At 42.1% G+C, this 57,671-nt stretch carries 50 protein-coding genes and 4 pseudogenes (2 of these 54 cut by a window edge); 18 read left to right on the top strand and 36 right to left on the bottom strand.

Going from position 1 to position 57,671, the window contains the following annotated elements; all coding sequences use genetic code 11:
• The 4 genes from RMX98_RS11275 to RMX98_RS11260 all read right to left on the bottom strand — a co-directional run.
• Positions 1 to 416, bottom strand: partial view of a hypothetical protein gene (locus RMX98_RS11275; RefSeq protein WP_322678312.1) — the start only. The gene continues 421 nt to the left of window position 1, outside the view; only the first 416 of its 837 coding nucleotides appear in the window; it begins with the start codon at positions 414 to 416; its stop codon lies off the left edge, out of view.
• A gap of 164 nt (positions 417 to 580) precedes the next feature.
• Positions 581 to 1,357 carry an RNA polymerase sigma factor SigF gene (locus tag RMX98_RS11270; protein WP_322678311.1) on the bottom strand — a complete coding sequence of 259 codons (777 nt, stop codon included), beginning with the start codon at positions 1,355 to 1,357 and terminating at the stop codon, positions 581 to 583.
• A gap of 753 nt (positions 1,358 to 2,110) precedes the next feature.
• The gene (locus tag RMX98_RS11265; protein WP_322678310.1) at positions 2,111 to 2,947 is read right to left on the bottom strand and encodes a photosystem II manganese-stabilizing polypeptide; all 837 of its coding nucleotides are present in this window, start codon (positions 2,945 to 2,947) and stop codon (positions 2,111 to 2,113) included.
• 771 nt (positions 2,948 to 3,718) lie between these two features.
• Complete coding sequence (locus RMX98_RS11260) at positions 3,719 to 4,414, bottom strand: lipase (protein WP_322678309.1); 696 nt, start codon at positions 4,412 to 4,414, stop codon at positions 3,719 to 3,721.
• 615 nt (positions 4,415 to 5,029) lie between these two features.
• On the opposite strand from RMX98_RS11260, the gene RMX98_RS11255 reads away from it, so the two are divergent.
• Both RMX98_RS11255 and RMX98_RS11250 read left to right on the top strand, forming a co-directional pair.
• Positions 5,030 to 6,562: a hypothetical protein gene (locus RMX98_RS11255; protein ID WP_322678308.1), complete on the top strand. Its 1,533-nt coding sequence runs from the start codon at positions 5,030 to 5,032 to the stop codon at positions 6,560 to 6,562.
• Positions 6,563 to 6,972: 410 nt separating this feature from the next.
• Positions 6,973 to 7,692, top strand: a complete 720-nt coding sequence (locus tag RMX98_RS11250) for a phosphatidate cytidylyltransferase (protein ID WP_322678307.1) — start codon at positions 6,973 to 6,975, stop codon at positions 7,690 to 7,692.
• Between the two features lie 59 nt (positions 7,693 to 7,751).
• Here the strand turns inward: RMX98_RS11250 and RMX98_RS11245 are convergent, their stop codons facing one another.
• From RMX98_RS11245 to RMX98_RS11230, 4 genes and pseudogenes are all read right to left on the bottom strand, one after another.
• Positions 7,752 to 9,206 (bottom strand): NAD(P)/FAD-dependent oxidoreductase, encoded by a 1,455-nt coding sequence (locus RMX98_RS11245; RefSeq protein WP_322678306.1) that lies wholly within the window; start codon positions 9,204 to 9,206, stop codon positions 7,752 to 7,754.
• 257 nt (positions 9,207 to 9,463) lie between these two features.
• A complete protein-coding gene (gene cobD, locus RMX98_RS11240; protein WP_322678305.1) occupies positions 9,464 to 10,600 on the bottom strand; it encodes a threonine-phosphate decarboxylase CobD in 1,137 nt (378 codons plus the stop codon).
• A gap of 26 nt (positions 10,601 to 10,626) precedes the next feature.
• Positions 10,627 to 10,911 carry an HU family DNA-binding protein gene (locus tag RMX98_RS11235; protein WP_010998076.1) on the bottom strand — a complete coding sequence of 95 codons (285 nt, stop codon included), beginning with the start codon at positions 10,909 to 10,911 and terminating at the stop codon, positions 10,627 to 10,629.
• A gap of 478 nt (positions 10,912 to 11,389) precedes the next feature.
• A pseudogene (locus RMX98_RS11230) lies at positions 11,390 to 12,046 on the bottom strand (Uma2 family endonuclease).
• A gap of 126 nt (positions 12,047 to 12,172) precedes the next feature.
• On the opposite strand from RMX98_RS11230, the gene RMX98_RS11225 reads away from it, so the two are divergent.
• Complete coding sequence (locus RMX98_RS11225; protein ID WP_322678304.1) at positions 12,173 to 12,793, top strand: Uma2 family endonuclease; 621 nt, start codon at positions 12,173 to 12,175, stop codon at positions 12,791 to 12,793.
• 54 nt (positions 12,794 to 12,847) lie between these two features.
• Here RMX98_RS11225 and RMX98_RS11220 read toward each other — a convergent pair.
• The 5 genes and pseudogenes from RMX98_RS11220 to RMX98_RS11200 form a co-directional block, all read right to left on the bottom strand.
• Positions 12,848 to 13,423: pseudogene (locus RMX98_RS11220) on the bottom strand (Uma2 family endonuclease).
• Between the two features lie 231 nt (positions 13,424 to 13,654).
• Positions 13,655 to 15,859 carry an AMIN domain-containing protein gene (locus RMX98_RS11215; RefSeq protein WP_322678303.1) on the bottom strand — a complete coding sequence of 735 codons (2,205 nt, stop codon included), beginning with the start codon at positions 15,857 to 15,859 and terminating at the stop codon, positions 13,655 to 13,657.
• Between the two features lie 407 nt (positions 15,860 to 16,266).
• The gene (locus tag RMX98_RS11210; protein ID WP_322678302.1) at positions 16,267 to 17,034 is read right to left on the bottom strand and encodes a pilus assembly protein PilO; all 768 of its coding nucleotides are present in this window, start codon (positions 17,032 to 17,034) and stop codon (positions 16,267 to 16,269) included.
• Positions 17,031 to 17,807 (bottom strand): PilN domain-containing protein, encoded by a 777-nt coding sequence (locus tag RMX98_RS11205; RefSeq protein ID WP_322678301.1) that lies wholly within the window; start codon positions 17,805 to 17,807, stop codon positions 17,031 to 17,033. Before RMX98_RS11205 ends, RMX98_RS11210 begins: the two co-directional genes overlap by 4 nt.
• Before the next feature lie 4 nt (positions 17,808 to 17,811).
• Positions 17,812 to 18,918: a type IV pilus biogenesis protein PilM gene (locus RMX98_RS11200; protein ID WP_322678300.1), complete on the bottom strand. Its 1,107-nt coding sequence runs from the start codon at positions 18,916 to 18,918 to the stop codon at positions 17,812 to 17,814.
• Positions 18,919 to 19,070: 152 nt separating this feature from the next.
• Here RMX98_RS11200 and RMX98_RS11195 point away from each other — a divergent pair, with 152 nt between their 5' ends.
• The gene (locus RMX98_RS11195; RefSeq protein WP_322678299.1) at positions 19,071 to 20,369 is read left to right on the top strand and encodes a sugar ABC transporter substrate-binding protein; all 1,299 of its coding nucleotides are present in this window, start codon (positions 19,071 to 19,073) and stop codon (positions 20,367 to 20,369) included.
• A gap of 110 nt (positions 20,370 to 20,479) precedes the next feature.
• Here the strand turns inward: RMX98_RS11195 and RMX98_RS11190 are convergent, their stop codons facing one another.
• The 3 genes from RMX98_RS11190 to RMX98_RS11180 form a co-directional block, all read right to left on the bottom strand.
• Positions 20,480 to 21,763, bottom strand: a complete 1,284-nt coding sequence (locus tag RMX98_RS11190) for a folylpolyglutamate synthase/dihydrofolate synthase family protein (protein WP_322678298.1) — start codon at positions 21,761 to 21,763, stop codon at positions 20,480 to 20,482.
• A gap of 228 nt (positions 21,764 to 21,991) precedes the next feature.
• Positions 21,992 to 22,117 (bottom strand): photosystem II protein Y, encoded by a 126-nt coding sequence (locus RMX98_RS11185; RefSeq protein ID WP_069072075.1) that lies wholly within the window; start codon positions 22,115 to 22,117, stop codon positions 21,992 to 21,994.
• Positions 22,118 to 22,366: 249 nt separating this feature from the next.
• Complete coding sequence (locus RMX98_RS11180) at positions 22,367 to 22,906, bottom strand: gamma carbonic anhydrase family protein (RefSeq protein WP_322678297.1); 540 nt, start codon at positions 22,904 to 22,906, stop codon at positions 22,367 to 22,369.
• 239 nt (positions 22,907 to 23,145) lie between these two features.
• On the opposite strand from RMX98_RS11180, the gene RMX98_RS11175 reads away from it, so the two are divergent.
• The 5 genes from RMX98_RS11175 (at position 23,146) to map (ending at position 28,964) form a co-directional block, all read left to right on the top strand.
• The gene (locus RMX98_RS11175) at positions 23,146 to 23,658 is read left to right on the top strand and encodes a TIGR02652 family protein (protein ID WP_322678296.1); all 513 of its coding nucleotides are present in this window, start codon (positions 23,146 to 23,148) and stop codon (positions 23,656 to 23,658) included.
• 78 nt (positions 23,659 to 23,736) lie between these two features.
• Entirely contained in the window at positions 23,737 to 24,180 is a 444-nt protein-coding gene (locus RMX98_RS11170) for a VOC family protein (protein ID WP_322678295.1), read from the top strand.
• Between the two features lie 109 nt (positions 24,181 to 24,289).
• Positions 24,290 to 27,163 (top strand): pitrilysin family protein, encoded by a 2,874-nt coding sequence (locus RMX98_RS11165; protein ID WP_322678294.1) that lies wholly within the window; start codon positions 24,290 to 24,292, stop codon positions 27,161 to 27,163.
• A gap of 102 nt (positions 27,164 to 27,265) precedes the next feature.
• On the top strand, positions 27,266 to 27,790 hold the full coding sequence (locus tag RMX98_RS11160; RefSeq protein ID WP_322678293.1) for a plastocyanin/azurin family copper-binding protein: 525 nt from the start codon (positions 27,266 to 27,268) through the stop codon (positions 27,788 to 27,790).
• Positions 27,791 to 28,136: 346 nt separating this feature from the next.
• Entirely contained in the window at positions 28,137 to 28,964 is an 828-nt protein-coding gene (gene map / locus RMX98_RS11155) for a type I methionyl aminopeptidase (protein WP_322678292.1), read from the top strand.
• A gap of 200 nt (positions 28,965 to 29,164) precedes the next feature.
• Here map and RMX98_RS11150 read toward each other — a convergent pair whose 3' ends face one another.
• Positions 29,165 to 30,643: a hypothetical protein gene (locus RMX98_RS11150; RefSeq protein WP_322678291.1), complete on the bottom strand. Its 1,479-nt coding sequence runs from the start codon at positions 30,641 to 30,643 to the stop codon at positions 29,165 to 29,167.
• 208 nt (positions 30,644 to 30,851) lie between these two features.
• On the opposite strand from RMX98_RS11150, the gene RMX98_RS11145 reads away from it, so the two are divergent.
• Positions 30,852 to 32,255 carry an amidase gene (locus tag RMX98_RS11145; RefSeq protein WP_322678290.1) on the top strand — a complete coding sequence of 468 codons (1,404 nt, stop codon included), beginning with the start codon at positions 30,852 to 30,854 and terminating at the stop codon, positions 32,253 to 32,255.
• Positions 32,256 to 32,257: 2 nt separating this feature from the next.
• A complete protein-coding gene (locus RMX98_RS11140; protein WP_322678289.1) occupies positions 32,258 to 32,956 on the top strand; it encodes a Crp/Fnr family transcriptional regulator in 699 nt (232 codons plus the stop codon).
• A gap of 44 nt (positions 32,957 to 33,000) precedes the next feature.
• Here the strand turns inward: RMX98_RS11140 and RMX98_RS11135 are convergent, their stop codons facing one another.
• From RMX98_RS11135 to ispD, 6 genes are all read right to left on the bottom strand, one after another.
• The gene (locus tag RMX98_RS11135) at positions 33,001 to 33,492 is read right to left on the bottom strand and encodes a hypothetical protein (protein ID WP_322678325.1); all 492 of its coding nucleotides are present in this window, start codon (positions 33,490 to 33,492) and stop codon (positions 33,001 to 33,003) included.
• A gap of 323 nt (positions 33,493 to 33,815) precedes the next feature.
• Complete coding sequence (locus RMX98_RS11130; protein WP_322678288.1) at positions 33,816 to 34,067, bottom strand: hypothetical protein; 252 nt, start codon at positions 34,065 to 34,067, stop codon at positions 33,816 to 33,818.
• Positions 34,068 to 34,150: 83 nt separating this feature from the next.
• Positions 34,151 to 34,690, bottom strand: a complete 540-nt coding sequence (locus RMX98_RS11125) for a GNAT family protein (RefSeq protein ID WP_322678287.1) — start codon at positions 34,688 to 34,690, stop codon at positions 34,151 to 34,153.
• 103 nt (positions 34,691 to 34,793) lie between these two features.
• The gene (locus RMX98_RS11120) at positions 34,794 to 35,660 is read right to left on the bottom strand and encodes an aldo/keto reductase (protein ID WP_322678286.1); all 867 of its coding nucleotides are present in this window, start codon (positions 35,658 to 35,660) and stop codon (positions 34,794 to 34,796) included.
• 70 nt (positions 35,661 to 35,730) lie between these two features.
• Positions 35,731 to 36,285, bottom strand: a complete 555-nt coding sequence (gene scpB, locus RMX98_RS11115) for an SMC-Scp complex subunit ScpB (RefSeq protein WP_322678285.1) — start codon at positions 36,283 to 36,285, stop codon at positions 35,731 to 35,733.
• 307 nt (positions 36,286 to 36,592) lie between these two features.
• Complete coding sequence (ispD, locus tag RMX98_RS11110) at positions 36,593 to 37,276, bottom strand: 2-C-methyl-D-erythritol 4-phosphate cytidylyltransferase (protein WP_322678284.1); 684 nt, start codon at positions 37,274 to 37,276, stop codon at positions 36,593 to 36,595.
• 69 nt (positions 37,277 to 37,345) lie between these two features.
• On the opposite strand from ispD, the gene RMX98_RS11105 reads away from it, so the two are divergent.
• The gene (locus tag RMX98_RS11105; RefSeq protein WP_322678283.1) at positions 37,346 to 38,305 is read left to right on the top strand and encodes a glycosyltransferase family 9 protein; all 960 of its coding nucleotides are present in this window, start codon (positions 37,346 to 37,348) and stop codon (positions 38,303 to 38,305) included.
• Between the two features lie 295 nt (positions 38,306 to 38,600).
• Here the strand turns inward: RMX98_RS11105 and RMX98_RS11100 are convergent, their stop codons facing one another.
• On the bottom strand, positions 38,601 to 39,071 hold the full coding sequence (locus RMX98_RS11100; RefSeq protein ID WP_322678324.1) for a CRR6 family NdhI maturation factor: 471 nt from the start codon (positions 39,069 to 39,071) through the stop codon (positions 38,601 to 38,603).
• 662 nt (positions 39,072 to 39,733) lie between these two features.
• Between RMX98_RS11100 and RMX98_RS11095 the strand changes: the two genes are divergently transcribed.
• Positions 39,734 to 40,180: a Fur family transcriptional regulator gene (locus RMX98_RS11095; protein ID WP_322678282.1), complete on the top strand. Its 447-nt coding sequence runs from the start codon at positions 39,734 to 39,736 to the stop codon at positions 40,178 to 40,180.
• A 140-nt stretch (positions 40,181 to 40,320) separates the two neighbouring features.
• Here the strand turns inward: RMX98_RS11095 and RMX98_RS11090 are convergent, their stop codons facing one another.
• The gene (locus tag RMX98_RS11090) at positions 40,321 to 43,353 is read right to left on the bottom strand and encodes a pentapeptide repeat-containing protein (RefSeq protein ID WP_322678281.1); all 3,033 of its coding nucleotides are present in this window, start codon (positions 43,351 to 43,353) and stop codon (positions 40,321 to 40,323) included.
• 143 nt (positions 43,354 to 43,496) lie between these two features.
• Between RMX98_RS11090 and RMX98_RS11085 the strand changes: the two genes are divergently transcribed.
• Positions 43,497 to 45,269, top strand: coding sequence for a DUF3685 domain-containing protein (locus tag RMX98_RS11085; RefSeq protein WP_322678323.1), 1,773 nt, complete (start codon positions 43,497 to 43,499; stop codon positions 45,267 to 45,269).
• A 68-nt stretch (positions 45,270 to 45,337) separates the two neighbouring features.
• Here the strand turns inward: RMX98_RS11085 and petJ are convergent, their stop codons facing one another.
• From petJ to RMX98_RS11055, 6 genes and pseudogenes are all read right to left on the bottom strand, one after another.
• Entirely contained in the window at positions 45,338 to 45,682 is a 345-nt protein-coding gene (gene petJ, locus RMX98_RS11080) for a cytochrome c6 PetJ (RefSeq protein ID WP_322678280.1), read from the bottom strand.
• 244 nt (positions 45,683 to 45,926) lie between these two features.
• Entirely contained in the window at positions 45,927 to 46,346 is a 420-nt protein-coding gene (petE, locus tag RMX98_RS11075; RefSeq protein WP_322678279.1) for a plastocyanin, read from the bottom strand.
• Positions 46,347 to 46,596: 250 nt separating this feature from the next.
• Entirely contained in the window at positions 46,597 to 47,088 is a 492-nt protein-coding gene (psbV, locus tag RMX98_RS11070) for a photosystem II cytochrome c-550 (RefSeq protein WP_322678278.1), read from the bottom strand.
• 133 nt (positions 47,089 to 47,221) lie between these two features.
• A complete protein-coding gene (locus RMX98_RS11065; protein WP_322678277.1) occupies positions 47,222 to 47,437 on the bottom strand; it encodes a hypothetical protein in 216 nt (71 codons plus the stop codon).
• A 159-nt stretch (positions 47,438 to 47,596) separates the two neighbouring features.
• A pseudogene (locus tag RMX98_RS11060) lies at positions 47,597 to 48,364 on the bottom strand (carbohydrate ABC transporter permease).
• A gap of 28 nt (positions 48,365 to 48,392) precedes the next feature.
• Positions 48,393 to 48,695 (bottom strand): annotated as a pseudogene (locus RMX98_RS11055) (carbohydrate ABC transporter permease); the annotation flags it as partial.
• Between the two features lie 132 nt (positions 48,696 to 48,827).
• On the opposite strand from RMX98_RS11055, the gene RMX98_RS11050 reads away from it, so the two are divergent.
• The 3 genes from RMX98_RS11050 (at position 48,828) to RMX98_RS11040 (ending at position 52,217) form a co-directional block, all read left to right on the top strand.
• Complete coding sequence (locus RMX98_RS11050; RefSeq protein ID WP_322678276.1) at positions 48,828 to 51,278, top strand: ATP-binding protein; 2,451 nt, start codon at positions 48,828 to 48,830, stop codon at positions 51,276 to 51,278.
• Between the two features lie 319 nt (positions 51,279 to 51,597).
• Positions 51,598 to 51,828 carry a type II toxin-antitoxin system prevent-host-death family antitoxin gene (locus RMX98_RS11045; protein ID WP_322678275.1) on the top strand — a complete coding sequence of 77 codons (231 nt, stop codon included), beginning with the start codon at positions 51,598 to 51,600 and terminating at the stop codon, positions 51,826 to 51,828.
• Complete coding sequence (locus RMX98_RS11040; RefSeq protein WP_322678274.1) at positions 51,825 to 52,217, top strand: type II toxin-antitoxin system VapC family toxin; 393 nt, start codon at positions 51,825 to 51,827, stop codon at positions 52,215 to 52,217. Before RMX98_RS11045 ends, RMX98_RS11040 begins: the two co-directional genes overlap by 4 nt.
• A gap of 353 nt (positions 52,218 to 52,570) precedes the next feature.
• Here the strand turns inward: RMX98_RS11040 and RMX98_RS11035 are convergent, their stop codons facing one another.
• Positions 52,571 to 52,846 (bottom strand): hypothetical protein, encoded by a 276-nt coding sequence (locus tag RMX98_RS11035; protein ID WP_322678273.1) that lies wholly within the window; start codon positions 52,844 to 52,846, stop codon positions 52,571 to 52,573.
• Positions 52,847 to 53,034: 188 nt separating this feature from the next.
• Between RMX98_RS11035 and RMX98_RS11030 the strand changes: the two genes are divergently transcribed.
• The gene (locus RMX98_RS11030; RefSeq protein WP_322678272.1) at positions 53,035 to 54,456 is read left to right on the top strand and encodes an MFS transporter; all 1,422 of its coding nucleotides are present in this window, start codon (positions 53,035 to 53,037) and stop codon (positions 54,454 to 54,456) included.
• Positions 54,457 to 54,541: 85 nt separating this feature from the next.
• Here RMX98_RS11030 and accD read toward each other — a convergent pair whose 3' ends face one another.
• From accD to leuB, 4 genes are all read right to left on the bottom strand, one after another.
• On the bottom strand, positions 54,542 to 55,492 hold the full coding sequence (gene accD / locus RMX98_RS11025; RefSeq protein WP_322678271.1) for an acetyl-CoA carboxylase, carboxyltransferase subunit beta: 951 nt from the start codon (positions 55,490 to 55,492) through the stop codon (positions 54,542 to 54,544).
• A 740-nt stretch (positions 55,493 to 56,232) separates the two neighbouring features.
• Positions 56,233 to 57,060, bottom strand: coding sequence for a prepilin peptidase (locus tag RMX98_RS11020; RefSeq protein ID WP_322678270.1), 828 nt, complete (start codon positions 57,058 to 57,060; stop codon positions 56,233 to 56,235).
• A 214-nt stretch (positions 57,061 to 57,274) separates the two neighbouring features.
• A complete protein-coding gene (locus RMX98_RS11015; protein ID WP_322678269.1) occupies positions 57,275 to 57,535 on the bottom strand; it encodes a hypothetical protein in 261 nt (86 codons plus the stop codon).
• A 94-nt stretch (positions 57,536 to 57,629) separates the two neighbouring features.
• Positions 57,630 to 57,671, bottom strand: the 3' end of a protein-coding gene (gene leuB, locus RMX98_RS11010) for a 3-isopropylmalate dehydrogenase (protein WP_322678268.1). It continues 1,047 nt past the right edge of the window; 42 of the gene's 1,089 nt are visible here — the last part of the coding sequence; its start codon lies off the right edge, out of view — the gene reads right to left on this strand; the stop codon is at positions 57,630 to 57,632.

Genomic DNA, 57,671 nt, shown 5'->3' with positions numbered 1-57,671 from the left:
ACAGATTTCTGGGGATTTAAAGCTATGCTGCGTGTTGGAAGCTTTGGTTTTACTGGTGATGGAGTAGGTAGCTTAGGCAACACAGGAACTGGTCTTCCAGATGTTTTAGACATTCCGAGAACCGTCTGCCCGAAAAGTTGTGCAAAAGGGTCACTTCGATTTTTTGATACCACAAGTTCCCGTGTTCGCTCTGTAGCATTAGTGGATTGAATCAAGCTAACAGATGCAAGATTAACTTGTGAAACCTGTTTGGCAGGTATGACTGGATTCTTGAAGGATTGAGCCGTTGCTGGCGACTTTTTTGCTATTTTGGGAATTGGCGCAGGATTGATAGCTTGTTGTGTATCTTCAGAAGCACAGCCAGCGATCGCCAAAGTCAGAATAGCTGCAATTGTAATTTTTGAAGTTCTGCCCATGAGCTGTTCTCAAAAGCCATTGGAAAATTGAATAGTAGAAATCAACATGCCTGAAATTTGGATCAAAGGCAAAGTATGTTCCCTTTATAACCTAATTTTTTACATTTCAAGGGTTATTTTTAGCACTGCCTACCCAGCGTAACTGCGGTTAACTTTATTTGTAGTTAATCCTCTGCTACACCCATAAGCTCTTTCATCAAATCCAGTCCTTTCTTGACTCTACGGGAAACCGTTACTACACTGATACCCAGATGTTCTGCAACTTGCTTTTGTGTCAAATCTTGCAAAAATACACATTCCAACACATCGCGGGTGCGTTTTTCTAGCTGAAGCAATGCTTGTTGTAAGCGAAGTTGGTCTTCTTGTGCCAGTTGAAAGCTGCGATAGTGCGGATCTGGAACCAATTCTCCTAAGCAGGTAGAACCTTCTTCTCCATCTTGGATTGGGACATCAAGACTCAAGGGAGCGCGATTGACCCATGCTAATTTAATTTCTTGCCATTCGCTTGGAGAAATTTCTAGTGCAGCTGCTAATTCCGAGTCGCTTGGTTGACGATTGTGTTTTTCACGCCAAGAACGTGAGACTCCTATTGCTTGCTGTTGGAGTGCTAACCATTTCCGAGGAATTCGCACGGTGACACCTTTATCTCGGAGATAGTGTTGAATTTCACCCCGAATATATGGAAGAGCATAAGAACTGAAGGCATGTCCCTTGGAAAGTTCAAATCTTTCAATCGCCCTGATTAAACCCAAACATCCAACCTGAAGCAAATCATCGTAGGTTTCATGACATTGATTTGTCCAGTAGTGAGCTTCTTTTCTCACAAGTCCAAAATTGAGTTGTACCAGTTGATTGCGGATATTTTCTGACGGAGATTGCTGATATTCTCGCAACAACTGCCAAATTTCGTGCTTTAGTTCATTGGTGACTGTGGTAGGCATAGCACCGGGTTTATTGAGCAAATAAAGAATCAATTATTCGCTTTTAAATTAAGCTGCGATCGCACGATATCACCCTATGTTTCCTAGCAAATAATATGGTAGGTAATAAAGACTTTCTATCAAAATTGCATAGGTTGGTTGATAATCGAGCAAAATTTAAATGGGCGAAGTCGCTATTTAGTTGGTTATTTATCTTTCGTATGACCTGTAGCTTTTTTAAAACTACATAGGAATAAAATATAAAATTAATCACTAAATATCAAACCGAGATTGTACTTAACTTGAATTAATTAATGATGAACTTAATTTATAGAAACAAAACAACAGTATTTGGTCTTTTGTTTGATAAGTAAAAGTTGGATTTACAGTAAAATTACGTGCCCATTAAACTGAAATTTATCCAATCATTAAAAATTACTAATAATTTTGAAAATTTATATGTATATTTACGCAATACAACAAAAAAAAGGGCATATCACCCTTTTTTGTACTTAAGTCTATAGTCTTTTTAATGAAAGGGAAAAAGTTAGACGGATGAATCAAGCGACCCATAAGACTGAAGGAGCAAAAATTTCCCAATTACCAGGGTTATTTCGCCGACAATTTTGCTCTGCTTTAACTTTTCCCCATCTTTGTAAAAAACCTATCTACCCTCTTGAAAAAAGAGGGTAGATAGGTTAAGTTTTGCGATCAAGTCTGATACTTACAGAATTGTCGTTCTGAGTGGCAGTCAGTTGTCTTACTTCCGAGGATTTAGCCGCGTGCCGGTTCAACCCGTGCATAAAATAGACCGCGAATCTTGACTTCTTTAGGTTCGCCAGCACCTAAATCTGTATCAGATGGCTGTTCGCTCTCGAAAGTACCAGCAATTTCACCGCTAGAACTGTCTATTTTAGCGATTTGCAGAGAAATCTTGCCATTGAGATTTTCAGCACGCTTGACGTTAGTGCGGGTAAGTTCTTCATCATCTGCTTGGGCGGGGAGAGCCACAGCATTATCGTAACCACTGACCACACCACGACCTTTAGGATCTAGGAAGGCAGCACCACGATAAGAAGGAACTTTGAAGGTGCCTTCAAAGTCCGTAGAAGTGTTAATACTGGTCAAACTGGGTTGGCTTTGAGCAACCAAGTTTTTGATGGTAAAGAGGAAAGGTACTCGTTCACCACCAGGAAGCTGCACAGTGATGGCTTGGAAGTCAAGACCATCAGTTTCCGTAAAGGTCAGACTATTATCTGCGTTGATTTTTAAATTACCTTGCACCTGGTCAATGGTGGAAGTGTATCTGGTCAACAATTTGCCAGCAACAAATTCTGCTTCTTGCCGTTTATTAGCGGGTTCTTCTTTGATGAAGAAGCTAGTTGGTTCCAAGCAAAGTTCTTTGATGGCATAAGACTGGCTAGAATCAATGGGAATGAAACCACGGCTTGTTTCTGCTAGTTGGGGGCATTTGTTAGCCAAGCCAGTGCCGCGAATTTGATCGTAAGTGAGTACATCTCTACCACTACTGCTAGTAGGAGCATCACTACAAGCAGTTATTAGCCCCAGGCACAAAGCCAAGAATGCAACAATTAAAGCGCGATACCTCATGGTCAACCTCAATCTCAAAAATTAATATCTAAGTTGTAAAACTGCATCGAAGCTTTGATCTCTGATGAGAAGCCGCTACTCTGCGAAAAGCTACCTTTGTTCGGACACGGCTTTGCTCTGATTAAGAGAGTTGAAGCAAGTGTTCGGGTTTCTAGGTTGTCAGCCGTTGCTCAAATTTTTCTCTGCTAAACGTAGTTAACACGTGTCGCTCTCTTGAGCTTGGGGTGTAAGCCCCAGACTAAGCACACTGCATCCATTTTGGATGTGTGTCACTAGGGGAGCAAAAAACCAGCAGGTTTACTGTTGGTGGCATTTGTGAGAGTTGGGCGCGTGGATGAGTAAGTCCCACACAAAGCAGCATCAATGCTTGCTCGAAGAGCGCGAAGAGGGGTGTTTGCTTCGCACTTTGCTCTTGCATATAGCAAAAACGGCGTTGCCCAAGTCTTTTTGTATCATGTATGTGACGCTACTACATACAGCCCATTGTTTGATGGGTAAATCAGCCAGATCATACGATTTTTTTTAACTCAAAATAAAGTACTCAAAATCCAAGAAAGTCTCGTCTTGATCGCATCTAGCTGCTGTGAAGGCTATGTTAAAGGTTATTACGCTCTTGTAGGAGCGATCGCAATTGCTTTTGATAAAGATACAAATCTAGTTATATTCATCCTTGACTAGGGCAAGTGCAGGGACGCGAGAACAGCCAGACAAGGAAAATTAGCTTAGTTAATGAATTACTAAGCGATTGTTGGTGCTAGTGCAAGATATCAGTTAAATCAAATATTGCACCCAAGCTTTTAAGGCTTCTGGTGAGCCATACCAAATTCCAGGACTTCTGGGAGAATGCCTCACACCTTCAATCACCAGATTTTCTGCTCCCTCCAAATGAGCAGCATCAATGGGCGTGATTCCGTCTCCCCAAGTGTTGCCCTGACCACAGGTTAATTGGTAACTACTGTAGGCTAACCAACTACCAGGCCGCCTTTCTCCAAAGATCGTTTTGCCAGCCACACAAACGTAGCGAACGTTTTTGTAAAAAGCTCCTGGGTAATTATTGGTGACAAAATCCAAATTATGGCGTGTCCAGCGTTCTTGGCTAATGTGGGGTGTACCTAAGGTGATGAGAGTACCAACTAGGGGATGCGCTTGCCAGAGAAATGGTTTGACATCCTCGCGTGCTAAATAGGGCTTTTCTCCCATGTAAATACGGGATATCCAACCTCCGGCTGAGTGACCAATTAAGTTAATTTGAGTAACATTATGTTGCTGCAATGTATGCTTGATCGTGCGATCGAGTTGTTGCAGAATTGGTGTTACGGATCTTCCTCCCAGAGTGGGTAGCCAGTCACGCCGTCGCAGTGGTACTGTAACCGTTGGAAAATCTAACTGCTGTAGGGATTGTTCTAGTTGGCGATAAGCGATCGCGGTTTCTAGATATCCAGGCAAAATAACTGTTGGTAACGGCATTTGAAATTTTAGATGCAATCATTAAGGGTTTGAACTTTTTTGACGAAGAAGGAGTCCTGATTCACGAGCTAGAATTGCGATCGTCTAACTCACTCCTTTGATAAAAACTCAAATAGCTTTGATGGGGTTTAGAGTTAGAATTCAAGAAAATTGTACAATTTGCAACAGTTTCAGAGGCTGGTAATGTGGTAGTATTTTCACATAGGGCCTAGTCTTGGACAAACAAGTGTGCCATCTGTTACACAAGCCTAGTTGACTGGAAAACAGTAGAAAAAACAAGGCAACATCTGTTGAAGTTGGAATCTACTCAGACTCGTGGGTTCACTTAAACTTTATAAATCTCCTAGATACTAATTTTAATTGTGTGCGTCATAACAATAAAAAATCAAAAGTAGTAATTTTTCAAAAATCTCTTTAGCAAGCTCAAATTTTGAAGATTATGATACAGCGTTATTAATGAATTAAAAAACTGGAATAAATGGCAATTTTGGCGTTTTGGTTGCCAGCTTAGGAAGTTATTATTTCCTTAGAAGATGAACGCACTTATTGCAAGATATTGCAATAAAGAGAAAATCGCTAGTCAACTGCAACTGAGTCGAGTGAACGATAACAGCTATGTCTTACGTCTCCGTCCTGAAAAATATACCAGAAATCTTAAGCCAGCCAATTGGGATAGCAGCTATAGCTTCTCTTGGCATCCACGGTGCGATCGCCATGATTGTGCCATTGATGCCTATGGAGTCTAGCAAGCCCAAAGAAACAGCATCATCCAAACCAGTCGGGCTTTTGGAATTGAGCCAAGCCGACCAAAGCCGGTTGCCGCAAACCACACCCCAAGTTGGTTTACAACAATTTCCTCCAGTCGCGCCACTTTCTGCTCCGAACTTTAGCCTCCAACCTGGATTAACGCCATTAGCGCCACCGTCATCTAGTCAGCTAGTATTACCTCCGCTACCCGCATCATCGAATAACTATCGAGTCTCCTCCTTGCCTACAAGGCAGTCTTTGCGGATGATTCCTAGTGATAATTTGCGATTTGACGCCTCTAAGTTTGACAGTTCTAAATACAATACTGGCGCTAGATTCTCTCGATCAGTTCCTCGTTTGAATGAGAGTGCCAGCAAATACGAAACACCTAAGCCACTGCCTATAAATAGATTGCCAGAATTGCAGTCACAGAAAATACCTGATGAGATTCTGCAAAATACCCAACCTCCAAACTTATCAGATACTACCCCCATTGCATCAGCACAGGTAAATACGAATTCGCAAATGACGCAATCGGTTAATAATAATGCGTCTAGAATTGCTCAAAACCCACTGATGAATTCTCTAAAACAACCGTCAATAAGTGGTGGGAGTACTTTAATCGGAACTAGGGGAATCACGCCCCAGCCAGCCGATTTATCGGTGAAGGGAACTCAACAGGCTATCGCACAGCTAGACTCCTACGCCAGCCTGAGAAAGGAAGTCCAGCAACAATACCCCAACGCTGAACAAAAGCCAGTCATCCGCCAAACATTACCCACAAATAAGCCGAATCTTGAAGGCGCTGTTTTGGGTGTATTAGTGGTAGATCCTGATGGTAAAGTTTTAGATATCAAGTTTCAAGACAAGTTAATTTCCCCTGAATTGCAATTAAAAGCAAGACAATACTTCAACAAGCAATCCCCCAAGGGAGATAAACAGATTAGTTCCTATCCATTTAACCTGAGCTTCCAAAACAACACTAGCAATGCTAATGGGGCTACTCAAGAACAAAAGCCCTCATTATTATCTACACCGGGAATCAATAACAATCAGCTTTCCCCCTCACCAGCAGCTACTTCTAAACCATTCCCCGATCTGCGAATCAGAAATATCCAGCCCAAGCCTTCATCAACAGGTATTCTTAAACCATTAGCTACACCAGGAGTAAATGGCAATCAGCCTGAGTTTTCACCGACAGCTACTCCCAAACCATTATCTGAACTACAAATCAGAAATAACCAGTCCACGCCTTCATCAACAGTGACTACTTCCGAACCGTTATTGCTGCCAAGAATCAATAATGGTCAGCCTACATCCTCTAGTGAATCGGATCAAAAACTAGTGGAACGGTTGCGCCAAGTGAAGGAAAACAGAGAAAAATCTAATCCAGAGAAATAATCACCCACTGGTGATTTTGGATTAAGAACAAGCTCAATGCCATTGAAAGCCAGTACTTTCCAACTTGATTGTGAAAGCCTGGCTTTTTTAGCATTGGAATAGTTATATCTAATTTTGGATTACGAGTTTAAGCGATTAGTATAGGAATTTGCTTTGATTTATGAAGTGATTTGCGTAGATAGGGAATAGGGAATAGGCAATAGGCAATAGGCACTCTTGCAAGGGGAAAGAGGGCTTCCTAGTTGTACTGAGCTTTTTCACGTAATCAAATATGAGTCCTATATTGCAGGTGGCTACAAGCAGATTGGTAAAATACCAGCTAAGGGAGATTAAAAAATCAGTCCAGTCCAGTTAAAGAAAGTGCGGAATGGGCTAATTTTTAGAGGTAAATTATTTTCGTGCGAGTCCCAATGACAAATGATTTTATCGGGCTAGCAATTTCTTATGTTTACGCTACTAGTTTGCTTGTCATTGGCGAGGGACTGCGTAGGCTGTTTGCTGTGAAGCCAGATTTGACCCGCAAGGTGATCCATATTGGTGCAGGGATGTGGGTTTTTGGCGTACTGCTGCTGTTTCAGCACTGGGAAATCGGAATTATCCCTTTTGCTACCTTTATTGGGCTTAACTACCTGTTTTATCGCTACCGATTCATTGGCGCAATGGATGCTCAGGATAGCTCACCTGGTACAGTTTATTTCGCTATCTCAGTGACACTGCTTTTTGGGCTACTGTGGCGACCAGACGGGCCAGTAGATAGCGTTGCGATCGCTGTTGCTGGGATAATGGCAATGACTTGGGGTGATGCACTTGCAGCATTAATCGGTAGACGCTTCGGGCAGCATAAATACCAGGTAGGAAATTCAGTGCGTTCCTGGGAAGGTTCGGCAGCAATGTTTGTGGCCAGTACAGTAGTAATTTTCTTGGTGCTGTTGCTGCTACCTGGTTCATCACTGAGTCCCCTAGCAACACCTTTAAGTTTAGGGTTGGCATTGTTGACGGCGGTGGTAGCTGCTACTTTCGCCACCTTAGCAGAGGCAGTCTCACCCCACGGCACAGATAACCTCAGTGTGCCTTTAGTCACGGCTGGCGTAGTGTGGGTAATAAAACAAAATCTCCACTTGTTCTTTTAGAATTTTCAAAATTCCGAGTTCAAAGATGCAACTTCCGAGTTCAAAGCTAGTAATGAATCTTATAAATTCCAATTGCGGCGGAAATGGAAGAAACCTTCTAAAAACTCTTGCCAAGCAATATCGCTATTTAACCTCTGCTTACTCCACTCTCTTGCAGTCTGTTCCAGAATTTCTGAGAAACTGGGATAGACAGGAGATAAATTTGCTAAATCTTTGACTTTAATTTTTTGGGACATTGCTAAGGCAATCAAATTAATCAATTCTCCAGCTTCTGCCCCTAATATCGAAGCTCCCAAAATTTCGCCATTGCGTAGGACAATTAATTTACACATACCAGTGGTTTCGTCCCGAAGTTGGGCTGCTGCCACTGTTTTAAAATATTGTCGCAAAACTAAAACTTTATCTTGACCAAATTGGCGTTTTGCCTGTGCCTCTGTCAAACCCACTTGCGCCTGCATCGGCACAGAAAATATTGCCCAAGGAATGGAGCAATAATTTACTCGTAGCCTGGGGAAAAAGAGGGCATTGTTTAGGGCAATTTTTGCTTCATAATTAGCGATATTGGCAAAATCGTAACCACCAATTACATCACCACAAGCGTAAATGCGGTGGTTAGTGGTTTGTAGTTTATCATTCACCACTAAGCTACGCCGATGCCATTTCACACCTACTGTTGCCAGGTTTAGAGATTCAATATTCGGCTGTTGTCCAGTCACTACTAAAATTTCATCTGTTTCAATTGCCTTATCTCCTGCTTGAATCCACTTTTTATTATCAATTAGCTTTACCTGAGTTACTGGTTTTTCAGTGAGGACACGCACACCTTCGACTTCTAACTGAGCCTGAAGCAGTATGCTTATCTCAGGCTCTATATAGGGGAGAACATAAGGATGCTTGACTACCAGTGTCACACTGCAACCAAACTGCGCTAAAGTTTGAGCTATTTCAATGCTTTGGGGAATTCCACCGATAATTACCCAATTTTTAGGTAATGTCGCTTCTTGTAAAGATTGCCAAATATTAGAAAGGGTTAGGTAGCCAGTGGCTTGCAATCCTTCAATCTCAGGAATTTCTGGACGTGAACCACTAGCTAGTAAATAGGTACGGGCGCGTAGTAAGCGATTGTTAACGGCAAAAGCCAGTTGGGGCGAAGATTGAAATTGACCACTGCCAACGATGACATCGACTCCCTGCGCGGCTAGGATGGCTGGAGAATGCTGTTCTTTGAGATTTGAGGCGACGCATTGACCATACAGCATCGTTTCTTGCCATGCCATAGATATATGGCATTCTTCTGAGCTATCACTGTGTGTCGTATGGATACCAAAACCAGCAGCATTATTGAACTTTTGCGCTAGTTTACCAATTTCGGTAAGAGCATGGTGATGAGTAAACCCGTAGTCTACTGTGGGTTCCACCAGGGCAACTGTAGCACGTAATTGGGTTGCAGCAAGGGCAGCGTAGTATCCAGCAAGACTGCCGCCAATAATTACAACATCGTAGTCAATAGTCATTTTTCATTGAGCATTGGGCATTGGGGAGGCAGTGACGGGCAGGGGTCTCCCCAAGTGGAGGAGGCAGTGCGGTCTTCTCCCAAAGGGAGAGGCTAGCGCCAAGGGGTTTCCCCAAGTGGAGCAACTGCCGTCATTGGGGAGCCACTGCGTTGAGCGGGCAAATGCCCGACTTGTTCGCTCCTAGCGTTCCCGCAGGGTAGCAAGTGGTGTTATGGGGCATTGGGTATGGGAGAGAATGAAAAATTACCTCATCTCCTCTACTCCCCATTCCCCACTCCCCACTCCCCACTCAGCACTGAGTTTAGCGCTGTTAGTAAGCGTTGGTTATCGGACTCTTCACGTACAGCAACCCGGAAAAAGCGATCGCCTAGTTCTTTAAAACTAAGGCAATCGCGGATTAAAATCTGGTGATGCTTGAGTAATTGTTGCTGTAACAGCAAAGTAGACTCTTGGGACTCAACCAGTAAAAAGTTAGCAGCACTTGCTTGAGGTTGCAATCCTGGGATTTTAGCTAAATCCTGAAAGAGTTGGTTTCGTGCAGGTGGTAGCCATGCCCAAGTTTGCTGCTGAAACTCCGTATCCTGGAGTGCTGCAATTGCTGCGGCTGCCGCTAGCGTGTTTACAGGCCAGGGGTCACGCCATAACTGCCATTTTGCTAGGCAATCGGGGTGTGCGATCGCATATCCTAATCGCAGCCCTGGGAGACTGTAAAATTTGGTCAGCGATCGCAATACTACTAAATTCGCATATTCCTGTACCACCGGAATCAGGCTTTGTTCGTCATTAGGCGGCACAAAATCCATAAATGCTTCATCCACCACAACTAAAGCAAATTGCTCTAGGTAGGGCAAAATAGAGTCCCGTGAAAATAGCTTTCCGGTTGGATTGTGGGGATTATTCAGCAATAGTCCTTTGTCCTTTGTCCTTTGTCCTTTGTCAATGATCAATACTTCTCTACCAGAGGCTGCGCCAACGGCAAAGCTAAGTACAAGTGACCAATGACCAATGACCAATGACAAAGGACACTCCAGCACTTTAGCGTTGTATGCTGCCAAAGTTCGGTAGTAGTCGCCAAAGGCTGGAGTGATTAAAATTGTCGCGGCTAATTGAGCTAATTCCCTACCTACTAAAGTGAGTAATTCTGCGGAGCCGTTACCCGGCAGAATCCACTCAGGCGGCAATTGATGGAAGTGACTGAGAGCTAGTCTCAGTTCACTATAGTTTGGGTCTGGATAGTGCTTAAGATTACCGATTTGGGACTTAATAGCAGCGATCGCGCTATTTGGAGGCCCCAACGGGCTGATGCTAGCAGAAAAATCCAGAATAGCATCAGGGGGACAGCCAGCCAGTGCTGCTGCCCAGGCTAAATTTCCCCCGTGTGCAGGTTGCCGCATTAAAAAAGGGTTCCCGAAGACAGAACCTATGCTTTTGGGGGTGCTACCTTTTCTCTAAACAGTTTTCCTGCGGAGAAAGCAGGAACCCTTGTCGCGGGAATTTCCATCTTTTCATTTGTTTTCGGGTTGCGACCTTCGCGGGCTTTACGTTCCCGCGATTCAAATGAGCCAAATCCCACCAACGTTACCTTATCACCAGAGGAAACCGCTTCAATAATCGTTTCCAAAGCGGCAGTTAAGACTGCATCCGCTTGTTTCTTGGTAACACTAGCCTTTTCAGCTACGGCATCAACTAATTCACCTTTGTTCATGTCAAACTCCTGAAGGTTTATTTGAGATTTCAGTACGGACGTAAAATAATACTCTTGTACTGAAATATTTGCTTGCGGGAATACAAAAATCATCCTTTGGGAGTATTTTTACTCAAAACGGCTGTACATCCCATCGGCTCGACTTTTCAATGAATCATTCTAAGGTGTAGTAGCCTGATGTGGATAGATGAAACCATTAATTTATATAGATTTCAGGATGTTTTGTAATTTTAGGGTACTTGTTTCCCTAAAAACTACCCCAAAAGTAGGAAAAAATACCTATTAAAAACCCTGTATGCACAGCCTGCCCCAGGCATCGCTAAGAAAAAAGGGAGTGACGAGGTGGAAGATAGTCAGCATTTGTTGGGATTAATTACCAATGTTGAAGAATTATTGCTGAGTCATAAGAAAATATCTCGTCCTGCCTGATAACAGTTTTCATCTATTTAGAGATTACGATTTGTGAAATTGTCACAAGTTATTCAAAGGATTTATCATTCCCAGCAGAAATTTTCTGTTGTACCCAAGCCCGAAAAACACAGGTAGTAGCAATTTCCCCATTCTTTTTAGCTTCTTGGATAAATCGAGGAATCTCCTTCACTAACACAGGCGCAAAAGTAGGACTACTTTGGACTTCTGAGTATTGCCCATTTACAAGTGTGTAAACTTGTAACATACTGCCGTTATAACGCCAAAATTCAGGCACTCCCATCGCAGCATAAAGCCTCAGCTTGTCTATTGCAGACCTGGAATATTCCACTTCCAGCACCAAGTCAGGGGGCGGGTCGGTGGCGAGGTCAATATTTTCTTGATCTCAAACTAACGCTTCATTTTGAATATAGTAGCTACTATCTGGCTCGGCTCCCTTCTCTAAATCATCTCGCGTTAAAGTTAATGAACCAGCGCGTCTAATTTCCCAGCCCAACTCTTCGCACAGGACAACAACAAAACCTTCAATTACACGATTTGAGTTCTCGTGCGGCATTTGTGGGGTCATAATTTCTAAGGTTCCATTGTCATAAGCCAGCCGGGAGTTACGATTTGAACCCATTTCAGCCAGCATAGTTTTAAAAGTTTGCCAGCTGATGTTGTGGAGTAAAACCCGATTTTCTGCGGATGTTGTTATTGCCACCATAGTTTAGTTCTCCGCAACAAACTTTTTCCAGTACTGTATCTCTTAATATTACTGTTAAGGCTGAATAGTAATCGAGCCAAGACAAGGAAGCGGTATAAACAAAACGACTACTAGGGGTGATAAATTATGACTCAAGCCATACCAAAACTAGTAACCTTTGAAGATTTTGCAGCATGGCGGCCCGAAGGCGGAAGATACGAATTACATGATGGCGTGATTGTTGAAATAGCACAACCAGTGGGAGACCATGAAGATGTCGTTGGTTTTGTAGCAAGAAAACTAACAGTAGAATTTGACCGATTAAATTTACCTTATACAATCCCTAAAACTGTGCTAGTAAAACCAACTAATTCGGAATCTACCTATTCCCCAGATGTGCTATTACTTAATCGCCCTAATTTAATAAATGAGCCGCTATGGAAAAAAGAATCAACTGTAAGCCTTGCAGCATCAATTCCCTTAGTAGTTGAGGTAGTTAGTACCAACTGGGATGATGACTACTACACAAAACAGGGTAAGTATGAAGGTATTGGAATTCCTGAATACTGGGTTGTAGATTATCTCGGTCTAGGCGCTAAAAAGTTCACTGGCAACCCCAAACAGCCTACTATATCTATTTACCAATTAATCGATGATGAATACCAAGTTACTCAATTTAGAGGCAGCAATCGCATCGTCTCGCCTACTTTCCCGGAATTGAGTTTAACAGCCGAACAGATTTTTCAAGCTGGAGGTTTGCCAACATAGCAATAAGCTCACTTGCTGTTTTATGTAATAACTAAAGTCCACACGCCGAACCTTTTACCAAATTCGTTGTATTTTGAGTACAAAACCAGGTAAAACATTTTCCCCGGAAATAGTTTGAGGAAATTTTAAAACTTCCACATCTTGTCCTGGACGATAAATTTCTACTTCCTGTTTTTTTCGGTTGATCAACCAACCTAGACGACAACCATTTTCGATATACTCTTGCATTTTGTTCTGAGTTTTTTTCAAGCTGTCATGAGGCGAAAGTATCTCAATCACAAAATCAGGACAGAGGGGAATAAATTTTTATTTTTGTTCTTTAGTCAAAGCATTCCAACGAGATTTTTCCACCCAAGAAACATCTGGAGAACGGTCAGCCCCTGAAGGTAAAGTAAATCCAGTTGATGAATCAAAGACTTCGCCCAATTGATTTTGGTCGTTCCAGAACCATATTTGAGCGTTAATAGTAGAATTACTTTTTCCTATTTCTCCTCCCGCAAGTGGCATTATAATCAACTCTCCTTGGGCATTGCGCTCTAATTTTAAATCGGCGTTTTCTCCACATAATTGATAAAACTGCTCTCTTGTCAATTTGATTACAGAATTGAGATTTAATGTAAGTGCTGTCATAAGAGTATTTCCCGTTTTTTTTAGCTGACTGGGCTATCAACCTATATCCATTTTGTTATAAACCACAATAAAAGGGCATGAAATACTAACTTACAGCATTTAGCTGCAACGCCTCAGCCGCTTATCTGCTCTGCGCTGAGAATTCTGTGAACAAGAAGAACCCCAACTTCTTTAAAGAAGTCGGGGTTCTGAGCCTTTGCCAGAGGTAACTTATCTATCTGCTCATCAGCTTTATTGCCTACTAGGAAGCTTCAAGCCACGACGCTCAAGGATTTGCCGCACCTCTGGACTGGGGTTATAGTTATAGCCGTATGAGGAGTTCTCTGTGTCATCCATAATCTGAGGTGTGAGCAATACAATCACCTCATTACGCTGGTTGGATCTGTTTGTACTTCTAAACAGCGCCCCAATCAGAGGAAGATCGCCCAAGATAGGAATCTTGGAGATATTTGTCCGGTCTTGGTCTTGAATAATTCCTGAGAGAATGAGCGTTTGACCATCTCGTAAGCGAATTAAGCCAGAAGTAAGAGAGCGCTCAGACACCAATTGAATAGTTCCATTTCCCGTATCTTGTGCGCCAGAAGGAGCGCTGACAGTAGGAGCAACCGATAGTGAAACGAAACCATTATCGTCAATCCGATCAATTTTCACACTTACGGTTAAGCCAACTTTTTGTTTTTCAATTGTTCTTTCTGTCCTAGAACCACCAGAAGTATCCGTTGTTTGGAGGGTTATATTTCCTACTACTTCTTGAGTTAGGTTGATCAGAGCCTGCTGACCTTCTTGCACAATTAAGGTTGGGTCGGTCAAAATTTTGGCATTGCCAGTTGTAACCTGGGCCTGCAAGCTAGTGAGAAGAGATTTGGTGAACGTGTATGGATTAGTGAAAGCGTTAGCAGATGTTGGATTCTCAACCGTTGGTGGGCCTAGTGGATTACTTCCAAGACTACCTCTTACTTCAGAACTAGTAGGTGTTCTGGAACCGCCAAAATTCAGAGTTGCGACACCACCATCATTTGAAAAGAAGCTATTGCCAAGCCCAAAGGAAAAGCTTGTGTTGTAGTCTTGGGTGTTATTGAGATTAATATCGATAATCTTAACGTTAACTACCACTTGACGACGGCGGATATCTAGCTGAGTTAGTTGAGCCATCGCCATCTCAACTAGTCGGGGAGTACCAATTAAGGTTAGAGAATTAGTACGCTCGTCTCCTAATGCCTGTAGACCTCTTAGTAATGGGCTAGAGTCTTTGTAATCAACGCGTTGAGTTTCAACTTTGGTTTCTGTCGTCGTCTGAGTTTGGGTGATGGGAGTAGCCACACTACCCACAGCGACGGCATTAACGCTGGTAACTTGTCGTTCGCGGCTGACGGCGCTTTCTGCTCCCAAGCCGACCAAAAAGTTTAGGGCTACTCCCACCGTTACCTGATTGAGTCGCAGGTTACGCATAACCAAATCACGGGTCGCATTAGGTAGTTTAGCCCCTACAAAAACTGTACGACCACTGCGATTAGCTTCTAGGCCACTCAGGCGCAAAACGTAGTTAAATACATCTTGCACTGGCTCGTTTTCTATATCTAAAGAAATAGTTTGAGAAACTGCTGGTGTATTAGCAGTACCACTACCACCTGACTGACCTCCACCACCTTGCTCACCTCCTACGTAAGCCAGGTTCAAACCAGCCGCACGAGCAAGCAATGACAAAACCTCACGTACTGGGGCATCTCGCAGTACTAGACGAGGTACACGTTCCTGAGTTGCTAAGTCAACGGTGCTAGGAGAAGCATCGGTAGCCGAAATAGCAATATCTCCCACTGGTGGGGCGACGGCTCGAGGTAAGAAAGGTGGAGCCTGACTCAGTGGTTGACCTGGCCCAGCAGCTTGTGCAGGTTGTCCGTCAATGGTGACTTGCGGGTTTGGAACGAGAACACCTGTATTTTGACCAGGTTTGGCTGGGGTAGTAACAGGTGGTGCTGTGGATGTTGGCGCTGTTGGCGCTGTTGGCGTTGGTGCTGATGCTGTAGTGCCAGTGGAAGGGCTAAAGCTGAGTGTAATTCCATTTGGCGATCGCACCACGGGTTGGCTGCTAGGTGTGTTGTTGCTGCCAGTTACCGTCACCCGAATGCTATTGGCATCAAGCTGATTAACCTCAACAGACGCAATTCCTGGTGCTGGGCTATCTTGACGAAAACTATTACCTTGTGGTAATCGTAATTGAGTATTGATAATGTCTGCGACTAAAGCGTTGCCTCTTTTTGTAGTGAAAACTTGGGGGCGCGATCCAGAAGAAGTTTTCAAAGCAACGCTAACTCCACCATTAACTGGATTTAACTGGACATTAGTCACTTGACTAATTTGCGCCCAAACTGGTTGGGTTGCCAAAAATACAAAAGCGGCAGTACCTAAAATAAAACTATTACCGTGAAGCTGTTTCACAGTTCATTCCTCACCTTATAAAACCTTGTTTACAAATTTTGAGTAGGCGTTTAGAAACCGCACGCCAGTTGCTTCTGGCTTGGCGCTAGCCTCTCCTTTGGGAGAAGGAGAAATGCTGCGCGTAGCCTCTGCTTAAGAGCAGGGGTAAAACTAGTCGGCACTGACAACAGTCGCCTCAAGTCAGGACACCCTTGACGCTCGCAAGCTCGCTACCGCTACGCTAACGGTAGTTCCTCATGGGAAACCCTTAGACTTGATTGCCGACGCTCCTACTCGCGAACGCTGCGCTAACACACAACGCTGTTTGCCCAATGCATTGGCTTGCCTACACGAAGCTTTACCCACCTCCGTGGGTTTAAGACCCTCAATTTACCCTTAGTTCGCCTCTGCGGACTTTGCCTGTATAGCTACTTTTTCGGAGCAGCTTTAGCTGCTGCTGCTGCTATTTCTTCGGGAGTAAGTGGCATCAATACCTGTAACTGGAATGATGTATTAAGCGCTGTTGGGCCTACCTGTATCGGCGTTTTATCTAATGGGGATCTTGATTCTGCTGGAGCCAAAGTTGCTTGATAATCTTTAACTATTAACAAAGGCTGTAAACGCTCAATGTTACGAATTATCGATTGCGTTTGTTCATAAGTTGCTGTAATCTCGGCATTTATACTACTGCGTTTTAGCTTGCCGTTAACCTGTAACCCTAGACTTCCATCGATAATCGGTTCTGGTTTAGGGGAAATCGGCACAAATTTCTTCAGTTTGGCTCTGACTGCATAAATAGAAGTTGGAGTATTGCCAGACTCAATTAAGCGGTTTAGATCCAATAGCAATGTATCTAAGGTTTTTTCGTTAGCAAATAAACTTAAAACCTGAACTTTTTGCTCTTTTGCCTGTGCTAATTCATCTTTAACTTTGTCAATCTGTTTGATATTGGCTTTTTTTTGCTCAATTTGCCCTTGCAGTTCAGAGCTTTTGGCTTGCTGCTGCTGATAGCTTTCCCAAGCTGGCATCAGCAGGTTTAACAATATATAACCTGCTCCTGCTATACCAATTACCCCCACCAAGATCCCAATAATTTTTGGTGTGAAGGCAATACCAAATACCACAGGTGAGGCTGGCGTTGCCTGATCGAATTCCCCACCATGTTCGGCAAAATTTAAATCATCACTCAGCGTCATTTTGGAATGACTCCTGTTTGTTGCATATTACGAATTCGAGTCACTAACCCCACTGTGCCTTTTTTTTCCAACTCCCGAATTAATTCCGACGCTGGAACGTCGTTCATACTCGATTGGATAGTGTATTTAACTACTTGTGGTGGTTTAATTATGACAGCAGTAGAAGATTGACCTGCATTTGATGTTAAGGGAGCTTCTACTAAGGTTGCTGTCAAAATTCTGGTTTCTGTGGACTTCAAAAACTGAGACTGTTGTAAACTCAATAAGAAATCATTGACATCATTAAAGGAACGAGCCAATCCGTTAATTTCTAATCCTCCGGCGGGATTGTTGGGTGGCTGGCCTGGCGCTGCTGCAATCGGTGGGATTTGCTTGATGTTCTCAATTTGCACTGCTGCGGGAATGCGATCGCGTAAATCTTGCAGCATTGCTGACCAAGGCCGAATCTGGTCAAAGACACTAACTAAAGCTTGGGTTTCCCCTTTAATTACATTCGTCTCAGCTTTGATTTTGTTCAGATTTCCGATTTCTGTATCTAATCTCTTGCTTTCTTGGTCTAGTTGTGCTATCTGACCATCTAATTCAACAATCTTCCCTTGTAGCAACCACCAACCAACTCCCAATAAAGCTGGAAGACCTACACCTAGCGCAACTCCCACATACACTGGTGTTAAATTCCCCGTAGGTAAATTTAGGGATATTCCTTTCTTTTTCTCTGGATTTTTCTGGTATGCTGGGCGGTCTTTAAGAAAGTTAACATCTAGGCTGTACATTTTATTACACCTCCCGCATTCCTAGACCGAGTACGATCGCCAACCCAGAGCGTTGTACCTGTGGATATTTATCAGTGTCAACTTCTAAAGACAAAGACCCGATTGGATCTATTTGGCTAGTTGGCAAGCTCAATCGTTGGGTAAAGAATTCATCTAGTTGTTGGAGTCCACCTCCTGGCCCAGCTAATATAATCTGTGCTACTTCCAAATTTTCACTTTGATTGAGGTAAAAATCGATGGAACGGCGCAGTTCATCCGTTAGTTCTCCCAAGACTCTCAATATGGCTGCCATACCAGGATCGAGTTCGGTAACGCCAGTTTTACCGCCGTCTAAGGAAGTTTGGGGAATAACCATTCCGTGTAACAGTTCCATATCTCGTGATGTAGGTAAGCTCATTGCCCTTGCTAAGGCAGTTTGCATTTGATAAGTCCCAATTGGGACTGTGCGCGAAAATTGCGGTACTCCGTTAACGATGATGGCGATTTCTGTACTATCGAACTCGATATCAACTAGTACTGCTGCTTCTTGCGGGCCAAATTGTCGCAGTTGTTCGCGAATAGTCCGAATCAGAGCAAAACTGTTAATTTCTAAAACATCAATTTGTAACCCTGCCTGCTCGAAAGTACTTATATAGGTATCCGTTATCTCCTTCCGGGTGGCAACTAGGAGTACGTGTACTTTTTCAATGCCATCTTCATCTACAAAATACCCAAGTTTCTGATAATCTACATCAGCCTCTTCACGAGGATAGGGTAAATACAAACCTGCTTCATGGTTCAGCACCATTTCTCGCAGTTCTTTATCATCTAACTCTGCTGGCACTGGTATTATCCGAACGATAGAATCTCGCCCTGGTACACCAGTGGCAACGCGAGAAGTTTTGATTTTGCTCTCAGTTAGCGCCTGCTGGATTAATTGCGCCATTGCTGCGGGGTCGGTGATTTGACCATCGGTAACTACGCCTTCTGGAACTGCTACCGATGTAAAAGTTTCTAGTTTCAAGCCTTGACCTTGCTTGCGTAGCTGAACTACATTCACCCGTTCGGGAGCAAGTTCAATGCCGACCCCTTTCTTTGATTTGCCAAACAGACTTTTGAAGCTTTTTACCACATTTGTGCCCGCTGGACTGCTAAATTGAAAATTTAATTTTGTTGTAGTAAAGACGTTATATATTACGTCTCTACGGGTAATTTATTTAGCCTATAATCTCAACAATTCTGTCTAAGCTTTTCACACTGATCAAGCGTAAAAATACTGGGAAAATGATTCAATTGCGAAAATTTAAACAACTTGTTGCTTTGGTGCTGCTTGGCTTATTAACCAGTTGGATTGTAAGTTGCAGCACAGGCAATGTTAGTACAAGTACAAAACAAGCTACTTCAGGAGTGGCAACTGTTGAGTTTTGGACAATGCAACTCCAACCTCAATTTACCGACTACTTCAAAAGCCTAATTGCGAATTTTGAATCGCAAAATCCAGGTATAAAGATTAACTGGGTTGATGTACCTTGGGCAGCAATGGAGAACAAAATATTAACAGCTGTCTCTGCAAAAACGCCACCTGATGTAGTCAACTTAAATCCGGGTTTTGCTTCCCAACTTGCCGGACGAAATGCCTGGTTAGATTTAGATGCGAAAGTCCCAAATGATGTACGTTCCTCCTATTTGCCGAATATCTGGAAAGCAAGCATACTTAATGGCAAGAGTTTTGGGATTCCCTGGTATCTCACCACACGGTTAACCATTTATAACACTGATTTATTAAAACAGGCAGGTATCAATAAAGTCCCTGCGACCTACGCAGAATTGGCACAAGTAGCTCAACAAATTAAAGATAAGACGGGGAAATATGCCTTTTTTGTGACTTTCGTACCACAAGATTCTGGTGAAGTGTTGGAAGCTTTCGTGCAAATGGGAGTCACTCTAATAGATGCTAATGGGAAAGCGGCGTTTAATTCAGCAGAAGGAAAGGCAGCATTTCAGTATTGGGTAGACTTGTATAAAAAAGGCTTACTTCCTAAAGAAGCTTTGACCCAAGGACATCGCCACGCAATCGATTTATACCAATCTGGAGAGACTGCGCTTCTAGCTTCTGGCCCAGAGTTCCTGAAAACGATCGCAAATAATGCCCCAAAAATTGCTCAAGCTTCGGGAATAGCACCTCAAATAACTGGCAACACAGGCAAGAAAAATGTCGCGGTAATGAATATAGTTATTCCCCGCGATACCAAACAACCAGATGGCGCTGTAAAATTTGCTTTATTTGTCACCAATGACGAAAATCAGTTAGCTTTTGCTAAAGCTGCAAATGTCTTACCTTCTACAATCAAAGCATTGTCTGATACTTACTTTAAAGATGTTTCAGCTAATGCTTCAACAGTAGAAAAAGCGCGATTTCTCAGTGCAAAAGAACTACAACAAGCAGAAATATTAACCCCTACCTTGAAGGATTTTAATAAACTGCAAAAAGCAGTTTATGAGAATTTGCAAGCAGCAATGTTAGGGCAGAAGACTGTAGATAAAGCTGTAGAAGATGCGGCGCAAGAGTGGGATCTGAGATGAATTTGGGGATTGGGGACACTTCGACAAGCTCAGTGCATCGCTGGGTACTGGGGATTGGGGATTGGGGATTGGGGAAGAAATTTAATGCCCTATTCCCTATTGCCTATTCCCTATTGCCTATTCCCTACTTGTAAAAAATCGCCTACTAAATAAAGGGAACCACACAAAACGATTAAATCTTCTGTGGTTGAGGTTGCGGCTTCTAGTGCTGTGAGTAAATCTGGATGGATTTGGCGATCGCTTAATTCCGCACAGACGTTGTAAGCTAAGTTTGATAAGTAGTCTAAATCAGCAGAAGTTCTACCCGGCCAAGGTTCTACTGGTATTGGCACTAAAAAAAGGCGATCGCCTGGTCGCAGTAAAGCGGTAAAAATGTCAGTATGATCCTTATCGGCAAACATTCCCATAACCCAGTTGACGGGTTTGTGGTTAAATGCGTCTAAGCTATCGACATACTGGCGGAGAACTTGGGCGGCGGCGGTATTATGAGCGCCATCAACTAATAATTTATGGTTTTTCCAAGTAGTCCATTGCATCCGCCCCGGCCATTTAGTTTTGGCCATACCGTTAGTTATGGCTTCTTCAGAAATCTGCCAACCCTGTTGTTGGAGAATTTCTAACGCGGCTAAAGCCAAAGCTGAATTAGTTAATTGAATCTGTCCCGCTAACGGTAACGGGTATTTAATTAAATTAGAATTTTGAATAGTTTGATACTCTGCCCATCCTGAGCCTAGTTGACGCGCGGGTTGAGGCGTAAAAATCGGGCATTTTAATTCTAAGGCACGCGATCGCACAACTTTCTCGGCATCTGGTGGCAATGGCCCAACCACAACGGCACATCCAGGTTTGAGAATACCAGCTTTTTCTCTAGCAATATCAGCGATAGTAGGGCCTAGTTGCTGCCAGTGTTCCCGGCTAATAGAAGTGATGATCGTAACTAAAGGTTCTAAGCAGACATTAGTCGCATCTAAGCGCCCTCCTAGTCCGACTTCTACCACTGCCACATCAACTTGCTGCTGGGCAAAATATAACCAAGCAGCCGCCGTAATTACTTCAAACTGAGTTGGTGATTCGTCATCAGGGCGAATAACCGCTTGGACTTTTTCTAAAAATTGACTCAATTCCTCAGAAGTAATTGGCTGCTCATTCAGACAAATACGTTCTGTCCAATCAACTAAATGGGGGGAAATGTAGCGTCCTGTACGATAACCAGCTTCAGTGAGTACGGAGGAAATATAGGCACAAACCGAACCTTTACCATTAGTGCCAGCAACATGAATTACCGGGACTTGGTGATGGGGATTGCCAAGATTTGCCAATAGATTGACAATGCGATCGAGTCCTAGATGGACGCCAAAGCGTTGTAGGGGTTGTATTACAGAATCGATATCCAAGGAGTGGGGAGTAAGGAGTGGGAGGATGAGGGAGCAGGGGGAGCAGGGGAGGCAGGGGAGGCAGAGGAGCAGAAGCAGTGGGAAAATTCCTCTTTTCTGCACCCTTCTCCCTGCTCATGTACCCCATGCCCAATACTTCGACTCCTTTCGACTTCGCTACCTCGACTTCGCTCGCCACAAGTCAAGGCAAGTCGCTCAGTACAAGTGCCCCATGCCCAATTAATAAATTTAAGCTTCTCTATCCAAAAAGCCTTGAATTTGTCTTAAAGCCGCAGCGCCAATATTAAACACTGCCCAGCTAGCGGCAATGGCAACTGGTGCTAAAACGATCGCTATACGGTAATCGATATCCATATCTAGAACTCCTCTTTTAAGTAGAAATTAAAGTTTTGTCAACTGCTCTCATTTTTATTTTTAGCTGAAGTGGGCAACTTTTCCAAATCCAAATGTAAAGAATGTTTAAATTATGGGGTATTGGGCATTGGGCACTTGTACTGAGCGTAGTCGAAGTATTGGGCATTGGGAAAGAGGAGGCAGGAGGCAGGAGGCAGAAGTTCTTTAATTTTGAATTTTGAATTTTGAATTGATTTCTCCCCTGCTCCCTCATCCCCCTTCTGAAGCCTTGCTAAAACCAATATCAGTACCCTTGCCAGCATGAACTAAAGCTAACTTTTGGTAACGTTTGGCGTGTTCAATCAGTTCTGCGGCTTCAACATCTGTTACTTGACGTAAAACTTTACCAGGAATACCGACAACTAGGGAGAAAGGCGGTACATTTTTAGTTACCACTGCCCCAGCACCGATAATGCTACCAGTACCCACTCTTACCCCGTCTAAAATCACTGCGCCAATGCCAATCAAACTTCCACGCTCAATGTAAGCGGAATGTACCACAGCGCGATGCCCTACGGTAATATGATCTTCTAAGATTGTCGGAAAACCAGCATCACCATGTAAAATTGCACCATCCTGAATATTTGTGTATTCGCCAATTTCAATCCGTTCTACATCTCCCCTAATCACTGCTCCATACCAAATGCTCACTCCTGCGGCTATATTTACCGAACCCATAACAACAGCATTGGCGGCGATGAAGGCAGCTTGAGAAAAATCAGGAGATGTCCAGTAAGAAGCGGTAGACACGATAGAATATTAATATGGTACTCAGGAACACTGGAGAAATTCCAACCTTTGAGGCTGGTTGCACAACCAGGATATCACAGCGTCAAGCCTCTACGCTGAGGAAAACACTAGTGAGGAATGTTACTGGCGCAACTGCGTGTCTATGCAGCAGTGAGCAAGTAACCCAAAGTGGTTGAGCCGATGTGTATAATCCAACCCGCTAGTGCTGCTGAAGACAAAATTATGTTTGTACGCACTTCATGATGAATCCAGGTTTGCAGTACCCGATGTTTGGGCCGGAAATACAGTGTCCCCATTGTCGCCAGGCTATTCCGGCGCTGACACTAACAGATACCTATTTGTGTCCTCGTCATGGCGCGTTTGAAGCTAATCCTAAAAATGGAGAGTTAATCCATTTGCAATCGGGGCGTCATTGGCGAAGATGGAATAATGAATGGTATAGACAGCATACTCATCCCGATGGTATTCGCTTTGAAATTCACGAAGCATTAGACAAGCTCTATACTCAAGGCTTTCGAGCAACACGAGTAATTATTGCTCGACGCTATCAGGAATTGATGAGTGGCTACTTGGAACGCAGCACACCTTGGCGTTCTGGACAACCAGAAGCTACTGCTGCGCGTTTGTACGGTTTACCCGTGGAGTTTAGCCCCGATACTTCAGAAGATCCCTGTTGGGAAGTGATTAATTTTGACTTGGAAAAAGAGCCTGGCGTCCCTGTGCGCTACCCTTATTTCAGGTTGTTTGAATAATGGTCAATTGTCATTAGTCATTTGTCATTAGTGAATAACAAAGGACAAATGACAAATGACTAAGGACTAAGGACTAATATGCATCACGTTTCTATTCGGACTGCCAATATTCATCGAGCGATCGCTTTCTACGAACATTTAGGGTTTACAATCTCAGAACGCTTTACCACAGGCTACACTCTAGCTTGCTGGATGGAAGGATTGGGCGGCAGAATTGAACTGATCCAAATTCCCGAACCAAAACCAGCCCCAGATGCTTTTGCTGATGAGCATTATGTAGGTTACTATCATCTCTCGTTCGATTTAACCGAGATTACACCAGATTTGCCTAGTTGGTTGACAAATTTACAAGAACGTGTATTACTAGCTGCTGAGAATCAAACTGAAGAATTACAACCGTTGAAGATACTTTTAGAACCGACACAACAGCAAATAGGCGATCGCATTTACGAAGTTGCTTTCATCGCCGATACTGATGGCTTACCTCTGGAATTCATTCGGATTTTAGCAAAAATCCCATAAATTAGCTTTTTTATTACCTTTGTTGCTAATATTTTTTTTGCCAGATTAAACTGTAGTCATTCACAAAAATGACTATGTAACTTAATTTACAGATATATATGCTAAATACATGTATGGATTTTCCAAATTTTATAAATATCCCTTGCCGTTATTACTTTTAAGTTTATGGCTAGTAGCTGTTTTCTTTTTGAGTGATGAACCTGCTCATAGCCAAAATCCAGTTATATCTAACAAAGAAAAATATCAGTTAACCTTGCAAGCAAAAAGAATAATGCCCTCAACACTGACAGAAAATGTCCGCAAGACAGTGCTGGAGAATGGTCTAACTGTCCTGACAAAGGAAGTTCATACTGCGCCAGTAGTGACGGTGCAGGTGTGGTACAAGGTTGGCTCACGCAACGAAGAACCGGGCGTGAATGGCATTGCCCACCAGCTCGAACACATGATGTTTAAAGGCACTGTAAATCGTCCAATTCAATTTGGACGTTTGTTTAGTGCTTTAGGTAGTGATTCCAATGCTTTCACCAGTTATGACCAAACTGTATATTACGGTACTGTGGAACGAAACAAGCTGAAAGCACTATTGGTGCTAGAAGCAGATAGAATGCAAAATTCCCAGATTGAGCCAGAGCAACTCGCGAGTGAGAAGCGGGTAGTAATTTCCGAGTTGCAGGGTTACGAAAATAGTCCAGAATATCGCCTCAACCGCGCTGTTATGCAGGCGGTGTTTCCCAATCATGCTTATGGTTTGCCTGTAGGTGGCACAAAAGCTGATGTCGAGAAATTTGAAGTTGAGCAGGTAGAGAAATATTACCGCAATTTTTACAGTCCCGATAATGCTGTCTTAGTGATTGTTGGAGATTTTCAAACTGCAAATGCCCTCGAAATAATTAAAGAGGTTTTTGGGAAAGTACCGAGGCAAGGGGCAGCACTTCGGCTACGCTCAGTGACCAGAGGCAGGAAGCAGGAGGCAAGGGGCACACTTCGGCTGCGCTCAGTGACCAGGGGGCACAGAGCAGGAGTTTCTCCCTCATCTCCGATAGTATTGCGAGAACCGGGAGCAGGGCGACTATTGCAAGTTGTGTATCCGCTACCAGATGCAAATCAACCAGATGTCCCAGCGCTGGATGTGATGGATTACATCTTGACTGAAGGACGGAATTCGAGACTTTATCAGGCATTGGTTGAGTCGGGTTTAGCTAGTGAAATTACAGCCTCCGTTACCAGTTTGCGAGAATCTGGTTGGTATGAGGTGTTGGTGACAGCTGGAGCTAAACAAGATTTGAAAAAAATTGACTCAATGTTGAGTAGTGCGATCGCCAATGTAGCAGAAAAAGGCGTGACATCTGAGGAAGTAGAACGAGCTAAAATCCAATTAACCGCAGATGTAATTTTGAGTAATCGTGATATCACTTCTCAAGCAATGCGATTGGGCAATGATCAGACAACTGTTGGTGATTATCGCTACACAGACCGCTATTTAGCCGCCGTCCGTTTGCTGAAGCCGACAGATATTGTTGCTGTCATTAACAAATACTTGACAAAAGAAGCCCGGACAGTAGGCTTTTTTGAACCAACCCAGAAGCTAATCACAGAAGTTGCTGACAAACCAGACTCAGGCCAAACTACAGAAAACTTCTCTCTTGGCGCACCTGTGCTTTTTTCTGAGGTGATGAAATACTTACCGCCTGTGGATTTGGCTACAGATGCAATCGCCCAAGTATTACCACAGGAATTTAAATTGACCAATGGTCTGCGGATATTACTGTTACCAGATCATAGTACTCCCACCGTTACCCTGAGCGGTCACATTCAAGCCGGGAAAGAATTTGATCCAGAAAATAAAGCTGGACTGGCTGCTTTTGTGGCAGAAAATTTGCTCAGTGGTACTAAAAGCAAGGATGTCTTAACTATTGCTAGAGTCTTAGCAGAGCGAGGGGCGAGTTTAGACTTTCAAGCCAACCGCGAAGGTGTGCATATCGAAGGTGATAGTTTAGCTCTTGATTTGCCAATACTCCTTGAAATATTGGCAGATGTTGTAAAAAATAGTACCTTTCCAGTCAAAGAATTGGAATTGCATCGCCAACAAACTTTAACTGAACTGCAACAAGAATTAGATGAACCATCAGAAGTAGCTAGAAGAATATTTGTTCAGTCAATTTATCCGAAAAAACATCCCTTACACACCTTTGCCACAGAGGAGAGTTTACAGCAGATTCAGCGCCAGGATGTGATTGATTTCAAAGCTAAACATTATCGTCCAGATACGACAGTGTTGGCGCTGGTGGGAGATTTCGATCTAGACAAAGTGCGATCGCTGATTAAAAATAAGTTTGGAGACTGGGAAGCTAGCGGTCAAGCACCCACATTAAAATATCCTCCGGTAGCAATGCCAGAGAAAATAGTCAGTGTCAACCCAGTTTTACCAGATAAAACCCAAGCTGTAACTTATATGGGTTACACAGGCATTAACCGTTACGATCCTCGATTTCACGCAGCCTTAGTCTTGAACCAGATTTTGGGAGGCGATACCTTATCTAGTAGACTGGGTGCAGAAGTGCGCGATCGCCAAGGTTTGAGCTATGGAATTTATAGCTACTTCCAAGCTCTTAAGAATGCAGGCGTATTTTTGATTGAGATGCAGACTAGCCCCGAAGATAGCATTAAAGCGATCGCTAGTACCCGCCAAATTCTACAGCAAATCCATCAACAAGGTGTCACTGCACTAGAAGTAGAAACAGCTAAACGCACCCTGATGAGCAGCTACAACGTTTCCCTGGCAAACCCAGAGGAATTAACAGATAGAATTCTGATGAATGAGGTCTACGGACTAGAAAAAGTAGAATTGCACTCGTTCACTGATAAAATCCACAAAGTCACTCTTGAGCAAGTTAATCAAGCGGCTCGTGAGTTACTCCACCCGAATCAAATCGTAGTAGTCACTGCTGGCCCATCTGTGTTACCAGAGAAAAGCATTAGATAGAGATGGGCACTGAGCATGGATAATATAAAGAATGGGTAAAGTGGTTTTTCCCGCTACCTATTAATTGTTCCTGCTCATCAGCATTGCCTTTTGAGAACTACGATGAAAGTTTACAACTATTTATACCAAATTGTAATTACATCTCTGACTTTTCCCAATACTCTTTGGCTGCAAATATTACAGTCTAACTACGTAATATTAACGTTGTTCTTAACTCTAAATTTCATCGCTGTTAATCCAGCAATGGCGGCGAATGTGTCTGGCGATTTGCTCAAACAACCAGCTACAGAAATTACAGTTAGCTTGGGTAATTCGGCTAATGAACTCAAGTTTGAGCCAAATCATTTAGCATTTGAGGTTGGTCAACGCTATCAACTACGGCTTAATAATCCTAGCCAACTGAAGCACTATTTTACTGCTAAAGATTTTGCCGATGGCATCTGGACACAAAAAGTTGAAGCAGGCAAAGTAGAAATCAAAGGAGCCATTCACGAACTGGAACTCAAGCCCGGTGCTGAGGCCGAATGGGTATTTGTGCCCCTGAAATCTGGTACTTATGGCTTACGTTGTACAATACCAGGACATACAGAAGCAGGTATGACTGGAGAGATTGCCATTAAGAATTAAAAATTAAAAATAATTCAGCTAAATACAACATTTCATTAATTAGTAGCAAATTCTCTGCGTACCACTGCGTTTCCCTTTGTGTCCCTCTGCGCTTAAATTTCAACCCTGATTTTAGACAAAGCCGTACTAACTTCCGCAGTGTATCGTGAATAACTTAGGGCGTTTTTGATTCAAGTCCAACATATTAGCAGTATGTAAATATGTTATTCTATATACATTAGCGCCCAAAATTGAAGAATCCCTATCAGGAATTAAAATAACTTAAATTATAGATATTATTTCTCAATTAATCTAGAGAAAGCATTCATACTTCAGCGTCAGAGCCACCAGTAATTATTAATTTCCCATGAACATTTTCAGTAACTTACTTTCTCAAGCGACTCAGCCTACAACTGCGAAAAAACAGCGCCGAGGAATTGAAATCAAATCGCCGCGTGAAATTGAAATCATGCGGCAATCATCAGCAATTGTAGCAACTGTTCTAAAAGAAATTGCCGAGCTAGTAAAGCCAGGAATGACTACGGCTGATTTGGATGCTTATGCAGAAAAGCGCATCCGCGAAATGGGTGCAACACCGAGTTTTAAAGGATATCACGGTTTTCCAGGTTCTATCTGCTCCAGCATTAATAATGAAGCAGTGCATGGCATTCCTAGTCCAAAGAAAGTAATTCGGGTTGGGGATGTATTAAAAGTAGATACGGGCGCTTATTATCAAGGCTTTCATGGTGATTCTTGCATTTCAATTGCTGTCGGTGAAGTGACAGAAGAAGCTGCTAAATTAATTCGTGTAGCTGAAGAAGCTTTATATAAAGGCATTGAACAAGTTAAGGCTGGTGTATACCTGCTTGACTTAGCTGGAGCAATAGAAGATCATGTGAAAGCTAACGGTTTTAGTATAGTCGAAGAGTTTACTGGACATGGTGTCGGTCGTAACCTGCATGAAGAACCTTCAGTATTTAACTACCGGACTCGTGAGATGCCAAATGTTAAACTCCGTGCGGGGATGACGCTGGCAATTGAGCCAATTTTAAATGCGGGTTCGAGACACACGCGGACATTATCTGACCGTTGGACAGCAGTCACTATGGATAATTCTTTGTCGGCTCAGTTTGAGCATACAGTTTTGGTAACGGAGACTGGTTATGAGATTTTAACTGACCGTTCTAAAGTGTAATTGTTAGTTGTAATTATTTATTTTTGAGAGGTGAAGCGTCGAAAAAGAACGATTTACCTCTTTATTTATTCAACAACCGTTATATAGCAATCGTATCTAATACCGCAACATATTCTTGGGTAAAGACGCGATGAATTGCGCCTCTACAAATGGTCTATTTGTCGCATTATTTTTTGTTAGTATAATTTTTTACAAATTATTTAGGACTGCTGATTAGTAGTCGCATAATTAGTTTTATAAATAGAAAGCATCTCTTTAGCTTGTACAGAGACAGACGTACTCTCTGGGATAGCTTCTAATAAACTAATTGCTTGCTGCCATTTATCTTGTGCTTGCTTTAGACTTAGTTGTGAATGAGGTGAATTTCGAACAAAGAAATTAGCTTCTGTTGCTAGCTTATGGGCTGATTCTAAGTTTGCTAAAGCTTTCTTTTCAATTAACACTCTTTTGCTGATAAATTTATAGTTAGTTTGATAGTAAGCTAATTTCTTCTTTGCCCTGTCATAAACTGATGTTTTATCAGGAATTATCTTTAACAAAATTATTGCCTGATACCATTTGGTTTCTGCTTGTTGCCAGACTTTTAGAGGATGCGGTGGCTTTTGAACCAGGGAAGCTGCTTCCATGCCGAGTTGTTGAGCAGATTTAAAGTTAGCGATGGCCGAGCCATCGTCTGCGACGAACGCACTTGTTTCTTGAGTTGAACTTAGATGTTGCTCTCTAATTTTCAAACCAGCAAAAGTTAAGATTAATAAACTTGAAGCGATAATCAAAGCTGAACGTATTATTTTTGGTGTTGAAAACTTTGATAATATTTTTTCTTCCTGGCTACTAATTGCTTCTCTACTACTTTCCTGTTCAATCTTTTTCAGGGCTTGTTCTCCCTGTTGATTTAAATTATTACCCCGAATAATTAAAGCAGCAATTTGTTCTTGGATGAAATCACAATCATTGAGGATATCTGTCAATTCTTGGAATTTTCCCTCGCTCGATATAATTAATTCGTGGTCATCATCTAACCACTCTAAAGCGAAGCCAGATTTACCATAGAAAGCTGATACGCCTAATAAAATATTTAATAAAGTTCGACTATTTTTAATAGTAATAAAAATATAATTTAACTTTTGCTGTAACTGTAATAGTTTTTTTTGAGAATCACTAATATTTTGAATTTGCTCTAGTAAAATATGAGATTTACTCAAGTTTAAGTTAATTTTTAAGCTTTCAGCTATGGCTTTAAATTCATTAGGTATGCTTGAATTAAGAATATTAGAATTTAGTTGATTTACTAATTGAATATCACTGAGAATATCAGTTGCTATTGCTTGCAAAAAATAACCCCATTCAATCCACCCATCCATTTTTGATTGTAAATCAGTCAAGGAAATTTGAGTTTCTGAATTGCCAAATTTTTCTGCGATAACTGGATCGACTAATCCTAGAGGAGGTAGAAACAAAGTAGCTACTGTGATTAATCGAGGAAGTGTGGCGATCGCAGAACTTTTGATGCGATCAAATTTCAATTCCTGAGCGATTAATTTTTTAATATTTCGTAGCTGTTCCTGAGCATTATTGATCAGGATAATTTGTTCCATAATTTGATTAGAATCGCCAATAGTCAGTTTTAAATTCTGAATTAGTGCTGGCAATTCACTAACAAGTATTTCTAAGTTAGCCATAAATACCCCTTAGGGATTTGTCGAAAGTTTATGCGAAACAATTAAAATGGCTTGAGCAAGAATATAACCACGCCTGTTGCATCTGAGCATCCTAGTTAAGTGATAAATTTTAGGAGCTATAAAATGTATAATTCCCGTAAATCCTGCTAAAGTAACAATTTCAGTTTAAAAATCCCCGATAAAGACAAAATTACCCATTCACTAACGTATGAATGAAGTTGATTTAGCATTTACCCCAGCATTAGAGTTGGCGCAATTAATCCGTCGCCGGGAAGTATCACCGCTAGAGTTGGTGGAAATATATTTAGAACGGATTGGGCAGTTGAATCCCCAATTAGGAAGTTATTTTACGGTGACGGCAGAACTAGCGATCGCAGATGCCAAAGCCAAAACAGAATTATTGACAACTACCTCAGAACTACCGCCATTTTTTGGTGTGCCAATTTCCATTAAAGACCTCAATGCTGTAGCAGGTGTTACCTGTACTTATGGAAATCCAGCATTACTGAACAATATCCCAAATTACGATGATGGGGTTGTAACAAGGATTAAGCAAGCTGGATTTACTATTCTCGGTAAAACAGCCACTTCCGAATTAGGTTCGTTTCCATACAGTGAAACTATGGGTTTTCCGCCAGCCAGAAATCCGTGGAATTTAGAATACACCCCTGGCGGTTCCAGTGGTGGGGCGGCGGCGGCGGTAGCAGCAGGATTGTGTGCGATCGCTCAAGGTTCTGATGGCGGTGGTTCGATTCGGGGGCCTGCGGCTTGTTGTGGTTTAGTGGGACTCAAACCATCCAGGGGCAGGGTAAGTAAAGCACCCGTAGGCGAACGCCTAGCTGGGATTGCCGTCAACGGCCCGATCGCCCGGACTGTCGCTGATGCTGCTGCCCTTTTGGATACCATATCTGGCTATATCACAGGCGATCCTTACTGGTTGCCAGATCCCGAACCATCATTTCTCGCCGCCACTCAGACAAAACTCGGTACTTTGCGAATTGCTTTTGACACTAGCATTTCTCCTTTAGGAGAAGCTGATGCTAACTGTCAACAAGGTGTCCGCCAAACCGTTCAGTTATTAGAACAACTTGGCCACCAAGTTGAACAGAAATCCCCAGATTTTAGCGGTTTAGTCGAACCATTTCAAATCGTTTGGCAAGCTGGGGTAGCAGCATCGGGACTTCCTGTTGAAGCCTTGCAACCATTGAATCGCTGGTTATTTGCACGCACAGGTTCTGTTGCCCAGTACTTGCAAGCAGTTTCTCAAATGCAGGTAATAGCACGGCAAATTGTGGCGTTTTTCGATACCGTAGATGTGCTGGTATTGCCAGTTTATTTACATTCACCTATCCGCGTTGGGGAATGGGCTTCGTTGAGTCCAGAAGAGACATTCCAAAATATTATTGAGTGGGTTGCCCCTTGTCCGCCTGCGAATGCAACTGGACAACCTGCGATCGCAATTCCTGTAGGCTTTGATAGCAAGGGTTTACCCATCGGTGTGCAGCTAATTGGTAAACCGGCGGCTGAAGCCACAATCATCAGCCTAGCAGCACAATTAGAAGCGGCTAATCCTTGGATTCATCATCGTCCAGCCTTGGCAATATCAGGCTAATCATGCAGGCATCTCTGGAACAACTTTCGCAAATTATCGTGTTTGCGGGTTTAGAAACAGTAGAGAAATTAAGTTTGCAACCTTACACTCAGGTGCAACGCCATCGCAAAGGAGAGATTATTCTCCATGAAGGCGATCGCTTACCAGCAAAACTCTACGCTGTTGTCAGTGGATCGATTCAAGTTACCAAAACAGCAACAACGGGCAAAGAAACGATTCTTCGCGCCTTAGCTGCTGGGGAAATTTTTGCGGCTCCTGGTTTGTTGGGAAATGGCATTTCTCCGGCAACTGTAACTGCTGAATCTGATTGTGAAATTCTCACTTTAGAGCGAGATATTTTATTAAAAGCTATTCAGGAAAATCCTGAAATTGCCTTACGAATGCTGATGGTTTTCAACAGTCGGATTCAGCAATTGCATGAAACAGTCCACGGATTAGTTTCTGAAAGAGCTATTGTTCGCCTTGCGAGATTAATTAAATATTTTGCTGCTGAATCTGGAACTGAATCTACTTCCCAAGGCGAATGTTTAAAAGTCAAATTATCTTATTATCGGATGGCTCGAAGTAGTGGGATTACTTATGAAGAATGTGTGCGATTAATTAAAAGTCTCAAGTCAGTAATTGCTTATCACCGTGGTGGGATAATTACTATACTTAATGCTGATAAATTAGCTGCGATCGCTTCTGGAAATATAGATTAGTAGGGGCGTACAGATGTGCGCCACTACACACGGTAGACAGCAATTCAGACTGCTATAGCTGCTCTATCTTGTTCGCGTGCGGCGACAACTAGAACAAGACATAGAGCCGCGATCGCTTTTTGCCATTCCTGCCGAACTTGCACATCTTCGACACCTTCAAACAGTCCTACCAAGCGGGGAACAGAGCCTTCTAAGGCCAAACGAGGTACTGGACGGTGTAACTTAACTAAATGAGTTAAGCTTTCTTGATTATGAACAAAACCAATTACCCATGTTGTGGTGTGATTGGGACTATCAGGAACCCGTTTGACTCCCAACTCATTTTTTAGCCAGTTGTAAAAAGGTGGTAATTCCTGAGCTAAAACTCCTCCAGCGGTGGGTAAAGTTTCCTTAAGCAAATTGCTATCTAAGCTGTTTAATTCTTGTTGCAATTCAGGTGAATTGAGAACTTTAGTTAGAGGCTGTGATAGTATTTGTTCCAACTGAGTTTCAGAAAAATTTAAATTTTCAGCAAAAGTTAAAAGTAGCGATCGCATTTTTTTAGACTCCAGCAATAATTAATTACTCTCTGCAACTTTCTCAGAAAGTGTAAGCAAAAATGTCAGGTTTTTTCAGCTTTTAAGGCATGGGGTGCGTTAGTAGGCATAAAGATAAAAACACCAGGTTCAAGTGCAATATCTTCTCCAGATAAAGTCAGTAAACCTCTGCTTTCAATTACATTAATGGTGGCATTTCTAGCGCACGATCTACACTATCAGGAGTTTTTTCAACGCCTAATACTTTGACATGAGACTTCTTGCATAAGTCGGGAAAAGGGCAAGGGGGAAGGGGAAAAAGTTCTGTATTGTCCCCTTCCCCTTTAACATGAACCCCTTTTCCCCCTCTTGCAAAAAGCACAAATGCCAAGAGGTCTATGGTATTTTGCTAAAGCGATCGCACTATATCCAAAGCTAGAACCTAGCTCTAAAACTGTCTCTCCAGGCTGAAAATTTGCCCACTGAAATAATTTAGCTGTGGCTATTCGTCCACCAGGACGAAGATATTTCTTACCTGCTGCTGCTGAAATTGCGTGTCCGGTTGCTGTTTGGAAATTGAGGATAGTGTTGGTCATTTCTGCGACCCTCTGAACTTGTCTTACCCTCAATTTCTCAGGAATTTATGATATTGTCTCTGAGGTAGCTCATAGAAGCAGTATTAGTTTGCTTTCCACTCATGGTCAAGGATCGCATAAAGAAAGTTATCGTACCATTTGCCTTTGATTAACTCTTTTTCCCGCAGATGACCTTCACGACGCATACCAATTTTTTCTAATACCTTTACAGAAGCAAAATTATCTGCAACACACCAAGACCAGATCCGATGCATTCCCAGTTCTTCAAAGCCGAACTTTAAAATGGTATGTGCTGCTTCTGCTGCATAACCTTGTCCCCAATATTGAGTGTTTAATTCATAGCCGATATTTGCTTCTTGCATTTCCGAGTCATTTACACGGATACCACAATTGCCAATCAGCCGATTTTCTTCTTTGAGGATAATAGCTAATTGAAACTTTGTTCGTGGTTGCTCTTTTTGCTGATCGATAAACATCTGGATAAACTCACAAACCTCCTTCTGTGTACGGTGCGTCCAATAGCTGTAACGCAAGTACAAAGGATCAGATTGATAGGCAAAAACTGCTTGCCAATCTGTTTCTATAAAGTCACGCATTAGCAAGCGGTGTGTTTCTAAGATCATTTCTTTTTTATGTGCTTAGTACAGGCAATCAAAGAGTTTATGCAGCTAAACAAAGCACGAAAATCTTAGGACTTCTAGCACATAACATTAGCTAGTGGAATGATTAAGTTGCCCGATCAATTTTTTGCACTTCTTCATCAGATAGTTTCACATTGATAGCTTGTGTCGAGTCTTCAATACTGGAAACCTTGCTAGCACCGGGAATTGGCAAAATAGCGGGTGATTTGGAACGCAACCACGCTAAAACGATATTATACACAGATACGCCTTTTTCTTTAGCTAACTGAGCGATCGCAGCAATATCTTGTAAGTCCTGATGGCGACGCCTACCACCAAAGGGACTCCAAGGCAAAAAGGTCAATCCTTGCTGTTCGCAATACTTCAACACGCCGTCATTCTCTGGCTGTCGTTGCCAAGGGCTATATTGATTCTGCACCGAAACAATATCCACCACATCCCGCGCCCGCTTAATTTGTTCAACGGAAAAGTTAGAAACTCCCACAAACCGAATCAAACCTGACTCCACTGCTTCTTTAACTGGTGCAAGAGATTCTTCAATGGTGTAATTACTATCGGGAGAATGGTATTGCCAAACATCGATGGGTTTAGTACCACCCAACGCCTCAAAACTGACTCGAATTGTTTGGCGTAGATGTTCTGGGTTGCCGTTGCTTGTCCAGTTGCCATTAGGACGCATCAAACCGCCCTTCGTTGCCACAATTACTTGGCTAACATCGCCTTTATAAGTACTAAGTGCCTTGTGAATTAGCTGCTCATTGTGATGCTTGTCTGACTCATCTTTGCAGTAAGAATCGGCAGTATCAATAAATGTAATACCCAGATCCAGGGCACGATGAATAACTTGAATTGATTCGGATTCGGGAGGGCGATTAGAAATTGACATGGGCATACCACCCAAACCGATCGCACTCACAAAGATACCAGTTTTTCCTAGCTGTTTGGTTTCCATGTTTCTAGCTATAGCTTTCTTGTCCCAATTATCTATCAGTTAGCTATTCACCATAAATCCTCCCTGGTACTTAGACTTGGTGATTATCCCCACTCCCGACTGCCTTTAGTTCTAGTTCTAGTTCTAATTGTTCTTCCTTCTGGTTGTTGGAAAGTATTTGCGGGAGTTGTTCTATTTGGAAATACTGATGAAATTTCGGTGTTACTTGGAGTGAGTAAGAACGAGAATCGCTGTCTCGGCGCTTGCGGATAAAACCAAGTTCGACGAGTTCGGGAACGTGCTGATATACTCCTGAACCACGTAGATTAATCAAGTCGCTCTGGAGTATAGGACTATTAAGAGCGATCGCTGCTAAAGTTCGCAATGCACCTACACCCAACTCTACTGGTATCATTGTTTGCACTAAATCATGAAAGTCAGACCGTAGTTGCAAACTGTAACCATCTGGAGTTTCTACTACTTCTAGAGCGCTATCTCGGTGGGCATAGTTGTCCATGAGTTCAATTATGCCTTCTTTGACACTGGCGCGATCGCACGCGGCATACTCGGCGATTTCGCCGAGCGACAAAGGTTTACCCTTTAAGTAGAGAATTGCTTCTATCTTCGTCGCTGTGGCTGTAATCATTTAGTCATTAGTCGTTAGTCATTGGTTATTAGTCATTGGTCATTAGTACATGACAACTAACAATCAATAAGTGTGTGGCATTATATCGTAAATTGTCAAAGTATTTTTTAAAAATTTCAAATTGGGCATTGGGAATGGGGAAAGGGAAAGGGGTAAGGGGAAAAGGGGAAAGATTAAATTTATTCCTTTTCCCTTTAACCTTTAACCTTTTCCCCTGCTCTTCCTGCCTCCCCTGCTTCCCCTGCTTCCCCTGCTTCCCCTGCCCCCCTGCTCCCCTGCCCCTCTGCCCCTCTGCCCCTCTGCCTCTTCAAAAGCCTCTACTTGTGAGAATAAATTCTGCGATCGCTAAATCTTGTGGAGTGGTCACTTTTAAATTTGTTTCCTCTCCCTCGACAATTCGAACTTCGATGCCACACTTTTCAAATAAAGCAGCATCGTCAGTTACTTCCCAATTTTGACGGACTCCTTCAGCGTGGCACTGTTTCAACAACTTGACATCAAATCCTTGGGGGGTTTGTGCCGCCCATAGTTGTCGTCTGTCGGGTGTCTGTTGAATTATGCCTTGTTCATCAACAACTTTGATGGTGTCTTTAACGGGCACACCAGCAATTAAACCAAAACAATGGCGAATGGCCTCGGCACAAGAATTAAATAAATCTGGTGTGGCTAGGCATCTAGCACCATCATGAATCAACACTTGTTTTGCGGCTACTGGCAGGGATTGTAAGCCATTGTAAACAGATTCTTGGCGGGTGGAGCCGCCTTGAATCAATTCCACTGGTTTAGTCAGCTTCAGATCGGCGATAATTGCTTTCAAGTCAGACCAGTCAGCAGGTTGAGAAATAATCCCGATCCAAGTGATGGTACTGGCGGCTTCTGCGGCTAATAGAGTCCAAGCAATAATTGGTCGCGATCGCACGAGTAGCAGGAGTTTATTGCGGTTACTCCCCATTCTTTTTCCTATTCCCGCAGCTGGAATTAGTAAATACACAGAATTCCTCAATCTTTAAGCTATATATTTTCCCCTAAAATAGGGAGCGAGTAAGCGTCAATAAATATTATGCGAGTAGTAGCCCTTGTACCTGGCGGAATTGGCGACCAAATTCTCTTCTTTCCGACTCTAGACGACCTGAAGCGCAATTACCCTAACGCTCAGATAGATGTCGTTGTTGAACCCCGGTCAAAGGCTGCCTACCGAGTGAGCAAGTCAGTTCACGAGGTGCTGAACTTTGATTTTAATGACCGTAACAGTCTGGCAGATTGGGGTAATTTGGTGGGGACTATTCGCGATCGCGAATACGATGTTGCCATTGCTGTTAAGCAAAATTGGTTGGTGGGTCTTTTACTCTGGTTGACGGGAATTCCTATACGCATTGGCTACCAAGGCAAAGGATCGGGTTTTCTGACCCATGCTGTGCCGTCCAAATCATCCCAGTATGCGGCAGCAATTTACCACGACTTGCTGCAACCGTTGGAAATAAATAGCCCTGTCCCAGAGTTAGCAGTAAATGTGCCAAAACCAGATATTGAGTGGGCACAAAAGGAACAAAAACGTTTAGGGGTTCATGAAACAGGCTATATCCTGATTCATGGCGGTTCTGGCCAGTTATCCCAGGTTAAAGAACTGGATAAAATCTACCCAGTCGAAAATTGGCAGCAAATTATTCAAGCCTTTCAACAAAAGCAGCCCGATTTACCTGTGGTGGTTATTAAGGGACTTGATGATGAGCAGTTTGTGCGATCGCTTCTGGAGTCTTCTCCAGATATCAAGGTGACTGCCCCAGATGACATTGGCAAGTTAGCTGCTATAATTGCCGGGGCTAATTTGATGTTGTCTACTGATAATGCGGCACTACAACTAAGTGTCGCAGTCCAAACCTATACCATTGCCATATTTGGGCCTACCGATCCAGCGAAGTTATTGCCGAAAAACGATAAATTCCTGGCTATTGAATCCCTCACGGGAAAAACGGCGGATATTTCACCAAACGCAGTTTTAGAGAAAATTTGGGCTGGCTAAACCAGTAGTTTTTTGAATAATTCAGAAGTCAGAATTCAGAAGTCAGAACCAGAAAGTGGGAGATTCACACCCGTTACTACGAAAGTTGACCACAAAATCATAGATTTTATGGGGGTGCAATAAATTCCGTTGATTTAGCGTTCAACTGATATCATGCCGAAGTCCGCTTTTTTGTTCAGAATTCATACTGAATTCTGGCTCCTGAACGCCAGTTGCTCCACTTGGGGAAACCCCTTGGCGCTAGCCTCTCACGAATGGGAGAAGACCGCACTGGCTCCTCCTGAATTCTTTCTTGTTAAAATATCCCAAAAAAAGCATCATCTAATTCATAACCCAGCATTTGGGCCATTGATTTCAGTCTTGATAGGCTGGGAATGTCTTGTTGTTTGAGCCAATCACTTAAGATAAAGATTTTATGCATTAAAAATATCTCTAAGGCTTCAGGATTATACTGAATGCCTTCTTGAGAACTGAATTGGTGTGGTACAAGCATGGCGGCATAACGAGCGAATTCTCCAGCTTTCCAATCTAGTAAAAATGGCAACCAGGGATATTTAGCATCTAGGCGCACAAACCATAGCCGCACCTCTGGAATTTCTGAGAGTTCCCGTGGATCGCCAGGTTCGAGATCGTAATTGATATCAAAGCGTAGCTGCTGTTCATGGGAGGCGACCCCATCTTGCAGCAGTTTTTCAATCACCGTTGACGCAGGCGATAGATCCAGATTGTTAATGAAGTCATTATTGAGTGCGATCGCAATTGTCATTGATTCAGCAGCCACTTTCTTGATGCTCAACTGTAGGATCGAGGATCTACAGTAGCAGCTTTCAGGGCTTGACGCTACATTGATTTTTACTCGCACAAAGTCTTCTTCACAAATAAATTAGTATTTACTGATACTTTTTTGCTGATAATTTGGTCAACTTATTACAAGGTTTAGACACAAGTCTGACCTGCTCAAATTTATTTGATACTTTTGCTTGATTTCGCTGGTTATTACAAAGATACATCCAGTTACTAGCCTTGATATAAGCTACTGGCTATAGTCACCCACTTCACCGATTTTTGCTCAAGTTAAATATTACTTTTCTCTTTGCTATAATTACCCACATTTAATGTAAAAAATTACTACATTATTAATATGGTGTGCCATTAGAATTAGCCTACTTAGGTAAGGCTACGCCTGCCCCAAGGTGGACATTTACAGCAATTTTAAGTTAAAGTTGTAATGAGTTTGTTTTAGATTAAGGTCTGACAAAGTAGCCGTCAACAATCAAAAAAATCATTATCATCACCTGTCACTTCCGCAGCATTCAAAGCCAAAACATCAGTACAGGTGAAAGAGTGGTGTGCAATATCATTGCATATATTAAATAACCAATAAACATTTAGATGGGAAAATTCACCCAACAGTTAGCAAGCTGTAATATGCAAAAACAAACAATCACTACAAAACCAATTCGTTCTTTAGAAGATGCGCTAGAGCGCTGTCAAATCCTGGGTATGCGTGTCAGTCGTCAGCGTCGCTTTATTCTGGAATTACTTTGGCAAGCAAATGAACATCTTGCAGCAAGAGAGATTTATGATCGCTTGAACCAACAAGGCAAAGAAATCGGTCATACTTCTGTTTATCAAAATTTAGAAGCATTATCAAGTCAAGGCATCATTGAGTGCATTGAACGCTGTGATGGGCGTTTGTACGGCAACATCAGTGACTCTCACAGTCATGTCAACTGTATAGATACAAATCAAATTCTCGATGTTCATGTAGAACTGCCAGAAGATGTTATCCGCAAAATTGAAGAACAAACAGGGGTAAGAATTACTGACTATAGTATTAACTTTTTTGGCTACCGCAATCCGCAAGAGGGATAGGGAGGAGGGAGCAGGGGAGAAATCAATTCAAAATTCAAAATTCAAAATTCAAAATTCAAACATTTTAGAACTTCTGCCTCCTGCCTCCTCTTTCCCAATGCCCCATGCCCAATACTTCGGCTACGCTCAGTACAAGTGCCCTATTCCCCAATAGAATTATTGCCAAAAACTGTCTCATCATCGGCATAATCATCATCTAAATCTACTGGTAAAATTGCGCCTTCGCAGCTCTCAATTATTCCCTTTGCAGGGGTTTTATTCCAATTAACATCGATGTTTGATGTGATTTTTACGGTGTTTAAGAAGGCCTGTTGCGATGCCTGCGGCGGTAAACCACGCAAATGTTTCAGTCTTTGAAACGATTCTTTAGAGAATAATGCACCATTATCGGTGGCCAGTTTTTTATCAGTTTCAGTGAGAATTGCCTCAAATAAACAGGCGTTGGTAAGATTGACTGAGTTCAGATTTATCCCCATCAAGTTAGCCTGTTGCAGGTTTGCGCCTGTAAAGTTAGCCTGGTGGAGGTTTGCGCCTGCAAGGTTTGCGCCTGTGAGGTTCGCGCCTGTGAGGTTCGCCTGTTGTAAATTGGCTCCAGCTAAATTCGCCCCCGTTAACTCCGCATTCGATAAGTTTGTTTGCTCAAAATTTACCCCAGTTAACATCACTTGCAATAAAGAGGTTCCCGATAAATTAAGTCCAGCCAAAGATTTAATTCGGGTTGCGAAGGCACTTTTATGTAAAACTGTTGTCTTCGCAATTAGCATACTCAGCGCCTCTGGATGGAATTCTGTCAAATTGACTGGATTCCCACAAGGCCAAAAAGGAACTTTTGTTTCTCTATAGCAAGCACAAAGCAATAAAAACACATTCAATCCCACCGCAGCATTCACCTGTTCAACATTTACAGGGTTTTGCAGTGCGTGAAAATTAGCCAAGGCGTTGTGGGCTATCCCCTCATCTAACCAACGTCCTTGACAGTAAGCACGCCAAAAAGATAAAAGACGTTGAAACAAAACTTCAAATGAAAATTTGTGCTTTTGCTGGCGACGCAATCCGGCGATCGCCAGTTCTTCAATTTCTGGAATAAGTATCCCGTAACCTAGTAAATTATAAATATGCTGGGCTACCCTATTGGGATCAAGTATAAAATTAGGTGTACCATAAGCTTCATCTTCATACTGAGTCAAAAATTTAAGTTGGGCAGCAATAGCATCTGCACAAAGAAATTTTCCTAATTTGACATAAGAAAACTCAACTAAACTACTTTTAGATGTGCTTTTATCTGAGCTTTCTAAATCCCGAACCTTAAAATAAAACCCTGGTAGAGTCTTAAATTCACCAACCAAATTAATTTGATGGCGTTGCGAGTGTAAAATTTGGAGAGCGATCGCTTGCATCTGCTCAAGTAAATTTTGGGGATGACGATTAGCGAGTAGATTAGCGATCGCTTCTGGAGTCCGGTGGATATGAGCTGTACCCGAACGCAGTAACATCGTCTTGATCCCACCAATTAACGGATAACCCAACAACCATCGACTCAAACGATGATGAATTTCCCATAACAGAAAAGATTTTTGGGTATTAGCAGCTAACTGCAATAGTTCATCATCTAGCAAACCCTCGCGGTGCAAAATGCCCAACAAATGCAGCATTAAGGGTTGACGCACAAAGACAGATAATTCTCTTAACTTTGATTGGCTGGCAAATAACCCTGTCTGTTTTAAAAATGTAAAGAAATTTTGGGCGATGGGTAACGATTGCACTTTTGCCCATTGTTGAAACCATTGCTTGAGTTCGTCCGTATCCAATGGCTGAATAATAATTCGCCTCAACAATAGCGGTAGTTCCGAGACGATTTCCGGTAACGTCGTTGAACGACTCGTTAACACAATTTTGTGTCGATGCTGAGATTGAAAGTTCAGTAATTGCTGAATAAAAATTGCTTGCGCCCTGATACCTTGAGCAGAATGGGGCAGTTCATCCAGACCATCTAGGAGCAACAGACAAGGGATATTTTCTTGCTCTAACCAAGTTGAAAGATTAATAGGAAAAGCAGAATTTAGGGTTTCGATTAAAGTTTTACCGTATTTTACATCTCGCAATCTAATTAAGATCGGCATCCAAGTAGGGTATAATTCCTGTGCTATCTGTGCTGCCCAAAGTTGGCAAAAACTAGTTTTTCCATAACCAGGTTCCGACTCAATGACAGCGATCGTTTCTAAATCAGTTAGCTGTTGTTGGGCCCATGTTTTTAAATCAACTGGTTTAACAGTTTTTTTATCCTGCTCAGAAATATTTTCCTCTATTGGTAAGCCTTTTTGTGGCACATAGATATCTTTAAAGGCAAAGGATTCCATCAGTAAAGGCATACTGAGGTTTTTAATCAAACTTGCACGGTAATGTTCTCGGTGCAAATCAATTTTATCACCGACTGTAGAACCAACTTCTGGGGTGATGAAACTGGGAGATAATGAAATCCCTAAGCGGAAAAATTTTTGCAGTTGGGCTAAAGGTGCAGCATTCTCGGTGACAACTAGCAGCATTTCACCAGGAAGTGAGTTGATCAAACGCTGTGTTAAGAGTTTAGCTTCCGGTTCCTCTGCACCATTGGCAACTAACCAAGCTATAGCAGCATTATTTATTTGTTGCACCAGTAATGAATCTGCAACTAAAGATAGTGCTTGTTCAGCTTGAGTGTCAGTCAATTTACCTGGAGTGAGAGTTTTCAGCAATCCTTGTAGTTGCGGATCTTGGAGGATGAATTTACTCACGTCCTCTTGAAGTATGTGTGGTTGTATAAGTATAATTGCCCGATCTAGCCACGGTCTTTGCAGGCTTGCTTCCTGCTCTAGAATTGCTTGCAAAGCTTGGAGATAGGCAATTTGAAACGCTAGCCATGTACCTTCGTTACGTTTTAACGGCTTTTTTTGGCTGAGGCTACGCAACAGGTTTTCTGTCAGTTGAGAAATCACACTGATTTCTTCCCAAACAACACCTAAAGGCAGTTCTAAGACCTCTACCAAGGTACAGATATCAAAAGGCATCAGGCTTTTGACTTCCATATCCTGAACGATCCGGTAGGCAATACCTGCCAATTGCCCCCTTGAAAATCCTCTGATTTGATTGATTGGGATATAGCGTTCTGCCAACCAGTGCCGAATACTCAAGTTCATTTAATTACACAGTGACTGCTGCATAAGGCAATTATGATCGATTTATCAGTTTGCGAAAACAGATAAAAAAGAGAAAGACAAAGTTTTGTATGACAGTTATTTTCTGATTGGTAAAAAACAGTGCTGATGTAATTGAGTGGACTATGAGCGATCGCCCGATAAAATTATTGTTAATCGACCAAGACCCGATTTTTCGTCTGGGATTACGGGTAGCTTTAGAAGCGATTCCTCACCTGGAAGCGATCGCAGGGGTAGAAAATTACACCACTACCTTGCAGATTTTAGCAGAAATTGCCCAAAAAGACCCTAACCAAGTAAATTTGGTGGTTTTGGAATTTGGTAATAGTCGCTCTACCACCAGTCAAAAGCTAGGTTTACAATTCTGTCGGCAACTCAGAGCTTTATATCCTAACTTACCAATTTTGCTTCTCAGTTCTGTTCAAGAACAAGGACTACTATTGGCTGCAAAATCTATTGGTGTAAATGGCTACTGCCCCAAAGGTACACCACTTCCTGAGTTAGTCGCCGCCATACAAGAAGTTGCAAATGGTGGTAGCTATTGGTTCCAAGACACAGAAGCAATAATAACTCCTAATTCCCCGCTCCCTAGTACAGACAAGATTAATCGCGTCTCTACCCACTCCCGACTCCCTTTCTCCAAACTCCGAAATAATTTGCATTTGTCAGGAATTGCTAACATTAACGCTACCTTAGCCGCAGTAACAGCACAATTACAAGTTCCCGGATTACCAGTACTAGAGCGAGCAATTCTAGCTGGACGGCGGCGAGAACTGCTAGCGGCTCGTTGGTTGCTAAATCAGTTGTTGGTTTCACCACAAGAAAGGCAAGAAGATATTCCGGTTGCTGATGAGCCGCCTTTGACTGCTTCATTCAGTAGTGCCATTCAACAAAGGCAAACTGCATCACCTTTACTTAGTCCGGGAACACTACAATCTGCCTTGTTTGCATCTTGTGTAACAAAACTTCAGTTTTCTTTACGAAACGTCACAGATATCCCTTTAGAAATCGACATCTTTCGTGAAGATAAAAAACGGGAATTACTTTATCTGATCCTACAAAAACTAGCTGAACAGTTGGATGAACTGCGTGCTTCTCAAATAGAGATAAATCAATTATATGAAGTAAAAAATACCTTAGTAAGCGACTTATGGCAAGCAGCCATTACAGATTTTTTTGGGAAATTTTCTCGAATAAAAATTGGGAATCAGAGTAGAGAACTGATTAATTTATTGTTGCAAAATACAGATATTGTGGAAAGAGATATTCTCCAAAAAATTCCTTTAGTTTGTGAGTTATATTCTTATCTATTATTTCAAACAGAATTGAATATTGATAATGCCTACTATCCTGTAATGAGCGCCCAAGCCAAGTCTCAAACATTAATGATTTTAGAGAACTTGTTGATTCAGGTAGCGAATGGGGTTGTGCAACCACTGCTAAATTCTTTATCAGATGTAGAAGAGATCAAGCAAAATTTTTATGGGCAGCAATTGATTTCTACAAGAGAAATTGAACGATTTAGAAATGATTTGTCGTGGAAATATCGATTAAAAAATTATATAAATGAGCCAAAAGCAGTTTTTGAAAGTCGCTATGAATTATTTGTAATTGCGCCTCGTGGTATTGCTAATACTTCAGTTTATGCTCCTCGGAATCAGGAGTTAGCAAAACTTTCTAATATTCCTTTAGTAGTGACATTGCTGTTAGAATTTAGTGATGCGATCGCACCACGTTTAAAATCACTATTAGCTTTTTTAGGTAGCGGTATAGTTTTTATCCTTACCCAAATAGTTGGTAGGGGTTTAGGTTTAATCGGTCGTGGTATTCTTCAAGGTATTGGCAGCGTTTCGTCAGTAGAAAAGAACTTTAGACGAAATAGCGATCGACCGAAGTGAAGCCGGATTTGAAAAAACCCTTTGGTGTGCCAAAGGGTTGTTGTGTTATCCAGATAAATTCAGCTACTTTACCAGCCTTGTTCTGCATTTTGAAAAACGTAAGCGGCTACTTCCAGAATCTCCTCAGAACTTAACTTGCCTTTAAAGGCAGGCATAGCATTTTTACCATTTTGCACTTGGTGGATAATCGCCTCGATAGAGTCGCGATCGTAATTTTCTAGATATTTTGATAATGCTTCCTTTTTCAAGGTTTTCTGGCTAATCAGGATGTTACCGCCACCTATATGGCAAGAAGTGCAGTTAGCCTCAAAAATTTTAGCACCGTTGGATGTTTCGGCAGCTAGTGCTGGACTGATGAATGTCAATTTGAATAGAGCGATCGCCGACAGTAAAATTAATAAAAGTATTTTCAACAGAATTTCCTCGCAACAAGCCTCCAGCAAGAGTATAAACGCGATTAATCCCCGATTAAGTCAAATTTGATCAAAATTGGCGGTAACGAGTTCACCCCTCCATCGCCACAGGTTACTTAGCGTCTTAGGGGAGGATAGGAACTCGCTACCGCCATTTATGTCTCTTGTGCGTCACTCTAGGAGTGTGGCGTGTTGCTATGAGCTAATTTCACCGATAGATCATCTGGTGTCAACAGCGATATTTCTAGCCTTCGACAGTGATTGTACCAATCATGCCAGCACCACGGTGGGGTTCACAGTAGAAGGTGTAGTCACCAGCAGGTGCGTCTGCTGCAAAGGTGGTCGTTTCCTTTTGACCAGGACTCATGAGCAACTTTTTATGAGACAGAGATTTAGCTAAATCGGCGCTCTTAGAGGGGTTTTTGACAGTATCAAACACAACATTATGGGGAGGAACTTTATTGTTCACCCATTCAATAGTGTCACCTGGTTTGATAGTCAACTTTTTCGGTTCAAATGCCAGCATTCCTTTATCACTACCCAATTTCACCTGGTAGGTTGCAGCCGAAGCACTGGGAGTAAAAACAGCAAAGCTGCTAACAATTAAAAGGATTGTCAACACAGCTAAACTAAGGCGTCGCCAGCTTGCCGAAATTAATTTCATAGCTCTCTCCTAACAAACAATTTTTTTTCCCTTTCTCATTTTAAATAAAATCAACGCCAAAGTATGACAATCTGTCATAGATAATTTTTTTTTAATATATGGAGAGAAATTTATTGCAAAAACCTGTGCAATCAGTAGTAAATGGGGAATAGAAAATGAGGAATGAGGAATGGGGAATGGGGAATGAATTCTTCCCTATGCCCTATTCCCAATGCCCAATGCTCTATTCCCAATGACTCAGTTCCGGGATTTAGTAATAGATTTTTCCGCCTCCCCACTTAGTACCAACGATTTTGGGTTGTAAGAGAATATGACCGGCGATCGCCTCCAAGTCATCATCTGTCAGATTTCGCATTGCTGTGAAAATATCTGCGCTTTTAATGCTGGGGTGTATTTCGGAAATCTCTTCTTCCCCGTCATAAGTAGTAGGATTTTTCAGATAATCTACTAAACCTTCAATGTTGTTACGGTTGGGTGTTGCCAGTGCCAAGTCCTCTGGAGTGAGTCCCACGTTTTGGTTTGTCTTGGTAACTCCCCCAGCATGACATTGGGCGCAAGCGTAATTAAATAAGCGTTTGCCTTCTTTAACTTGTTTAAGGCTTAGTACGGTGGTGTCACCCTCAGTATTTAATGGCACTGTTCGGGTAGTTTTGTCCAGTTCCACTGCTGTCGCGCTACCGACAAGCAACTGAAACGAGAGAAAAACAGTAACCACGACAACGCCAATTAGTCTTCTAAACATGTTTCCCCTTAAAAATTTATGACGCTCAACACAGCTAAGAATGCGATTCTCAATCTCCAAGCTGTTAATAGCTAATGACTCATTGTTTTTTGTCATTAGCTATCAGTGATTAGCCAAAGTCCGAGATAACTCTTCAGATGACCTCGTTATCACCCTCTAAGTCGCTAGTGCCTTTCGGGCGCATCTCAGACGATATTTGGGAAATAATTGCCTTTGCATCTTCTAACGCCAAACGGGTCTTTTGGTGTTTGTAGGCGATTCCCAGTTGGTTGCACAGAGAAAACACTTCTTCTACAGGAATGCTGTAGTCGGCTGCTATCTCTGCGATCGATAGGTCTGCAAAACCCATAATGCTTGTTTACTGATAGATAGAGATTGAGTCGCTGTAATACCAATATCACGTTAGGAGTGCAATTTGTTGCCCAAAATACTGTTTGGGGAATGAGAGGAGGCAGGGGGCAGGGGGCAGGGGAAGAATTTTTAACTTTTGACTAATGCCCAATGCCTATTAACCTTTTCCCCCGGTGAAGGTGACGCTTTGAATAAAGTAACGATTAAAAAAGGTGTAAATGCCTAAAGCTGGCAGGGTAAAGACCATAGAAGCCGCCATAATGTAGTTCCAGTAGCTGATATATTGACCTTTAAAGGTGTTCAGCCCCAAAGGGAGGGTAAACATTTCTGGGTCAAATAGAATAACTATAGGCAGTAAAAAATTATTCCAACTCCCCATAAAGACAAAAACTGCCTGGGCTGCTAGTGCTGGTTTTGCCAAAGGTAAGACAATATATCGAAAAATTCCAAAAGTATTTAAGCCATCGAGTTGAGCTGCTTCTTCTAGTTCTTTAGGAAAATTAACAAAAAACTGCCGCATCATAAAGATAAAAGTGGCATTAACCATGCTAGGAACAATCATGCCTTGGTAAGAATTTAGCCAGCCGATCGCTTTTAAAATCACAAATGTGGGAATTAAGGTGATTTGCGTCGGTACTGCCAGTACTGCCAAAATTAGGAAGAACCAAAAGCGCTTACCCATAAAACGCAGTCTTGCCATTGAACTTAACAACAAGTTTAAAAGGGTGACGCTGAGGGCGGTCGCCACACTGTTGAACAACCAGCGCCAAAATAGCGGTTCTTGGAAAAAGATTTGCCTGTAGTTGTCAAGAGTAAAATTCTTGGGGAGAAAGTTGGGTTCACCACCGACAATCTCTGTTCGTGGCTAAAATGATGCTGAAAGCGCCCAGAGAAAGGGAATTAGGGTAATGATCGCATAGAGTATAACAAAACTTTGAAGCCAAAGATTTTAGTCAAATCCGTTCGCCTCCGAAAAGTCGCTGCTGAATCAAAGTGATGGCAATGATGACTGCTGTTAACAAAAATGCGATCGCAGCTGCATATCCCTGTAAATTCCGAAACACAGCTTGGTAAATCAACAGCACCACAGTTAAGGTAGCGTTGTTTAGCCCACCAGTACCGCCAGAGAAGATGTAAGACTGGTCAAAAAGTTGAAAAGTCCCAATCACCCCCACTGCTACCACAAAGAAGGTTACAGGCCCAAGCAAGGGAAGAGTAATGTGGATAAATTGCTGCCACCCAATTGCTCCATCCAACCTACGTCTAATACACTATTTTAAGCTTGCCACGCTAGTACTCTCAGACAAAACAAAGACATTGTTTGTGTGAGTTAGCTGGATATGTAAGTTAGGGAACTATATATTTAGTTTCCTTGGAATACCCACAAAATGTCATATACAGCCTACTTACGCTCGATTAAAAGTAAACTTCAAAGAACTGGTAAAACTCAAAAAAGCCTACGGGTCAAAACTATCATAGAACAGTTTGGCTACCAGCGTAGAAGTCAATCATTCATAGATGATTTTAATACGGCTCTTGATGAATTGGGACTTTGTGCAAATCCTCGGTTAGATTTGCATATTCCGTTAGATGCAAAAATAACTATTTCTATTAAAGGTGTAGAACCAACAAATGAAGTTGCTGAACCTCAATCAATTTCAGCCAAACTAAAAGAGGCAATTTCAGTAAAACACGATTTTTTCTACTACTTGTTTGATTTTGGCTCTGAACAAGAATATGAAAGATTCCAAGCGTGTTTAGATTCTCATCAGCCAGTAGGTATTTTTCTGATTCCACAAGTAGAAGATTTCTTTTGTGATATTGTTGTCAAAATCTTTAATTATGAATTAATTAGAAAATATCAATATGGAGGCTATAATAGTATACCTAAAGTAGCAGTTAGGAAAATTCCTACGAGTATTTCCTCAGATGATCAAGATTGTGAAGATGAGCAAGAAAATCCCATTTTTGATGCTAGTATTTTCCAATTTTATCGCTCAACTATGACCAGCATTATACTTGGCAACACTGGTTTAGAATTGCTTGATTCTGAAAAATTCGATCGGCAGTTTGAACAGATATCCTTATATGCAAATAAATATAATTCAGAACAATTTTTTATCTTATTTCATTGTCCATCGGCATTAGAAATCCAAGCTCATCAACAAGAAGATGCTTTAGGATACTTGGTAGATAGAGTTGCTAGTAAAATTCCTTTTACTTTTACTCTTAGGTGTAAATATCCAAATGAAGCATCTATTGAATATAAAGAGGAAGTGTATGCCCATTTCCGTCTACTATTAGAACTTCCATATTATGAAATAGAGGAAGACGATGCATCTTTGCAAGATTACTTTGTAGAATTACAAAAAGCTCAAATCCAAGCTGAGTCTCAGTTATTGCTGAAGATGAAAGCTGAACATTTTTACACTCTGAAATGGCAGCAGGAAAGTAAAGAATATATCTACCTTAAATATTTTGCTATTAAAACGTTGGAAAGTCTAGGATATGGATTGTCTAATATTGGCTGTGAAGTTGAGTTAACTTCTAGGGATGAAGAAACAATTGATGAAGATACATCAGATTATGATGAAGAGTACCAAAGTGAAATCATAGAAGTCTATGTAAAAAATCAGGTAGTGGTTGAGATAGAAACGCTCAAATACCAAGAATTTCAGGATAATAATCTCTTTTTAGATTCAATTAAAAGAGTCTTGAGAAAATCCAAAGTATGGCCAAATCAACTAGAAAGCCTTTGGTTGGTAATTCCCGGTTTTGAGATCGCACGCAACTATTACCAACTGAAAAAAGTAAAGGAAATATTAGAATATAAGTTTTCTGGATATTATGGCGATCGCTTCCAAGTTATAATCATGGCTCCTGATTATGAAAAACACCAATTAGTCCCAGTATGCTTTGACTCTATCGACTATCCATCTTTTAATTATGGAGCTAAAAAACCTAGTTTGGTACAAGCATATCCAATTACTAACCGCATCAAAGAATTTAAACTTGACTTTAGCCAAGTACAAGGACTAAACGAAGAAAAAGAGAAACTAACTAGACTTTTAAAGTTGCAATCTAAAGGATATAAGAGTTCTATTGGTGGAATTCTTTTCTACGGTTTACCAGGATGTGGCAAAACTCTCCTGGCAAATGCCTTTGCTAATGAGTCTGGGAGATATTTCTTTAAGTTCTCTCCTGCCGATATTGTCAGTGTTTGGATAGGCCAAAGTCAAAAAAATATTCGAGATATCTTTGCTCAAGCTAAGAAAAAATCTCCTTCACTTTTATTCATTGATGAGTTAGACAGTATTGGATTTAATCGTAATGAAGACAACGCACACACAGACCAAAAAGCGACCATCAACCAATTACTCATAGAACTAAATAATCTGCAAAATAGTGATGTAATTGTCATTGCTGCAACTAATTATTTGAGTGGCATTGATAGTGCTTTGAAACGTTCTGGTAGATTGGATTGGAAGATTCCTGTTTTTCCACCCGATCAATTAGAGAGAAGACATTTATTCCAATACTACCTGTCAAAAATTGATATTGATCAGCTAGTCAACTTTGAAATTCTGGCGGATAAAAGTGGGAGATTTACTTCATCAGATATTGAATTGGTTTGTCGGGAAGTTAGAAATTCTATTCTTCTAGAAGAAATAAGTTCGACTTTAACAACTTCAGATGTGATTACTTACATCAATAATCTACAAGACGGTGGCTTAAGTCTTAACGAAGGACAAGTCAAGGAATTTTTGGAAGAATGCAAAAGAATGAGTGTGAAAAATCCTAAATTAGAAACTTTGAAATTAGAATGGGGATTGTATTAGTAATAAGCTCAGAAAATGGCGTAGGCGTAGCCCGCACTTCTCTACGAAACGCTCCCCGCGTAGCTTGCTTCCCCGGAGGGGTACGGCTGCGCGGAAATCGAGCGAAGTCGAGATTCAGTGACCGTCGTAGACATCGCTATTTTAGCAGTGTTGGAAAATAATTTTAGGAATATGCGATATTTTCATCCTCAAAAAATCCTGCTAATAAGTATAAGAGTGGTAGCGATCGCAAAGGCTCTTGATCATAGCTGGGAAATAGCAAGTGAAAACCGATGCTATACCCTATTATCATATGACTATAGTCATGACTATGGTTATTATGAAATCAATTTCCAAAAGTAAACTCAAATCCCAACTTCTTGAGTTCTTACGACTTGTAGAGTCAGAAGGAGAAGAAATTATAGTTACCGATCGCGGAAAGCCAGTCGTGAAAATTTCCAAATACGCACAAGCACCTTCAACAGAGGAATTATTTGGGGAAATACGCGGTAAAGTGAAGTATTTTGAGGATTTAACTACACCAACCACTGAGGAATGGACACAATTGTGAAGATAGTCCTTGACACTTGTGCCCTAATCTGGTGGAGTTTAGATCCAGCCAAACTTTCTGAACAAGCTAAAGAAGCGTGCAACCAGATGGAAAGGGATAAAAATGGTTTTGTCCCTTCCATAGCTATATGGGAAATTGCAATAAAAATCAAAAATAAAAAACTAGATTTAGGAGTCAATCTTAACGAGTACGTAGTAAGGCTGAAAAAGTCTAGTACCGTTCAGATTGTACCCATTGATGAAAATATTTGGATGGAAAGTGTCAATTTAGAATGGGGTCATCGAGATCCAGTAGATCGAGTTGTTGTTGCACTAGCCAGAAGTAATCAAGCTGCAATAATTACATCTGATAAAGAGATAGGAAATTTCTACTCAGAAGTGATTTGGTAGAGGTAAGAAAGATTACTTACTCCATCGTCTTAAACTGCTGATTTGCTTCATTCTCTGCCTTCAGCATTGTTTGTTTTAATGGTTGTTGTCTCACCCAACAAGGCGCTGATACTGTTTCACCTTAAGATTGATACAGATTCTTCCAGGGGGAGCAGGAAAAATAAACCTCTTGGCATTTGTGCTTTTTGCAAAAGAGGGGAAAAGGGTAAAGGTTATGGTTCGGCAAGCTCACCAACCAGGGGAAAGGGAAAATAATAAACCTTTCCCCTTTCCCTTTCCCCGACTTTTGCCAAGAAGTCTAATAATTTGTATCAATAATTTCGTTAAATGGTATGACAAACTGGTTATCAAAATTATTGACGATGCCTACGGCGGGCGGTTCCTGAGCGCAGCCGTTCGCGCAGCGTCTCCGATAGGAGAAGGGCTACGCCTACGCACTTGGATACTGACCTACTTGCCACGGTGTAGCATAATTCACACCCGCGACTAACCTCCCCAACCACTAAGTTTGATGGTGACTGCGTAGATACTAACGGTTTGCTTGGCAATTGTAGGCTTTGACAAGCAATAATAGCGATCGCGATCGCCATCACCAATGCCAAAAAATTAAATAATCCTTTAGTGTTCACAAACAAATAATATTCTCTTTCCCCGCTTATACCTTGTGTTATTAAGGAATGATATTTTACTTATTTGAAATTTTGGCTGAAAATTGCAAGCTAAAATAACGAAAAATTATCAGCAATGCTAATTAAAGCATACTGAGTCCCTTTGCAACCTGATTTGTCCGAGGATACTTCACCCATAATTTATGTTGATGGATTCTGTTCAGATTGAAACAACTGCACCACTAACTCTAGAATTTACCCAAATTGCCTCACCGCCAACAGTAATCTCTTCAAACTCTCGAATTTCCAAGGATACTATTCGCACTAGTTTAAAAGCTTCCACTGCGGATTCTGTCTTAGCATCGGTTTATTCTCTTGGAACTGGTGGGATTTTACTCAGCAATTTATTAGTGGAGTTGGGTGCTAGTCCAGTGGTATTTGGGATGCTGTCTTCTATTCCCATGTTGGTCAATCTCATTCAGCCGTTGGGTGCTTACTTGTCGGAACGCAGCACCAGCCGCTTTCGATATTCGCTTCGCACACACGGAATTGGTCGCCTGTTATGGCTGATTTTAGTAATTGGTATTGTCAGCGCCAGCTTGGGAGCGATTGATGCTCACCAGTTAGTCATATTGACACTCTTGATTGTTCTATTCAGTAATCTTTTGGGAGGACTAGGAAGCGCATCGTGGCTCAGTTGGGTGGCAATGATAGTTCCCCGACGATTACGAGGCAGGTATTTTGGCACACGCAATAGTGCTGCTAGTCTAACTAATTTGGTTTGCGTACCAATGGCCGGTTTAGTTGTATCACATTGGTATGGGGGAACTCTACAAGGTTATGGTGTAGTTCTACTGGTAAGTATTGTGTTTGGGATTGTAGGATTGGGGTGTCAGTATTTCCAGGTGGATATGAATCCGCAATCGCAAAACACTGATTATGGCAAGTCACCACAAACCACTGAGATTCAATCAGAGATTGCAAAAGATGAATCTTCTGAAGTACTTCAATCAATTCATTTGCCACAAGACCAGTTAACCAAGAGCATCTGGAAAAACTCTAACTTTTTGGTATTTCTGCTGTATTTCAGCTTCTGGACGCTTGCTGTTAACCTCAGCAGTCCTTTTTTTAACCTCTATATGCTCGACACGCTGGATTTAGATGTCAGCTATGTGACTATCTACAACAGCCTTCAGGCGGGAGCAACTTTGCTGATGCTTATCCTGTGGGGAAAATTAGCAGACAAGATTGGTAATCGTCCCATCCTCATCTGTATTGGGATTTTGGTTGGAGTTACACCACTCTTGTGGTTAGGTATTGGTGTAAATCGCCTTGACATCTGGTTGTGGTTGCCACTACTACACATCTTGACTGGAGGTACTTGGGCGGCGATTGACTTGTGCAGTAACAATATCCAATTGGGCATTGCACCAATTAAAAATCAGTCTATCTATTTTGCGATCGCAGCTGCCGTTGCTGGAGCCAGTGGTGCTTTGGGCACAACTATAGGCAGCTTTCTCGTGCAATTTGCTCAGTCTGGAGGCTTACTAGGCTTGTTTGCCCTCTCAGGTATATTTCGACTAGTAGCCCTTGTTCCCCTCATGTTTGTTCAAGAACCAAGCAGAGGATGAGAGGGATGAGGAGGATAAGGTAGTATTTTCTCCCTTGTCTTCCCCTGCTCCCCCTGCTCCCCCTGCTCCCCCTGCTCCCCCTGCTCTATTCTGCGGCTGTAGAAGTCAAGGACATTGTTTCCCACAAAAGCATGTGAGGTGTTGTTAGTACAGGCTGGTGTAGGGCAATCAGCTGGGCTAAGGTGTTCTTTAATTGGGTACGGGGTACGATATCATCAACAAAACCATGCTGGAGCAAATCTTCAGCAGTCTGGAAATTCTCAGGTAGTTTTTCCCGCAGGGTTTGCTCAATCACTCGCCGACCTGCAAAACCAATGGTTGCTTTGGGTTCTGCCAAGATGATATCACCCAACATTGCAAAACTAGCGGTAACGCCGCCCGTTGTGGGGTTGGTCAAAACGGGAATATATAATAGTCGGGCATCTTTATGACGCTGTAAGGCTGCGGAAATTTTCGCCATTTGCATCAAAGAGAGCATTCCTTCTTGCATCCTGGCACCACCGGAAGTGCAAACGATCACTACAGGATACCGCCGTTGAGTGGCTTGCTCAATCATCCGGGTGAGTTTTTCTCCCACGACCGAACCCATGCTACCACCCATAAAACGGAAGTCCATAACCCCAAGGGCAATGGGCAAACCATTGATTTGACCTAAACCAGTGTTAACCGCGTCTATTAAGCCAATTTTATCTTGTGTTTCTCGTAAGCGATCGCTGTAGGGTTTGCGATCGCGAAATTCCAGTGGATCTGTTGGACGCAAATGCTCATCCAGGGGTTTCCAGGTATTGTTATCTATCAATTGACGGATGCGCTCATCGCTGTCTACCCGATTGTGATGACCACATTCGATACAAACCATCTGATTGGCTTTCAGGTCTTTTGTGTATGCCAACACGCCACACTTGGAACATTTATGCCATAATCCATCAGCAATTTCACGTTCTTGGCGTTCGAGGCTGGTAGATCCTGACTTTCGTCGATTTGCAAACCAATCAAATAGAGACTTTAAACCACGCGATTCTTCGTTGTTAGCCATTTTTTATTTTATTTTAAGTGGGTATGAGGTCGAAAACATGTCAAACCGTATTGGGTTGTCCTTAGTCATTAGTTATTTGTCTGTACTAATGACCCTTCGAGTGACGCTCCTACGTCGCTAACGCCAGTTACTCATGGGGGAAACCCTCTTCTCTACAAGACACCCCGCGTTCACGTCGTGTCTCGTAGAGAAGGCGCTAGCCTCTCCCTTTAGGAGAAAACCGTACTGGCTCACTAATGACTACCTCGTTAAACTACGCTTTTAAGCAATTCAGACCTTAATTTTCATCTTTGGTTGCCAGCTTAACGAAAATACTTATGCCAATACAAGTCCTTGCTCTTTTTTCAGCAGACTTAATTATATAGACGTACTAACAACGCCATGAGAATACTAACCTCCAAATAAGATGCTTTTCCCCTCCCACCCAAATCAATTATTCGTATTGCTAGGTTATAAGCAATCAGCATCTGTTCCACTAGTTGCGCTTGCTAACGGTTAATCGTCGTTAAGAGGGTAATACAAGTTACAAGCTGAATATTATCAAAATCTGAAGGGCAGATGGGGTAATGTTGGTTACAGTCACGAATTATAAAGAAGAGGCAGGGGGCAGGAGGCATTGGGCATTGAGAAGAGACAAGGTAGATAAGAAGAGGGGGGAGATAAGGGAGAGACTTGTTCAATAATTCATCCTTGTCTCCCCAGCTCCTCTGCTCCTCTGCTCCTCTGCTCCCTACTTCAATTCAAGACGCTGGGAAAAATAACCGCAGGTAGCTAGACAAAATGGCTTCGCCGCTAAACAGCGTAATCACAGATCCTAAAGCCAAAAAAGGGCCAAAAGGGATTTTTTGTCCTAATTTTTGTTGCGATCGCTGCATAATCAAAATACCGATGCCAATTAACGCTCCCAGCGCACAGGCAATAAAACTAGCTAAGAGCAAATATTTCCAGCCTAACCAAGCTCCCATCATGGCTGCTAACTTGGCGTCACCTGCACCCATTGCAGTTTTACCAAAGGCAATTGAACTCAATAGGGCGATCGCCTCAAACAGCCATAAGCCTAATACTGCACCAACTATCGCCATCATAAGGTGATTGACCAATGCCACAAAACTACCCTGCGGTAGAAAACCAACTACCATTTGAAACAAAATTCCCACCACTAAACCCGACTGAGTAAGTGGATTGGGTAGGGTCATTGTATCTAGGTCGATGAGCGATAGCGCCAATAACCAACTGCAAAAAGCCCAATAGCCGATTGTTAAAGTCGAAACTTGAAATACCAAAAAAATTAGTAAAAAAATTATGCCCGTTACCCCTTCTACCACGGGATAACGGACAGAAATTTTGCTTTTGCAATATCGACACCGCCCTCTTAATAAAATCCAGCCGAAAACTGGTACATTGTCGTAAGCTTTTAGCTGGTTTAAGCATTTAGGACAACGAGAAGGCGGCCAAAGAATTGACAACCCAGCAGGTAGCCGATAAACAATAACATTCAGAAAACTCCCAATAGATGCACCCAAAGCAAAGACCATTACACTCGCCGGGATGGCGAACAAAATGTCCATACAGTCATTTGTCCTTTGTCATTTGTCATTTGTCCTTTGTCCTTTGTCATTTGTCATTTGTCAATAACTAGTCATCAATGACCAATACAACTCTTGGCGAGCCTGCGCCTTAAGCGAAGCTATGCCGGAGGCTTTACGACTACGCTCAGTACAAGTGACTAATGACTAATGACCAATGACCAATAACCAATGACTAATGACTAATGACTAATGACTAATACATGTGTGATTCAATTTGACTTAAGGGGACAAAACACTCTTGAGGTAAAAGAACTGGTTGGTTAGTAAAAATAACCTTACCTCGATGAGTCATTCGATTAATTGCTACACCGGAAGGTTGCCCAGCGATTTCGGGATGGACTTCACAGTGAGTATAGTATATCTGCCCAGCAGCTCTAATTACAGAGGGATCAATCAAAGGCGATTGGTTCTTTGGGGCGGTAAAATTTACTTGACCTTGTCGTAATGCGTACACTATCGACTGTTATTTGATTGCTAGATTTCCCTTTAGTCTACCCGAAACTTATAGCAAAGGTTGCCAAATTGCCCAAGTTGCTATACAAAATTTTCTATTTTTGTTCGATAGCTTTGATGAGTGAGTCTCCCATAGC

The organism is Nostoc sp. DedQUE02, assembly GCF_034531035.1.
Taxonomy (GTDB): domain Bacteria; phylum Cyanobacteriota; class Cyanobacteriia; order Cyanobacteriales; family Nostocaceae; genus Nostoc.
The sequence above is the reverse complement of the archived record's forward strand: the minus strand, read 5'-3'. Positions and strand labels throughout refer to the sequence as shown.

What these genes read in the sequence shown, in the direction of transcription:
- RMX98_RS11135 (WP_322678325.1), bottom strand. Translation starts at nt 33,492, where the DNA reads ATGCGATCGCTACTTTTAACTTTTGCTGAAAATTTAAATTTTTCTGAA.
- RMX98_RS11165 (WP_322678294.1), top strand. Translation starts at nt 24,290, where the DNA reads ATGTATGGATTTTCCAAATTTTATAAATATCCCTTGCCGTTATTACTT.
- RMX98_RS11145 (WP_322678290.1), top strand. Translation starts at nt 30,852, where the DNA reads ATGAATGAAGTTGATTTAGCATTTACCCCAGCATTAGAGTTGGCGCAA.
- RMX98_RS11130 (WP_322678288.1), bottom strand. Translation starts at nt 34,067, where the DNA reads ATGACCAACACTATCCTCAATTTCCAAACAGCAACCGGACACGCAATT.
- RMX98_RS11265 (WP_322678310.1), bottom strand. Translation starts at nt 2,947, where the DNA reads ATGAGGTATCGCGCTTTAATTGTTGCATTCTTGGCTTTGTGCCTGGGG.
- RMX98_RS11140 (WP_322678289.1), top strand. Translation starts at nt 32,258, where the DNA reads ATGCAGGCATCTCTGGAACAACTTTCGCAAATTATCGTGTTTGCGGGT.
- RMX98_RS11085 (WP_322678323.1), top strand. Translation starts at nt 43,497, where the DNA reads ATGAGCGATCGCCCGATAAAATTATTGTTAATCGACCAAGACCCGATT.
- RMX98_RS11170 (WP_322678295.1), top strand. Translation starts at nt 23,737, where the DNA reads ATGCATCACGTTTCTATTCGGACTGCCAATATTCATCGAGCGATCGCT.
- RMX98_RS11050 (WP_322678276.1), top strand. Translation starts at nt 48,828, where the DNA reads ATGTCATATACAGCCTACTTACGCTCGATTAAAAGTAAACTTCAAAGA.
- accD (WP_322678271.1), bottom strand. Translation starts at nt 55,492, where the DNA reads ATGGCTAACAACGAAGAATCGCGTGGTTTAAAGTCTCTATTTGATTGG.
- RMX98_RS11105 (WP_322678283.1), top strand. Translation starts at nt 37,346, where the DNA reads ATGCGAGTAGTAGCCCTTGTACCTGGCGGAATTGGCGACCAAATTCTC.
- RMX98_RS11065 (WP_322678277.1), bottom strand. Translation starts at nt 47,437, where the DNA reads ATGGGTTTTGCAGACCTATCGATCGCAGAGATAGCAGCCGACTACAGC.
- RMX98_RS11020 (WP_322678270.1), bottom strand. Translation starts at nt 57,060, where the DNA reads ATGGACATTTTGTTCGCCATCCCGGCGAGTGTAATGGTCTTTGCTTTG.
- RMX98_RS11260 (WP_322678309.1), bottom strand. Translation starts at nt 4,414, where the DNA reads ATGCCGTTACCAACAGTTATTTTGCCTGGATATCTAGAAACCGCGATC.
- RMX98_RS11210 (WP_322678302.1), bottom strand. Translation starts at nt 17,034, where the DNA reads ATGACGCTGAGTGATGATTTAAATTTTGCCGAACATGGTGGGGAATTC.
- RMX98_RS11125 (WP_322678287.1), bottom strand. Translation starts at nt 34,690, where the DNA reads ATGATCTTAGAAACACACCGCTTGCTAATGCGTGACTTTATAGAAACA.
- RMX98_RS11195 (WP_322678299.1), top strand. Translation starts at nt 19,071, where the DNA reads ATGATTCAATTGCGAAAATTTAAACAACTTGTTGCTTTGGTGCTGCTT.
- scpB (WP_322678285.1), bottom strand. Translation starts at nt 36,285, where the DNA reads ATGATTACAGCCACAGCGACGAAGATAGAAGCAATTCTCTACTTAAAG.
- RMX98_RS11150 (WP_322678291.1), bottom strand. Translation starts at nt 30,643, where the DNA reads ATGGCTAACTTAGAAATACTTGTTAGTGAATTGCCAGCACTAATTCAG.
- RMX98_RS11045 (WP_322678275.1), top strand. Translation starts at nt 51,598, where the DNA reads ATGAAATCAATTTCCAAAAGTAAACTCAAATCCCAACTTCTTGAGTTC.
- RMX98_RS11100 (WP_322678324.1), bottom strand. Translation starts at nt 39,071, where the DNA reads ATGACAATTGCGATCGCACTCAATAATGACTTCATTAACAATCTGGAT.
- RMX98_RS11245 (WP_322678306.1), bottom strand. Translation starts at nt 9,206, where the DNA reads ATGACTATTGACTACGATGTTGTAATTATTGGCGGCAGTCTTGCTGGA.
- RMX98_RS11095 (WP_322678282.1), top strand. Translation starts at nt 39,734, where the DNA reads ATGCAAAAACAAACAATCACTACAAAACCAATTCGTTCTTTAGAAGAT.
- RMX98_RS11205 (WP_322678301.1), bottom strand. Translation starts at nt 17,807, where the DNA reads ATGTACAGCCTAGATGTTAACTTTCTTAAAGACCGCCCAGCATACCAG.
- RMX98_RS11255 (WP_322678308.1), top strand. Translation starts at nt 5,030, where the DNA reads ATGTCTTACGTCTCCGTCCTGAAAAATATACCAGAAATCTTAAGCCAG.
- RMX98_RS11235 (WP_010998076.1), bottom strand. Translation starts at nt 10,911, where the DNA reads ATGAACAAAGGTGAATTAGTTGATGCCGTAGCTGAAAAGGCTAGTGTT.
- RMX98_RS11270 (WP_322678311.1), bottom strand. Translation starts at nt 1,357, where the DNA reads ATGCCTACCACAGTCACCAATGAACTAAAGCACGAAATTTGGCAGTTG.
- RMX98_RS11250 (WP_322678307.1), top strand. Translation starts at nt 6,973, where the DNA reads ATGACAAATGATTTTATCGGGCTAGCAATTTCTTATGTTTACGCTACT.
- RMX98_RS11225 (WP_322678304.1), top strand. Translation starts at nt 12,173, where the DNA reads ATGACTCAAGCCATACCAAAACTAGTAACCTTTGAAGATTTTGCAGCA.
- map (WP_322678292.1), top strand. Translation starts at nt 28,137, where the DNA reads ATGAACATTTTCAGTAACTTACTTTCTCAAGCGACTCAGCCTACAACT.
- cobD (WP_322678305.1), bottom strand. Translation starts at nt 10,600, where the DNA reads ATGCGGCAACCTGCACACGGGGGAAATTTAGCCTGGGCAGCAGCACTG.
- RMX98_RS11090 (WP_322678281.1), bottom strand. Translation starts at nt 43,353, where the DNA reads ATGAACTTGAGTATTCGGCACTGGTTGGCAGAACGCTATATCCCAATC.
- RMX98_RS11175 (WP_322678296.1), top strand. Translation starts at nt 23,146, where the DNA reads ATGATGAATCCAGGTTTGCAGTACCCGATGTTTGGGCCGGAAATACAG.
- RMX98_RS11030 (WP_322678272.1), top strand. Translation starts at nt 53,035, where the DNA reads ATGGATTCTGTTCAGATTGAAACAACTGCACCACTAACTCTAGAATTT.
- RMX98_RS11120 (WP_322678286.1), bottom strand. Translation starts at nt 35,660, where the DNA reads ATGGAAACCAAACAGCTAGGAAAAACTGGTATCTTTGTGAGTGCGATC.
- psbV (WP_322678278.1), bottom strand. Translation starts at nt 47,088, where the DNA reads ATGTTTAGAAGACTAATTGGCGTTGTCGTGGTTACTGTTTTTCTCTCG.
- petE (WP_322678279.1), bottom strand. Translation starts at nt 46,346, where the DNA reads ATGAAATTAATTTCGGCAAGCTGGCGACGCCTTAGTTTAGCTGTGTTG.
- RMX98_RS11160 (WP_322678293.1), top strand. Translation starts at nt 27,266, where the DNA reads ATGAAAGTTTACAACTATTTATACCAAATTGTAATTACATCTCTGACT.
- RMX98_RS11185 (WP_069072075.1), bottom strand. Translation starts at nt 22,117, where the DNA reads ATGGATATCGATTACCGTATAGCGATCGTTTTAGCACCAGTTGCCATT.